General features: G+C 63.2%; 52 protein-coding genes and 1 pseudogene (1 of these 53 running past the window's edge). 19 read left to right on the top strand and 34 right to left on the bottom strand.

All coding sequences use genetic code 11. The annotated features are described in order from the left end of the window. Positions 1-426 carry the 3' end of a GlxA family transcriptional regulator gene (locus tag CWO91_RS15175; protein ID WP_130214156.1) on the top strand. Its footprint begins 627 nt before the window's first position, so the window shows 426 of its 1053 coding nt (coding positions 628-1053); its start codon lies beyond the left edge, outside the window; the stop codon is at positions 424-426. 37 nt (positions 427-463) lie between these two features. Here the strand turns inward: CWO91_RS15175 and CWO91_RS15170 are convergent, their stop codons facing one another. After that, positions 464-1642, bottom strand: coding sequence for an acyl-CoA dehydrogenase family protein (locus tag CWO91_RS15170; protein ID WP_130214155.1), 1179 nt, complete (start codon positions 1640-1642; stop codon positions 464-466). A gap of 335 nt (positions 1643-1977) precedes the next feature. On the opposite strand from CWO91_RS15170, the gene CWO91_RS15165 reads away from it, so the two are divergent. Then, positions 1978-2493, top strand: a complete 516-nt coding sequence (locus tag CWO91_RS15165; RefSeq protein WP_130214154.1) for a MarR family winged helix-turn-helix transcriptional regulator — start codon at positions 1978-1980, stop codon at positions 2491-2493. Positions 2494-2496: 3 nt separating this feature from the next. On the opposite strand, the gene CWO91_RS15160 is transcribed toward CWO91_RS15165, so the two are convergent. From CWO91_RS15160 to CWO91_RS15130, 7 genes are read right to left on the bottom strand one after another with little or no spacing between them, the layout of a single operon-like run. After that, on the bottom strand, positions 2497-4125 hold the full coding sequence (locus CWO91_RS15160; protein ID WP_130214153.1) for an ATP-dependent acyl-CoA ligase: 1629 nt from the start codon (positions 4123-4125) through the stop codon (positions 2497-2499). Positions 4126-4167: 42 nt separating this feature from the next. Continuing rightward, positions 4168-5325 carry an ABC transporter substrate-binding protein gene (locus CWO91_RS15155; RefSeq protein ID WP_130214152.1) on the bottom strand — a complete coding sequence of 386 codons (1158 nt, stop codon included), beginning with the start codon at positions 5323-5325 and terminating at the stop codon, positions 4168-4170. Between the two features lie 56 nt (positions 5326-5381). After that, positions 5382-6164, bottom strand: coding sequence for a cyclase family protein (locus tag CWO91_RS15150; RefSeq protein ID WP_130214151.1), 783 nt, complete (start codon positions 6162-6164; stop codon positions 5382-5384). A 33-nt stretch (positions 6165-6197) separates the two neighbouring features. Beyond that, entirely contained in the window at positions 6198-7439 is a 1242-nt protein-coding gene (locus CWO91_RS15145) for an SDR family NAD(P)-dependent oxidoreductase (RefSeq protein ID WP_130214150.1), read from the bottom strand. Then, a complete protein-coding gene (locus CWO91_RS15140; RefSeq protein ID WP_130214149.1) occupies positions 7436-8614 on the bottom strand; it encodes a thiolase family protein in 1179 nt (392 codons plus the stop codon). Before CWO91_RS15140 ends, CWO91_RS15145 begins: the two co-directional genes overlap by 4 nt. Positions 8615-8639: 25 nt before the next feature. Further along, on the bottom strand, positions 8640-9068 hold the full coding sequence (locus CWO91_RS15135) for an organic hydroperoxide resistance protein (protein WP_130214148.1): 429 nt from the start codon (positions 9066-9068) through the stop codon (positions 8640-8642). A 29-nt stretch (positions 9069-9097) separates the two neighbouring features. Beyond that, positions 9098-9880, bottom strand: a complete 783-nt coding sequence (locus CWO91_RS15130) for an aspartate/glutamate racemase family protein (RefSeq protein WP_130214147.1) — start codon at positions 9878-9880, stop codon at positions 9098-9100. Between the two features lie 554 nt (positions 9881-10434). Between CWO91_RS15130 and CWO91_RS15125 the strand changes: the two genes are divergently transcribed. From CWO91_RS15125 to CWO91_RS15110, 4 genes are read left to right on the top strand one after another with little or no spacing between them, the layout of a single operon-like run. Further along, positions 10435-11583: an ABC transporter substrate-binding protein gene (locus CWO91_RS15125; protein ID WP_130214146.1), complete on the top strand. Its 1149-nt coding sequence runs from the start codon at positions 10435-10437 to the stop codon at positions 11581-11583. Between the two features lie 43 nt (positions 11584-11626). Then, on the top strand, positions 11627-12670 hold the full coding sequence (locus tag CWO91_RS15120) for a branched-chain amino acid ABC transporter permease (protein WP_130214145.1): 1044 nt from the start codon (positions 11627-11629) through the stop codon (positions 12668-12670). Then, positions 12667-14436, top strand: a complete 1770-nt coding sequence (locus tag CWO91_RS15115; RefSeq protein ID WP_130214144.1) for a branched-chain amino acid ABC transporter ATP-binding protein/permease — start codon at positions 12667-12669, stop codon at positions 14434-14436. Before CWO91_RS15120 ends, CWO91_RS15115 begins: the two co-directional genes overlap by 4 nt. Then, entirely contained in the window at positions 14433-15146 is a 714-nt protein-coding gene (locus CWO91_RS15110; RefSeq protein WP_130214143.1) for an ABC transporter ATP-binding protein, read from the top strand. Before CWO91_RS15115 ends, CWO91_RS15110 begins: the two co-directional genes overlap by 4 nt. A gap of 566 nt (positions 15147-15712) precedes the next feature. Here the strand turns inward: CWO91_RS15110 and CWO91_RS15105 are convergent. Then, positions 15713-16750 (bottom strand): DUF1214 domain-containing protein, encoded by a 1038-nt coding sequence (locus CWO91_RS15105; protein ID WP_130214142.1) that lies wholly within the window; start codon positions 16748-16750, stop codon positions 15713-15715. 108 nt (positions 16751-16858) lie between these two features. Between CWO91_RS15105 and CWO91_RS15100 the strand changes: the two genes are divergently transcribed. Next, positions 16859-17746 (top strand): LysR family transcriptional regulator, encoded by an 888-nt coding sequence (locus tag CWO91_RS15100; RefSeq protein ID WP_130214141.1) that lies wholly within the window; start codon positions 16859-16861, stop codon positions 17744-17746. Between the two features lie 155 nt (positions 17747-17901). Here CWO91_RS15100 and CWO91_RS44265 read toward each other — a convergent pair whose 3' ends face one another. Further along, entirely contained in the window at positions 17902-18285 is a 384-nt protein-coding gene (locus CWO91_RS44265) for a hypothetical protein (protein ID WP_245471257.1), read from the bottom strand. 472 nt (positions 18286-18757) lie between these two features. Here CWO91_RS44265 and CWO91_RS15090 point away from each other — a divergent pair, with 472 nt between their 5' ends. Beyond that, positions 18758-19300 carry a 2'-5' RNA ligase family protein gene (locus tag CWO91_RS15090; RefSeq protein ID WP_130214140.1) on the top strand — a complete coding sequence of 181 codons (543 nt, stop codon included), beginning with the start codon at positions 18758-18760 and terminating at the stop codon, positions 19298-19300. 296 nt (positions 19301-19596) lie between these two features. On the opposite strand, the gene CWO91_RS15085 is transcribed toward CWO91_RS15090, so the two are convergent. Continuing rightward, complete coding sequence (locus tag CWO91_RS15085; protein ID WP_130214139.1) at positions 19597-21132, bottom strand: PAS domain-containing sensor histidine kinase; 1536 nt, start codon at positions 21130-21132, stop codon at positions 19597-19599. Positions 21133-21655: 523 nt separating this feature from the next. Between CWO91_RS15085 and CWO91_RS15080 the strand changes: the two are divergent. Beyond that, a pseudogene (locus tag CWO91_RS15080) lies at positions 21656-21903 on the top strand (SMR family transporter). A 39-nt stretch (positions 21904-21942) separates the two neighbouring features. Here the strand turns inward: CWO91_RS15080 and CWO91_RS15075 are convergent. The 9 genes from CWO91_RS15075 to CWO91_RS15035 form a co-directional block, all read right to left on the bottom strand. Next, positions 21943-23067 carry an amidinotransferase gene (locus CWO91_RS15075; protein ID WP_208753025.1) on the bottom strand — a complete coding sequence of 375 codons (1125 nt, stop codon included), beginning with the start codon at positions 23065-23067 and terminating at the stop codon, positions 21943-21945. Positions 23068-23350: 283 nt separating this feature from the next. Then, on the bottom strand, positions 23351-23569 hold the full coding sequence (locus CWO91_RS15070) for a hypothetical protein (protein ID WP_130214138.1): 219 nt from the start codon (positions 23567-23569) through the stop codon (positions 23351-23353). Positions 23570-24286: 717 nt separating this feature from the next. Beyond that, on the bottom strand, positions 24287-25711 hold the full coding sequence (locus tag CWO91_RS15065) for a TRAP transporter large permease (RefSeq protein WP_130214137.1): 1425 nt from the start codon (positions 25709-25711) through the stop codon (positions 24287-24289). Beyond that, the gene (locus CWO91_RS15060; RefSeq protein ID WP_165405473.1) at positions 25708-26271 is read right to left on the bottom strand and encodes a TRAP transporter small permease subunit; all 564 of its coding nucleotides are present in this window, start codon (positions 26269-26271) and stop codon (positions 25708-25710) included. Before CWO91_RS15060 ends, CWO91_RS15065 begins: the two co-directional genes overlap by 4 nt. Positions 26272-26383: 112 nt before the next feature. Further along, positions 26384-27490, bottom strand: coding sequence for a TRAP transporter substrate-binding protein (locus CWO91_RS15055; RefSeq protein WP_130214135.1), 1107 nt, complete (start codon positions 27488-27490; stop codon positions 26384-26386). 333 nt (positions 27491-27823) lie between these two features. After that, entirely contained in the window at positions 27824-28531 is a 708-nt protein-coding gene (locus tag CWO91_RS15050; RefSeq protein WP_130214134.1) for a hypothetical protein, read from the bottom strand. After that, on the bottom strand, positions 28528-28965 hold the full coding sequence (locus tag CWO91_RS15045; protein ID WP_130214133.1) for an acyl-CoA thioesterase: 438 nt from the start codon (positions 28963-28965) through the stop codon (positions 28528-28530). The genes CWO91_RS15050 and CWO91_RS15045 overlap by 4 nt, the downstream gene beginning before the upstream one ends. After that, positions 28965-29873 carry a fumarylacetoacetate hydrolase family protein gene (locus tag CWO91_RS15040; RefSeq protein ID WP_130214132.1) on the bottom strand — a complete coding sequence of 303 codons (909 nt, stop codon included), beginning with the start codon at positions 29871-29873 and terminating at the stop codon, positions 28965-28967. The genes CWO91_RS15045 and CWO91_RS15040 overlap by 1 nt, the downstream gene beginning before the upstream one ends. Positions 29874-29923: 50 nt before the next feature. Further along, positions 29924-31030: a cupin domain-containing protein gene (locus tag CWO91_RS15035; RefSeq protein WP_130214131.1), complete on the bottom strand. Its 1107-nt coding sequence runs from the start codon at positions 31028-31030 to the stop codon at positions 29924-29926. Between the two features lie 349 nt (positions 31031-31379). On the opposite strand from CWO91_RS15035, the gene CWO91_RS15030 reads away from it, so the two are divergent. The 4 genes from CWO91_RS15030 to CWO91_RS15015 are packed head-to-tail and all read left to right on the top strand — an operon-like array spanning position 31380 to position 36218. Then, on the top strand, positions 31380-33539 hold the full coding sequence (locus tag CWO91_RS15030) for an indolepyruvate ferredoxin oxidoreductase subunit alpha (protein ID WP_130214130.1): 2160 nt from the start codon (positions 31380-31382) through the stop codon (positions 33537-33539). Then, on the top strand, positions 33536-35104 hold the full coding sequence (locus CWO91_RS15025) for an indolepyruvate oxidoreductase subunit beta family protein (RefSeq protein ID WP_130214129.1): 1569 nt from the start codon (positions 33536-33538) through the stop codon (positions 35102-35104). The genes CWO91_RS15030 and CWO91_RS15025 overlap by 4 nt, the downstream gene beginning before the upstream one ends. A gap of 56 nt (positions 35105-35160) precedes the next feature. Further along, positions 35161-35736, top strand: a complete 576-nt coding sequence (locus CWO91_RS15020) for a MarR family winged helix-turn-helix transcriptional regulator (protein WP_245471256.1) — start codon at positions 35161-35163, stop codon at positions 35734-35736. Then, positions 35736-36218: a MarR family winged helix-turn-helix transcriptional regulator gene (locus CWO91_RS15015; RefSeq protein WP_130214128.1), complete on the top strand. Its 483-nt coding sequence runs from the start codon at positions 35736-35738 to the stop codon at positions 36216-36218. The genes CWO91_RS15020 and CWO91_RS15015 overlap by 1 nt, the downstream gene beginning before the upstream one ends. Positions 36219-36222: 4 nt before the next feature. Here the strand turns inward: CWO91_RS15015 and CWO91_RS15010 are convergent, their stop codons facing one another. The 14 genes from CWO91_RS15010 to CWO91_RS14940 form a co-directional block, all read right to left on the bottom strand. Continuing rightward, a complete protein-coding gene (locus tag CWO91_RS15010) occupies positions 36223-36951 on the bottom strand; it encodes an SDR family NAD(P)-dependent oxidoreductase (protein ID WP_130214127.1) in 729 nt (242 codons plus the stop codon). A gap of 27 nt (positions 36952-36978) precedes the next feature. Then, positions 36979-38595, bottom strand: coding sequence for an ATP-dependent acyl-CoA ligase (locus CWO91_RS15005; RefSeq protein WP_165405472.1), 1617 nt, complete (start codon positions 38593-38595; stop codon positions 36979-36981). Positions 38596-38602: 7 nt separating this feature from the next. Beyond that, complete coding sequence (locus CWO91_RS15000; RefSeq protein WP_130214126.1) at positions 38603-39079, bottom strand: aromatic-ring-hydroxylating dioxygenase subunit beta; 477 nt, start codon at positions 39077-39079, stop codon at positions 38603-38605. Further along, positions 39076-40416 (bottom strand): aromatic ring-hydroxylating dioxygenase subunit alpha, encoded by a 1341-nt coding sequence (locus CWO91_RS14995; protein ID WP_130214125.1) that lies wholly within the window; start codon positions 40414-40416, stop codon positions 39076-39078. Before CWO91_RS14995 ends, CWO91_RS15000 begins: the two co-directional genes overlap by 4 nt. Positions 40417-40434: 18 nt before the next feature. Next, complete coding sequence (locus CWO91_RS14990; protein WP_130214124.1) at positions 40435-41385, bottom strand: PDR/VanB family oxidoreductase; 951 nt, start codon at positions 41383-41385, stop codon at positions 40435-40437. A gap of 113 nt (positions 41386-41498) precedes the next feature. Then, on the bottom strand, positions 41499-42116 hold the full coding sequence (locus tag CWO91_RS14985) for a flavin reductase family protein (protein ID WP_130214123.1): 618 nt from the start codon (positions 42114-42116) through the stop codon (positions 41499-41501). 223 nt (positions 42117-42339) lie between these two features. After that, the gene (locus CWO91_RS14975; protein WP_130214122.1) at positions 42340-43467 is read right to left on the bottom strand and encodes a mandelate racemase/muconate lactonizing enzyme family protein; all 1128 of its coding nucleotides are present in this window, start codon (positions 43465-43467) and stop codon (positions 42340-42342) included. Positions 43468-43512: 45 nt separating this feature from the next. After that, on the bottom strand, positions 43513-44550 hold the full coding sequence (locus tag CWO91_RS14970) for a tagatose 1,6-diphosphate aldolase (protein ID WP_130214121.1): 1038 nt from the start codon (positions 44548-44550) through the stop codon (positions 43513-43515). Beyond that, positions 44547-45506, bottom strand: coding sequence for a sugar kinase (locus tag CWO91_RS14965; RefSeq protein WP_130214120.1), 960 nt, complete (start codon positions 45504-45506; stop codon positions 44547-44549). The genes CWO91_RS14970 and CWO91_RS14965 overlap by 4 nt, the downstream gene beginning before the upstream one ends. Continuing rightward, positions 45503-46576 carry an ABC transporter ATP-binding protein gene (locus CWO91_RS14960; RefSeq protein WP_130214119.1) on the bottom strand — a complete coding sequence of 358 codons (1074 nt, stop codon included), beginning with the start codon at positions 46574-46576 and terminating at the stop codon, positions 45503-45505. Before CWO91_RS14960 ends, CWO91_RS14965 begins: the two co-directional genes overlap by 4 nt. A gap of 6 nt (positions 46577-46582) precedes the next feature. After that, on the bottom strand, positions 46583-47587 hold the full coding sequence (locus CWO91_RS14955) for a zinc-dependent alcohol dehydrogenase family protein (RefSeq protein ID WP_130214118.1): 1005 nt from the start codon (positions 47585-47587) through the stop codon (positions 46583-46585). A gap of 7 nt (positions 47588-47594) precedes the next feature. Next, a complete protein-coding gene (locus CWO91_RS14950) occupies positions 47595-48422 on the bottom strand; it encodes a carbohydrate ABC transporter permease (RefSeq protein WP_130214117.1) in 828 nt (275 codons plus the stop codon). A 4-nt stretch (positions 48423-48426) separates the two neighbouring features. Further along, positions 48427-49314 carry a carbohydrate ABC transporter permease gene (locus tag CWO91_RS14945; protein WP_130214116.1) on the bottom strand — a complete coding sequence of 296 codons (888 nt, stop codon included), beginning with the start codon at positions 49312-49314 and terminating at the stop codon, positions 48427-48429. A gap of 59 nt (positions 49315-49373) precedes the next feature. Further along, positions 49374-50675, bottom strand: a complete 1302-nt coding sequence (locus CWO91_RS14940) for an ABC transporter substrate-binding protein (RefSeq protein ID WP_165405471.1) — start codon at positions 50673-50675, stop codon at positions 49374-49376. Positions 50676-50866: 191 nt separating this feature from the next. On the opposite strand from CWO91_RS14940, the gene CWO91_RS14935 reads away from it, so the two are divergent. The 6 genes from CWO91_RS14935 to CWO91_RS14910 all read left to right on the top strand — a co-directional run bounded on the left by CWO91_RS14935 (position 50867) and on the right by CWO91_RS14910 (position 57668). Next, positions 50867-51907, top strand: a complete 1041-nt coding sequence (locus CWO91_RS14935; RefSeq protein ID WP_165405470.1) for a LacI family DNA-binding transcriptional regulator — start codon at positions 50867-50869, stop codon at positions 51905-51907. Positions 51908-51917: 10 nt separating this feature from the next. After that, positions 51918-52652: an SDR family NAD(P)-dependent oxidoreductase gene (locus tag CWO91_RS14930; RefSeq protein ID WP_130214113.1), complete on the top strand. Its 735-nt coding sequence runs from the start codon at positions 51918-51920 to the stop codon at positions 52650-52652. A gap of 204 nt (positions 52653-52856) precedes the next feature. Beyond that, entirely contained in the window at positions 52857-54107 is a 1251-nt protein-coding gene (locus CWO91_RS14925; RefSeq protein WP_130214112.1) for an ABC transporter substrate-binding protein, read from the top strand. Positions 54108-54226: 119 nt separating this feature from the next. Then, the gene (locus CWO91_RS14920) at positions 54227-55054 is read left to right on the top strand and encodes a helix-turn-helix domain-containing protein (RefSeq protein ID WP_130214111.1); all 828 of its coding nucleotides are present in this window, start codon (positions 54227-54229) and stop codon (positions 55052-55054) included. A gap of 519 nt (positions 55055-55573) precedes the next feature. Continuing rightward, entirely contained in the window at positions 55574-56584 is a 1011-nt protein-coding gene (locus CWO91_RS14915) for a branched-chain amino acid ABC transporter permease (protein ID WP_130214110.1), read from the top strand. Between the two features lies 1 nt (position 56585). Next, complete coding sequence (locus tag CWO91_RS14910) at positions 56586-57668, top strand: branched-chain amino acid ABC transporter permease (protein ID WP_130214109.1); 1083 nt, start codon at positions 56586-56588, stop codon at positions 57666-57668. Positions 57669-57671: the final 3 nt, after the last annotated feature.

The raw sequence follows: 57671 nt of genomic DNA, 5'->3' as shown, positions 1-57671 counted from the left end.
TCCTTCCTCACCGCCGCGGACGAACGCGTTTCACGCGCGGAGCGCTGGGCGCGGGCGCGACTGCAACGGACCTTTTCAATCTCCGAACTTGCAAAGGCCGCGGGACTGGGTGCGCGCACCTTCGCGCGCCGATGCGAGCGCGCCACCGGGCTTTCGCCGGTGAGATTTGTCCAGAGGTTGCGCGTCGATAAGGCAATGGAGCTTCTGGAAACCACTCGGCTCAGCCTCGATGACATCGCCGAGAAGGTTGGGTATGCCGACCCCTCTACGCTTCGCAAGCTCTTGCACCGGGAGAAGACACCCGGCGCGCGGGCTTCGCGTGCCGCGCGCATGCGGGACAATGGCGCTGCGCCTTCCAGGACGCGTGGAGCCCGACGATCTGACCGACCGGCGGCGCGCAAACGCAATCCAGCGCTGAATGTATGATGACCGCCGCCGTCACGCTCTGCGCTGAGAGCCTGGGTTAGCGCGGCTTGAGGAGTTCGCGCGCGACGATCAGCTTCTGAACCTCGGTTGCCCCTTCGTAGATGCGAAGCGCGCGGACCTCGCGATACAGGCTCTCGACGATCTCGCCCTTGCGCACACCGCGACCGCCGAACATCTGCACCGCGCGGTCGACGACCCGCTGGGCGGTTTCGGTGGCGGCCAGTTTTGCCATCGCCGCTTCACGCGTGGTGGGAAGCTTCTGAACGTCGCGGCGCCACGCGGCGCGATAGGTCAGCAGCGCCGCGGCATCCGTTTCGGTGGCCATGTCGCCGAGTGCAGCCTGGGTCAGCTGCAGGTCCGACAGCGTCGTCCCGAACATGCGCCGTGTCTGCGCGTGCAGTCGCGCCTCCTCCAGCGCGCGTCTCGCAAAACCCAGCGCGGCTGCGGCAACCGAGGACCGGAAGATATCGAGGGTCTGCATCGCAATCTTGAATCCGCTGCCGGACGGCCCGATGCGGCGGCTGATCGGAATGCGGCAGTTGTCCAGACGCAGCGTTGCAAGCGGATGCGGTGCGATGATGTCGATGCGCTCGGCCACGCTGAAGCCGGGATCATCGGGAAACACGACGAAGGCGGAGATGCCGCGCGCGCCAGGCGCCTCCCCGGTTCGCGCGAACAGCGTGTAGACGTCGGCGATCCCGCCATTCGAGATCCAGGTCTTCTCGCCTTCCAGAACGTAGCTGTCGCCGTCCTCGCGCGCCGTGCACGTCATGGCCGCCACATCCGAGCCCGCCGCCTGCTCCGAAAGCGCGAAGGCAGCCAGCCATTCGCCGGAACGGACTTTCGGCAGCACGGCGTTTCGCAGCTCCGCCGAGCCGGCAAGCGCGATGGCGCCGGATCCGAGGCCCTGCATTGCAAAGGCGAAATCGGCAAGACCATCGGCATAGGCCAGCGTCTCGCGCGACAGGCAGATCGAGCGGGAATCGATGCTCGCCACGTCACCGTCCGGCGCCGCAACCGCGCAGTCGAGTAGTCCCGCCGCGCCGAGCGCGCGAACGAGCTTGCGGCAGGCGCCATCGACGTCGTTGTGGTCGGCCGCCTGAAGACCATCCTGCGTGACGAAGCGGTCGAGCGCCTCGCAAATTGCGCGATGACGCGGCTCGAAGAACGGCCAGTCCAACCAATCGCGGGAGATTGTCTTTGCCAGTGAGCTCATCTGTCGCTCCCCAAGGTCCGGTTGCCTGCCGGCGGCCTGCATGTTCTGTGGCGTGCCTGCGACCAAATCCGCACAAGCAGCCGGCGCCGTCGAATTGTTTTAAGCATAAACTATTTCTCTCATTGAAGACGTTGTCAAGGCACCGGCGCACAGACGATGTTCCGGCGCTTGCCCGGCGGTGCCGACGGGAAACACGGACAAAATCCGCCCCGGATAAGGGTATGCCCCTGCTCTTCCGGTCCCGCCTTGAATTTAGTTTTGGCACGAACTATTCTGTTGCGCATCGAATGGAATTGCGTTCGCCTTCAACGCGCCACGAGGCTCAGGAGATCGATTTGGCACTCGCAAAGGAGTCCTCGCCGGCGTCCAGCAGGAATGCGGCCGATGCGGAGGCCGAGTACAGGGCTCAGACGCGGCTTTGGCTCCGGCTGCTGGCCTGCACGACCCTGATCGAGGGGGAGTTGCGGCGCCGATTTCGCGAGGAATACGACTTTACGATGCCGCGCTTCGACGTTCTCGCTCAACTCGATCGGGAACCGAGCGGATTGGTGCTGGGGGAGCTGCCCAAGCGCCTGATGGTTTCGGCCGGCAACCTGACGCCGATCGTCGATCGCCTGGTCGAAGATGGATATATCACCCGGACGCCGTCAAATCTCGACCGGCGCGTGCAGATCGTCTGCATGACGGTCGAGGGCCGAAAGACCTTCAGGCGGATGGCGAAGAGTCACGGCGCCTGGCTCGCCGAATTGCTGGCCGAATTCCCGATCGACCGTCTCGATGGCCTCGTCGGCGCGCTCGACGACGTGAAGAGCGCCGTGAGGGACGCTCTGCAGCATCGCGAGCGGACGTGATGTTCAGCGCCTGACTCGAACACCGGCGGCTTCGCGGTCCCAGGTATCCGTCGTCACACCGGCCTGATGCAGCGCGACCTTCTTGATCTTGCCGTTCTCCGTCAGCGGCATCTCGCTCACGATACGGACATAGCGCGGAATTGCGAAATAGGCGATCTGCCCCTCGCAATGCCTGATGATATCGGCGGGCTCCAGCGACTGCCCCTGCTCCAGCAAGATCGCGGCCGCAACCTCATCCTCGCCCAGTTCGGACGGCAGCGGGTAGATCGCACACGCAGCGATCGCAGGATGGGCAAGGATGATCTGCTCGACCTCCCAGGAGGACACGTTCTCGCCGCGCCGGCGGATCGAATCCTTCATGCGATCAACGAAGCGATAATGTCCATCCGCGTCCCGGACGACGCGATCGCCGGAATGAAACCAGAGATTTCGCCACGCTTCGACCGTCTTCTCCGGCATACCGAAATATCCGGTGGCGAACGCAAACGGCTCCTTGGCGCGCAGGACGAGTTCGCCCGCCTGTCCGTCAGGCAGCTCTGAATCGTCTTCATCGACGATCCGGGCCCCGAAGCCTTCGGCCAGATATCCCATGGTCCCCGGACGGTCGGAGGGGATGGCGCCTGCGAACACGAAATTCGTCTCCGTCGACCCATAGCCGTCAACCAGCGGCACGCCGAACCGCTCGAGAAACGGCCGATGGATCTGCGGCGGCACGCCCCCACCCAAAGCGACGCGAACGCGATGAGCCGTATCGTGCTCGCTTCGAGGCTGGGCCAGGAGCATGGATGCCATGGCACCGAGCAGGTAGCCCACGCTCGCATTGTGGGCTCGCGCGGCGGCCCAGAAGCCTGAAGCGGAGAATTTCTGCTCGAGCACGTAAGTGCATCCGTTCAGCACGGCCTGATAGAATGCATTGAGCGCGTTGGTGTGGAACAACGGCAAGGTCGTGAACAGCACCTCGCCCTCGCGAATGCCGAGTGCCCGCGCCGAGCAGATGCCCCACCAGAACAGCTGCGCTTGCGGGCAGCACACGCCCTTGGCCGGCCCCGTGGTGCCGGAGGTGTAGAGGATGGCAACGGTATCCCCCGGCCGCACGGCACCAGCGGGCGCGATGGATGCGAGCGCGGGCAACGGCACCACTGCGATCCGTGGCGCCTCCGCGACCTGATCGATCGTCCATACGAGCGGCGGCAGAGCGGCCTCGGTGCCAACGGTCTCGATTGCGGCGAGAAACCCGGCCTCGGCGACGAGGAGCGCAGGGCGTGAGTTGCGGAAGATATGCGCGAGCTGCAGCCCCCGCAGCGCCGTGTTGATCGGCACCGTGATGGCCCCAAGCCAGGCGCAGCCGAGATAGACTTGAAGAAACTCCGGCCGGTTCGAGCACATCAACGCGACCCGGTCTCCCGATTTGATGCCGGCCTCGATCAATGTCTGCGCCGATGCAGCCGCTATCGCCGCAGTCTGCGCATAGGTCCAGCGCGTCTGCCCCGCAACCAGCAGGACGCGATCGCCATAGCGCTCCGCCTGCCGGGCGAGGATGGTCGAGAGCACGCGGTCGGAAGGTGGAAACAGCTCGACCGCACGCGCCCAGGCCGGCGCTTCCTGCGGCTGCCCGGCGGCATCATCCCGCATGCAATGCTCCGTCAAATCCGGCTCGACCGGGCCCGCCCGACGTCAAGGCAGGAGCTTGTACTTCCCATCCTCGATCTGAACGAGGACGCGCGAACGCGCATCGACGCCGTGCCGATCCGCCGGCGTGAAATTGTAGATTGCCTGCGTGCCGACGACTTCCTTGGTGGTGAACAAGGCCTGGCGCAGTGCGTTGCGGAATTCCGGCGAGCCCGGCTTGGCACCGGTCGCCAACGCGCGCTTGGCTGCGTCGACGAAGACCACCCAGCCATCGAACGAGTAGGAGGAGAACCCGTCCGTCGGCTGCTCGCCGTTCGCCTTCTCGTAAGCCGCCCGGTAGGCCAAGGCGACCTTCTGAATCGGATTGTTCGACGGAAGTTGTTCGGCCGCGATCACCGGCCCGGTGGGGCAGATGATGCCATTTGCGGTCTTGCCGGCGAGGCGAAGGAAATCGGCGCTGATCATCCCGTTGTTGCCGTAGAGTGGACCCTTATACCCGCGCTCGGACAAGGCAATGGCGGGCAGCGCGCCCGGCGTTCCAGTGCCGCCGAGCATGATGGCGTCGGGGCGGGCCGCAAGCGCGCGCAGCACCTGCGCAGTCACCGACGAGTCGGATCTGGCGTAGCGTTCGTTGGCAATGACCTTGATATCGGCCGCCTTGGCGCTCTGCGATAGCGAGTCATACAAGAGATCGCCGAGCGCATCCGAGAACCCGATGAACGCGACTGTCTTCAAGCCGCGCGCCTTCATGTGATCGACGATGCCCTGGACCAGCAGCGGCATCGGCTGCGGGGTCTGCACGACCCAAGGGCCGCCCTCGCCGGCCGGAACGGATGCGATCGGCGAGACAGCGATCATCGGCACTTTCATCTCGATCGCGGCGGTGGCCATCGCCAGCGTCTGCGGCGCCCCCGACGTCCCCATCAGGATGTCGACCTTCTCCTGCTCGACCAGCTTGCGCGCGTTGCGCGCCGAGGCGGTGGCATCGGAGGCGTCATCGAGCTGAATGAGACGCACCTTCTCGCCGGCGATTTCGCCGACATAAGTCTCCCCCGCGGCGATCCCCTTCGCGTTCGGAATGCCGATCGAGGATACGGGCCCGCTGAGACCGGTGACAAAGCCGACCAGGATGTCGGCTCGCGCTCCCTGAGGAATGGTCAGAAGCAGCAGCGCGGAGCCGAGCAGTGATTTCATCGAGATCATGGCACCTGTCTTTCGTTTCGTGTCTATCAATGTCGGGCAAGCGCCATGCGCGCGTTTCACGTCGAGGAGACCAGCGCGATCACGCGTAGCGGACTGCCCGAACCGTTTTTGATCTTCAGCGGCGAGGCCACGATGATCGCCCCGGTGGCGGGGAGCTGGTCCAGGTTGCACAGGCATTGCAGGCCATAGCGGCCCGCGCCGTGAAGAAAGTGATGCGCGGGATAAGGCGGCTCGAAATGCCCGGCCTGTCCTGCATCGGTGCCGATCGTCTCGGTGCCGAAGCCGATGATGCCGCGCTCCTCCACCAGCCATTTCATCACGGCCGCGTTCGGGCCCGGCGTGTGAGCGCCGTCATCCCCGAGGTTGGAATAGTCGCGCCATCCCTTCTTCGACCAGTCGGTCCGCAGCAGCACCCAGTGCCGGGAAGGAATCCGTCCGTGCTGGGCCTCCCAGGCCTCGACGATCGGCACCGTGAGCACGAAGTCAGGATCCTGCGCCGCCTGCGCGGAGCAGTCGATGACGCAGGCGGGCGCGATCATGTCCTTGGCCGGCATGGTATCGACCGCATTGTTGGCGAGGTCCTTGCCGGTGAACCAGTGAATCGGCGCGTCGAAATGGGTGCCGGTATGCTCACCGAAGGTCACGTTGTTCCAGTACCAGGCCGGACCGCGCGCGTCATAACGTGAAATCTCCTGGATGCGCACCGGCGCCGCCTGGCCGAATTCGGGCGGCAACACGATCACCGGAAAGTCGGGGCTGAGCGTGAAGCTCAGATCAATAACGCGCACCGCGTCCGAAGCGATCGCACCCGCCAGATCCAGAAGAGCCTTGCCTTGCATTGTCGCGTCCTCCAGCTTGATCGAATTGGCCGTTCAGCGGTCGAGCTCGCGCTCGAGTGCTTTTGGATTGGCCGCAAGGCGCTGCCGGATTTCCTCGGCGACGTCTCCGACATACATCTCTTCAAGTCCACCCTTGAGCCCGGCGACGACCGCCTGCGCGACTGCGCGCGGCGCCACCTTTGGCGGCGGCACGGTCTGAAACCACTCGGTGTCGACTGGCCCCGTGAAGACGTTCATCAACTTGATGCCGCCGGGCCGGAGTTCGGCGCGAAGACAATGCGAGAGCGAGAGGCACGCGGCCTGCGAGGCCGAGTAAGCGCCAAAAGCGGGCCAGTTCGCCAACGCATGGACGGAGAGGATGTTAACCCAGGCGACGCTGTTGTTGATGCCATCCGCGCCCCGCATCCGCATGACGGGCCCGAAGGCCTGCGCGAGATTGATGAAGCCGAGATAGGCCTGGTCGATCTCGTCGCGTGCAATGCTGGCGCCCTTGCGGTCCAATAGGCCACCAGGCCTCACATACTCCGTCGTATTCACGAGGATGTCGACCTTGCCGCCGATGTCGGCGGCGAGATCGCCGGCCGACTTTTCATCGGCCGCGTCGAGGGTCACGAGCTCGATGCCGTCCTGCCCTCGCAACAGCTCTTCGCCGGCAAACGGCCGCCACCGCTCCGCGATGCCGACGAACACCGTCTTGGTCCCCGCGGCCTTCAACGCCAAGGCAGCTTCCCGGCCGATAGCGCTGCGGCCGTTGGTCACGAGCACGCGTCGAAACTTGGGATCGGCGGTCATTTCACGCCACTGCCTGTCGTCGGCCATGTTGGGGGTCTCCCCTTCGGGTCGGGCAAAGGCCACCGCCTGACCGCTCTTGTCGAGCTGGAACGACATGCGGATAGGGGCGCCTTCGATACAGTCGGCATGGAGATGCGCCACGATGGTCGGCCCGCAATCCATCTTGACGAGGCCGACGCGCCAGGGTGCCCGCTCGCGGAAATAGACGTCGCTCGGCACGCGCGCCGTGGTCTCGGCAAGCAGCAAGCCGCGAGCCGGCGCGTCGACGAAAGCGAGCGCGGCCGACAGGCATGAGGGGCACGCCTCTCGCGCCGGATAGGTGAAGGTGCCGCAGCCCTGGCAGCGCTGCAGCATGAAACGCCCTTCGGCGGCGGCGCGCGTGAAGCCGTGCGACGTCCTGCTGCGCGCGCGCGGCGGCGCGGTCGGCAGGCGCGTCCGCAGCAGCGGATTCTTGCGCCGTGGCGGTTCAATCGGATCGATCATCGCGAAGGCCCGGCAAAGATCGCGGCGCCGGAGGCAAGTCCGCGATCATAGTTGATCATACCGAAGCCCGAGGCCAGGCCGAGGTTTGCATCCCTGACCTGTGTCGGGCCCGCAACTCCCAAGACCTGCCGCAGTCCTTCGACGAGACCGAGATAGGCGCCGGCTGCTCCGGCCTGTCCGACCGAGAGCTGTCCGCCAGATGTGTTGTGCGGAAAGTCTCCGTCGATGGTGAGATCGTGCTGGCGCACGAACTCGGCTCCCTCGCCCTTCCCGCAGAAGCCGAGATCCTCGAACTGCATCATCGAGATGACGGGATAATCGTCGTAGGTCTGGACGATGTCCAGATCGTCGGGCCTGACGCCGGCCATCGCATAGAGCTCACCGACGTCCATCGCCCAACCGCCGCGAACCTGCATCGGATCATCGGCAAAGGCATTGTGACGCTCGATCGTCGACAGCAGCCTTGCCGCCGGTAGCCGCAGCGAGGCGGCCGTATCCTCTCGCATCACGAGGAAGGCCTCGGCGCCGGCGCAAGGCATCACACAGTCGAACAGATGAATGGGATCGGAGATGGGGCGCGCCGCCAAATACTGCTCGATCGACAATGGCGTCTTCATCAGCGCGTGCGGATTACGCAAGGCGTTGGCGCGTTGGGCGACCGCGATCCTGCCGACGTCCTCACGCGTGACTCCGAAACGCCGCATGTAGTTGCGTGCAATGAGAGCGAAGCTCGAATTCGCTCCGCCCGCACCGTAAGGATAGACCGCGTCCTGATTGAAGCGGGAGAAATTCTCGAGCGTCAGGCGGAAGGAATCGACGTGGTTGGTATCGCCGGCGATGCACGCCACGATGTCGGCATCGCGCGCCTGAACCGCGCGCGCCGCCTTTCGCATCGCCGCGATGGCGCTGGCGCCACCGAGCGGAATCGTATCAAGCCATCGCACGCAGAGCCCGAAATGCTGCGTCAGGCCGATGCCGCTGTCCGTGCCCATGGTGAAACTGGAGACGCACAGCCCGTCGATATCGGAGACCTTGAGGCCGGACTCGGTGACGAGCGAGCGCAAGGCGCGACCTATCCACCACTGCGCGCTTTCGATGGAGTAGCGCACATAGGGTATCGTGACGGGAGCTGCCATCACGATGCCGTCATAGGGTACGCGCAGCGAATTCGTCACCGGCCGCCTGTCCTGTCCATCCGCCTCAGATCACCGTCAGCTTCACATCGATATTGCCGCGAGTCGCGTTCGAATAGGGGCAGCGTTCGTGCGCGCCGGCAACGATGGCTTCCGCCACCGAAGTCTCGACACCGGGCAGCCTGACCTTCAGCTCGACGGCGAGCGCATAACCGACGGGCACGGGCCCCATCGCGACCTTCGCCGTCACCGAAGGCTCCGCGGCCGGCACGACCTTCTTGGTGCGCGCGACGAGCTTGACCGCACCAAGAAAGCACGCGGCATAGCCGGCCGCAAAGAGCTGCTCCGGGTTCGTGCCCTCGCCTCCGGGGCCACCCAGCGATTTCGGCAGCGACAGCGACACCGACAGCGATCCGTCGGAGCTCGCTGCCTTGCCGTCGCGGCCCCCCGTGGCCGTGACTTCGGTTTCGTACAGGATCTTCTCAGGCGTCATCATGTCGTCTTCCCCAAACGCTGCAGCGGGCTCTAACGTCGGTTGCGCGCGAGCATCGCGCGGAAATCGTCGCGCGCAAGCGCGCTGGCGCGCTTGAAGCTCGGCCCGCGACTCGGCTCGGTACCGTTGAGGCGCCTGAGCTGCACCCACATCTCAGCGCTCTTCAGCGCCACCGCGGCGCAGTTGACCACCGGCGCATGCCTAATCTTCAGACCGTGCTCTCGCCCGATCAGCAAGCCCGGCAGCACGCCGGCGGGGATCACGACATCGGCGCCGCGCTCGACGAGCGGCAGCGCGCAGGCGACGAAATCCTCGATCATGCGGGCGTGCGCGGCTTGATCGCCCGCGAAGACGTCTGCGAAATCCTCGGGCTTGCAGTCGAGGCCCGTCACGTGAACGACGCGATCGCCGAGGCCATAACGCTCAGCCTGCTCGTAGTGCCAGACCTCGAAGACGGTATCGAGCGTGACGAGGCCGAGCCGCCGACCAAGCTGCGAGGCGGCAAGCAGCGTCGCCTCACCGGTCCCGATCACGGGAATATCGAGCGTCGCGCGAAGCTCGTACAGACCGGGATCCTGGAAGTGCCCCATGACGAATGCATCGAAGCCTTGCTCCTCCGCCGCGATACCATTGTCGATCGCCTGGACGGCGCAACGCAGTTCAGCAAGTCGTCCGAACTCCCGATCCGGCGGCGAAACGCCCTCGACATGGACTGTCGTGCCCGGCGCGGCGATGTTGTTGAGATACTCGGACAGCAGCGCCATGTACGGCGCGTTCAGGCTCGCATCAACGAAGCTCTGCCAGAAGATGCGCATCGTCCTTCTCCTCGAGCGGGTATGGGAGGATCGGTCGCCGGACTGTCGATGCAAATATTTCAATCATAAACTAATTGGCGCGTCAAATGTGTGCGGCGCATCGAAGATTATGGTCCGAGGCGCCACGGCCGCCGTACCCATTGCGCGCGGACAGAAAGCGCGAGATTTGGCTGCCGGTGCCGGAATTGTATGCAACAGCATTTTTTTGAAGACAGCCGTCACATGCTGTTGACGCCTCCTCGGAATATACTTTAGGCTTTAAGTAATACTTCGCCGACCGGCGCTGGCGGCGTAACAATAGTGTTGCAGGGCACGTTCTTGAGAGACTCGATCGTGTGGACAGTCTTCGAACCTGAACGACGCGCGGCAGAGCGCGGCTGCGCTAACCGGCAGCGGCAAGCCCGGGCATGATTGCGCCGCCCGCAAGGCAAAGGTCTTTTCAGTCGCGCCGACATTCGGCGCTGCAGCATCGCTTTCGATCCATTCGTTCGAAGTTCGGGCTCGGGCCCGGCAGCATCCAGTCACTCACATCCCTATCGAAGCAGGAGAAGGCAATGCGCAAGATCGTGAGCTTACTTGCACTTGTGGCTGGAATTGTCGTCGCACCGGCCGCGCAGGCCGACATCACCATCGGATTTGTCACTTCGCTGAGCGGCAACGGCTCCTCGATCGGGATCCCCTACGGGCGCGGCATCAACGCCGCCTACGAATACAGGAAGTCGATCAATGGCGAGACCATTCGCCTGATCCAGCTCGACGACGGGTCCGATCCGTCGGCTGCGACGCGCAACGCGCGCAAGCTGGTGGAAGAAGAGAAGGTGGATCTGCTGATCGGCACCGCAACCGCGCCATCGACGATCGCCATGGCGGCAGTGGCGAGCGAATTGAAGGTGCCGATGATCGCGGTCTCGCCGATCGTCAAGCTGCCCGATACGCCTGAGCAGTGGGTGGTCTCGGTACCACAGCCGGCGTCGCTGCTCGTCAAGATCATCGCCGATCGCATGAAGCGCGATGGCAAGAAGAATATCGGCTATATCGGCTTCTCGGATGCATGGGGCGACCTCGTCTACAACGGCGCCAAGGCGGCCGAGGCGACCGACGACCTCAAGATCCAGACCAACGAGCGCTATGCCCGCACCGACACCTCGGTCACCGCGCAAATCCTCAAGGTAATGGCTGCGCGGCCCGATGCCGTGCTGATCGGAGGCTCCGGCACGCAAGGCGCACTCCCCCTTCTCAGCCTTGCCGAGCGTGGCTTCAAGGGCAACACCTACGGCACGGTGGCGCTGGTCAATCCGGACTTCGTCAACGTGGGCGGCAAGGCGGCGGACGGAATTCAAGTCTCGGCCGGGCCCGTGATCGTCGCCGAACAGCTGCCCGACGAGCACTTCGCCAAGAAGATCGCGCTGGATTTCCGCAGCGTCTACCAGAAGACCCACAACATTCCGACCACGGACGGTTTCTCGGCCTATTCCTTCGACGCCTGGCTGATCTTCGCTAACGCCGCCGAGCGGGCGCTCAAGACCGCGAAACCCGGCACGGTCGAATTCCGCGCTGCCCTGCGCGATGCGATCCTCAGCACCAAGGAGCTTCCGGGCGTACATGCCGTCTACAACTTCAAGCCGGGCGCCGTGACTGGCGTCGACGAGCGCTCCCTCGTCGTCGTTCGCCTCACCGGCGGCGCCTGGAAGTACGCGCCGTAAAGCAGGACCAAGGGGCGGCAATCAGAAGGGGGATAGCGTCTCAATGACGAGCGATATCGCGGCCATACTTGCGATCGACGGTATCGCCACCGGCGCGGTCTATGCGCTCGTGGCGATCGGAACCGTGCTCATATTCACCGTGACGCGGGTCATCTTCGTCCCCTTTGGCGACATCGCGGCGTTCACTGCGCTGACGCTGGCGGCCCTCGATGCGAAGCGCTTTCCGGGGACGGGCGCGCTGGTCGTGGTGCTGGCCTGCCTCGCAACCTTGATCGAGCTCGTGTCGTTGACGCGCTCCGGCGAGCTTCGTCTCGCCCCGCGCGCCCTGCTCTTCTATCTCGTACTCCCCTTGGCTGTGGTCGGCAGCGCCTGGCTTGCCATGCGCCTTGATCCGCCCCTCGCCGTCAGGCTCGTGCTGGCGCTGATGCTGATCACGCCGATCTCTCCGCTGCTCGACCGCATCGTTTTCCGCCCGATCGCCGACGGCACGGTGCTGCTGCTGCTGACGGTGTCCGTGGCCCTGCATTTTGCGCTGGTTGGACTGGGCCTGTTGTTCTTCGGCCCCGAAGGTGTCCGCACCGAACCGCTGACCTCGCTCTCGATGGAGCTCGCCGGCGTGCTGATCTCGGGTCAGACCATGCTGATCGTCAGCGCAGCGCTCGTGTTCAGTGGCCTACTCTATCTCTTCTTCGACTTCACGCTGGTCGGCAAATCCCTGCGCGCCACCGCCGTGAACCGGACCGGCTCGCGACTGATGGGAATACGACCGGCGCGCGCCGGCACGATCGCCTATCTCCTCGGCTCTCTCATGGCCGGCGTATCGGGCATCCTGATCGCGCCCGTCAACACGGTGTTCTACGATTCCGGCTTCCTGATCGGCCTCAAGGCGTTCGTCGGCGCCATCGTCGGCAGCATGACGAGCTATCCGGGCGCGGCGATCGGCGCCGTCGGCGTCGGCATCCTCGAAAGCTTCGCATCCTTCGAGAGCAGCGCACTGAAGGACGTCATCGTGTTCTCGCTGCTGATCCCGGTCCTGATCTGGCGATCGCTCGCATCGCTGCATTCCGAGGAGGAGATCGAGGAATGACGCGCCTTCACGTTCAGATCGCCGCTGGCGCCGCCGTCCTGTGCCTCGCTGCGGCTCCCTTCGTCCTCGGCCCGTTCAGCATCACCTTAATGAACTACATCGGCATCTATTCGCTGGTCGCCATCGGGCTCGCGCTCCTCACCGGCGTCGGCGGCATCGTGTCGTTCGGACAGGCGGCCTTCGTCGGGGTCGCGGCCTATGCGACGGCCTGGGTCTCGGCATTGAATGGCCATTCGCCCTGGCTCGGCCTGCTGTTCGGCGTGGCCTTGACCTGCGGCGTTGCGACCATTCTCGGCCTCGTCACCCTGCGGCTGCAGGGTCACTTCCTCTCGCTCAGCACCATGGCCTGGGGACTGGCGATCGGCTTCCTGTTCGGCAATGTCGAGGGGCTCGGCCGGTTCAACGGCATCTCGTCAATCCCGCCGATCAGCTTCGGATCGTTCGCCCTCGTCTCCAGCGCGCAGATCTATTTCCTGATCTGGGGCATCGTGACCGCCATCCTTTTCCTCGGCTACAACCTGCTGGACTCCCGGCTTGGCCGCGCCATGCGCGCGCTGCGCGGCGGCAACACGCTGGTCGAAAGCCTCGGCATCAACGCGTTCCGGATCAAGCTCGTGACTTTCGTGATCGCGGCCTTCCTGGCCTCGCTGTCGGGATGGCTGTACGCCCACATGAGCCGTTTCATCAGCCCCGGCCCGTTCGATGCCGGCATGGGCATCGAATATCTGATGATGTCGATGGTCGGAGGTGCCGGCAGCCTTCTCGGTGGCGTCGTCGGCGCCGCCATCGTGACGCTGCTGAAGAACAGCGTGCAGGACTATCTGCCCTTGATCGCCAAGGGTGCCTCCGGGCAGCTCGAGATCGTCGCCTTCTCGGCGCTGTTCATCCTGTTCCTGCAATGGGCGCGACAGGGCATCGTGCCGTTCATCGCGCGCTACCTGCCGAAACTGCAGCACAAGCGGCCGCAACCGGCATCGCCCCTGCCCCGCCGTTCGCAACCGAAGCCCGGTGAGCTGCTCTTGAAGGTGGACGGCGCCGAGCGCCGGTTCGGCGGCCTGGTCGCCGTCAACAATGTCAGCTTCGAAGTACGGTCGGGTGAAATCCTCGCCGTGATCGGTCCGAACGGAGCCGGCAAGAGCACGATGTTCAATTGCCTGACCGGCGCGCTGCGGGTCAACAAGGGCGAGATCGTCTTTGCCGGACGCCCGATCACACGAGACGAGCAGTCCCGTATCGCCAAGGCCGGAATCGCGCGCACGTTCCAGCACGTCAAGCTGCGGCCGCGCATGAGCCTTTTGGAGAACGTGATGCTCGGCACCTATGGCCGCACCGGCGCGGGTCTGCTCGCCGGCGCCTTCCGGCTCAATCGGCGCGAGGAAGCGAGCGCGCGTCATGAGGCGCTGATGCAGCTCGAACGCGTCGGTCTCGGCGAGAAGCCGTTCGAACTCGCCGGCAACCTGCCGCTCGGGAATCAGCGCATCCTGGAGATCGCGCGCGCGCTTGCCGCAGACCCGACCCTCTTGGTGCTGGACGAGCCCGCAGCAGGCCTGCGCCGCCAGGAGAAGCTCAGGCTGGCCGAGCTGCTGCGCTCGCTCCGGGCGGATCATCTCACCATCCTGATCGTCGAGCACGACATGGAGTTCGTGATGTCGCTGGTCGACCGCATCGTCGTGCTGGATTTCGGCTCGAAGCTCTGCGAGGGTGCGCCGGCTGCAATCCGCAGCGACGCGCGGGTGCAAGAGGCATATCTCGGAGGCGTCGCGTGAGCTCGATGTTTTCCCTGTCGGACGTCACGGTCTGCTATGACAATGTCGAAGCGGTCCGCAACGTCTCCCTCTCGGTCGAGGAAGGGCAAATCGTCACCGTCATCGGCCCGAACGGCGCCGGCAAGACCACGCTGCTGATGGCCGCGATCGGACTGCTCTCCTCGAGAGGCCGCATGGTCTTTCAGGGCAGCGACATCGGCAGGATGTCGGTCGAGGATCGCGTCGAACGCAGATTGTGCCTGGTGCCCGAGAAGCGCGAGCTGTTCTCCGACATGTCGGTTGCCGACAATCTCCTGCTGGGCTCCTACAGCCTGCGCGACCGCACCGGTGTCCAGAAGACGCTCGATGAGGTCTATGACCGCTTCCCCCGGCTGAAGGAGCGGCAGCGCCAGGCCGCCGGCACGCTCTCCGGCGGCGAGCGCCAGATGCTCGCGCTCGGACGCGCGCTGATGGCGAGGCCCAAGCTGCTCATGCTGGACGAGCCGAGCCTCGGCCTTGCGCCCCTGATCGTGCGCGAGATCTTCCGCACCATCGCATCGCTCCGCGATCTCGGCGTGTCGATCCTGCTGGTCGAGCAGAACGCGCGCGCCGCGCTGGAGACGGCCGATTACGGCTACGTTCTGGAGACCGGAGAGATCGTGCAGTCAGGACCCGCCAAGGATCTCATCCACGATCCCCGGTTGATCACGGCCTATCTCGGCGGACATTAGCGACGGCCGCGATCAGGCGCGGCGGAGCTCTGGGGGGCCGCACCACAAAAAGTCGAAAAACAACCCCATGCACAGTAGCCCGTGATCACGATATCAATGGCTTAGCGGACCGACGCCATAGCTTCTGATTTTTCGAATATGAAGTTGACGCGTCGGGCAAAACAGTGGCATAGTGTCATCATCGCATGGCCTTGCGATAGTCTTCAACCGACCCACTCTCGGATCTCTCGGGTAACCGTTAAGCGCATCACCGACGATCTTTGGGGTAAGCTAGGCAACTAACCACAGACCGACGGCGCAGCCGCTCTCTCTCTCTCTGCCGAAGCATCTTATCAAAAATGGGCCGTGGCCTTGTATGCGATGGCAGCTCGCATTCCGGTTGCTGATTCAGTGAGGCGTGTGACCCAAGCAGCTCACCCGGCATGTCCGCTCATGCGGGATGATGCGGACTTGATTTGCTCAAACAGAGTTCTTCCGGGTATGACCAAAGCTGCCCTCACAACGAGGGCAGCGTGCGGCCGAGGGTAGCTGCAATTTCTTTCTCATCTGCAGGCGCCTGCGCGGGCTCAACTCACAGGCTGCGCCTCAGGGAATTTCCATGTGCCATCGAGGATTTCGGGTCGCGGGCGAAACATACGCACGGTGTAATTCCAGCCGTTCGTGATTGGGATGCAGTTCGGAATTTCACCGTCGCACCCACCGAACTGGATGGTGACCGAGCCGTCCTGGGCTTTTTTCGCTGTGATGCTGTTCACCGAATAGACGTTCGCTGGATTGGCCTCTAGAAATCCTTCGCCGTCGTAGACGGTGAGCGACCAAAAACCGTCAACAGGGATGTCCCTGACCGTGAGCTTGTAGATGGTGCTGCCGTCGTTGCGGGCTGGCATGATCGGAAGATAGAGCGCGTCCTTTTCGGGATTGCCACCCCACAACATTGCACTTCCGATCAGGTGCTTGACCGGATCGACTTGACGCTCGTTGGCGCCAAACATGCGCCGCGTGTCGGAGACCGCGGTTCCAAGCTGCAAGAGCGCTGCTTTCACCTTTCTGAGGCTTGCCTGATCCCAATTGGGGACTTCGAACGTGCCGGGGCGCTCTTGACTGGACCTAATCGCATCCTGCAAGGCATGCACTTGCTGGATCTCTTCCTTGTTCGAGAAATCGACGAGGAAACGGATGACGGCGATGGCATAGCGCGTGCCGACCATCTCTCGCGTGAGGGTGCGCGTGCCGGCCCCATAGTACGTCGCGGCGGTGTATTGATCCTCATTGACGACCTGCATCCCCATGAAGCGCTTGGCGCCATCCGGCAACGTAATCGTCACCGGTGCGGCATCGAAGTCGAATATCGCAAAAGAGTACAACGTATCGCGGTTCGGACGGACAATCCCCTGCTTGACGGGCTGAGCGAGCTCGCGGCCATGGCCGAATTTTCCGAAACCGCCATTCTTGACCACGTCGGCGAAATACACGTCGGTTTGGGCGCGATTGTAGTTCTCGACCGTGACGGTCTGAGTTGGCGCCGTTGATGTTTGTGCGGAAGCTATCGAACTCGCTAATGCTAATGACATGGCTGCCAAGATGCTCGTTTGGGTCTTCGTCATGGGTCTTTCCAAGTGAGGTCCTTTTGCGAGCCCACGTAGACCAACCAAATACGAAAATGAACTATCGTTATTGACAACGAGCCTCTCAATTCTGGTAGGCTTTGTCGCATGGATCTGAATGCCACGCGAATGTTTGTTGCGGTCGTCCAGGCAGGCAGTCTCTCAGCGGCGGCCAGCCGCCTCGGGATTCCCCTTCCGACCTTGAGCCGTCGAATACGAGAGCTGGAACAGCAACTGAAGGTGCAGTTGCTGGAGCGTTCGGCACGAGGCGCGAAACTTACAGATGCCGGAACGAGGCTGTACGACCATGCCGGCCGCGGCATCGAAGCGCTGCTGGAGGCCGAGCAGGCCGTTGTGAGTGACCAAGCGCGCCTAAAGGGACGCTTACGGTTGTCGCTGCCTCAGACATTTGAGCCATGGTGGGACCTGCTGGCCGCTTTCCAGCGCCGCTACCCGGACATCCAAGTCCACGTCTACACGACCGAACGTCGAGTGGATCTGATCGAGGACGGCATCGATGTCGCCCTTCGTGTCGGCGCGATCGTTCACGAGGCCATGGTGGCGCGACACGTTCTGTCCTATCGGCACATTCTCGTGGCAAGTCCACAGCTGCTCGAGCGCTTCGGCATGCCGGCGCAGCCCGATGCACTTCATCGCTTCCCGTGTGCAGTGTGGACGTCTAGCATCGATGTTCCAGCTCGATGGGAATTGGGCGAGCACTTGGTCGTGCCCAAGGCCGTCCTGTCCACAAATGACTACCATCACCTGCGCAGCCGCGCACTCGGTGGCGACGTGGTGACGGAGCTGCCACCCTTCTTGGCGGCCACGTACATCCGAAATAACCGCTTAGTGCAATTGCTGCCGCAGCATCCGTTGCCAGAGCAGCCCATCTGCCTCCTCTATCCGTCTCACCGCCACCCATCCACGATCGTCCGGACGTACTTAGACTTCTGCCAGAGCCATCTCCGGCAAATCGTTCAGACGTGTGAAACCTGATCGGCGAAAGGTAACGTCGGCTCTTGGCCCCAACACTGACTCTGTCGACCGTGGGCGTCACGGTGGCAGTGGGAGGCAAAGCGGACCTCCACGGACCGGGGGAGATTTATCTCGAAAAACGAGACCGGCCGCCAGACGACCCGCCTCGTCAGGCACTAGCCCGGAGCTATGGAATCATCGGGATCGGGATTGGCCTTGACCGCAGCGTCCAACTTTCTGGCCATCTGCCGAAACCTTTTGGCTAGCCGAGCGAAACGTTCGCGCTTGGCGGGATCAGCGGCAAGCTTGCTGAGCAGCGTGCAATCCTCGGCGTCCGTCAAAAGCTTTTCCAGCTTATCGGCGGCATCCATGGGGTGCTCAGCCTGGGCGGTTGGTCCGAAAACAGCGATTAGCCGATCTAGCAACCACAATTCCACGCCATGCTCATGCGGCAAGCACTGCGCGCGTTCTTTAGCTGCCTCATCGTCGGCGCATTCCAGGTCGATCCGGCTGGCCACATGGCCGGTCTTGTCCAAGAGGTATGCGCGATAGGTTGCCATGAAGGCGTCCCCAGCCCGTGAAACTTACCACTTTTTCCCGACTGCAGGGGAACTTAAATTTGCGACGAAGCACGTAAGCACAGCATCAAAACTCCAGGCCATCGCAGGATGTTTCCCGTTCTTGACCTTAATCAGCGGCCGCCGACACAAGGGCCCTCGCGGTGATGAGATACCAATCCCTGGAGGTTGCAGGCGGCGCAAAAAAAGGTTCTGACCGATCTCCGCGCTCAAAGGGGTGACGAAGAGGCCATTCCGGCGGCGGGGCCAGCAGGCGTTCTAGAGTCGTCTTGCGCAGGTGCAGTGGCAGCTTGCGTAGATCGTCGCCACCATCTGCCAGAATGGGACCGTGGTGCCCTTGGTCGGCAGATAAAACTCGAAGGTACGGCGCATGGCGCCAAGATAGGACGCCCATTGCAGACCTCCGGCGCGCCGATCAAGATGATGGACTTTTCCAGCTCTAGCAGGGCGCTCGATGGCACTCGCAATCAATCTTCGGGCCGATAACGCTTCCGCTTACGAAATCGAACGGCTATGGGACCAAGTTGCCGCCTTTGAGGACAAGCCGTCGATGCGTACCTTGGCGTACCGACCACATCTGACATTCGCGATCTATGACTCACCCGCAATTGAAGAGAAGACGGCGTGGAAAGCAATGCTGTCCGCGAGCGCAGGCGGAGTGCAATTGCCTATCGCCTTCAGACGAATTAGGTGGTTCGTAGGCTCACCACTTGTACTGTGGGCTGAGCCCGAAGCAAACGAGATCATTGGAAGGTGGCACGCTTCAATCAGCGCCACCATCGACCCGGCCCATTGTCGGCCACATTATCGGCCAGGCGCCTGGACCCCGCATTGTACACTCGGCACACGTATCGCCGATGCAAAGACCAAGGACGCCATTGCCTTCGCGACGTCCTTCGACCGACGTATCGAAGTGATTTTCGATGTGGTGGATTGCGTCGTCTTCCCACCCTTACGGGTCATTGCGCAACGGGAGCTGCCGAAGGGTGTTCCCTAGGTTCGTCGCCTTTGCCATCGTTCCTCGTTTAACTGACGCCGCGTTGGGAGACGGTCTCTTTCATTCAAACCCAAGCTTCTATGTCGGGTTGTGGCCCTTCTGAGAAGTCAGCGACCAACAGAACGCTCGCTTCGCGCCGACAGCCGACACTCCCCGCTCTGACAAGCGAGCGAACTCGCCGATCGCGTTGCGCTGCTGCGGCCGGTATGATCGAAGGACTATCGCGTCCGTAGCCGAGGATGCGTTTGAGGCCGGCTCCCGCCTGCGCAGCGCCCGCTCATGAAAAGCGACGTGGATCACGCCTGTTCCGATGGCAGACTAAACTGAAACACGGCCCCCCGCGGTTCATTCGCACGGGTCCAAAGTCGTCCTCCGTGCGCCTCGATGATCGTTTGGCAGATCGACAAGCCCATGCCGGTCCCGTCCGGCTTGGTGGTGTAGAAGGGCTCGAACAGGCGGTCAACCATTGCCACGTCAAATCCGGGACCGTTATCCCGCACGGCGACAACAACGAGACTTGAGGCATCCGCAGCCGTGCTGATCCGCAGCTCCCGTCCTGCGACGTCGAGGCAGTTCATTGCCTCGATCGCGTTGAGGATCAAATTGAGAACAACCTGTTGCAGCTGGACGCGATAGCCCTTCACGAGCGGCAAGCCCGGAGCGAGGTCGGTCTGGATCAAGACATCATGTTTGAGCAGCTCGCTCCGGACTATGGTGATCACGTCCAGGATTGCACCATTGACGTCGACGCTCTCCTTCGGCGCCGGAGTTTTCTTGATCAGGGAACGGATCCAACCGATGATCTCGCTGCCTCGCTTGGCTTCTGCGACAATGGATGCGAGCGCCTGCCGTGCCTTTTCGAAATTCGGAGATTGAGTTCCTAGCCAGTTCAGTGCGGCTTCTGCGTTGCAGAGCATCGCGGTGATTGGTTGGCTTAATTCGTGTGTCACCGAAGCCGTGACCTGGCCCATTGCCGCCGCGCGATTGGCGCGTGTTAGTTCAGCCTGCATCTCGCGGAGCGTCTCGGCGGTTCGCTTGCGTTCGGTGACGTCGCGGCTCAGACAAATGATCCGTGACCGGCCGCCTTCGCAGAATTCCCGCATACGGACTTCGACGGGAAACACAGTGCCGTCCTTTCGGCAATAGCGACTCTCGAGCGTAACGATGCCGCCGGCCTTGAGGCGCTCGCGGTTGATACGCCAGGTCGCTTCATCCATCTCCAGCTCGAAGAAGGACGCAGTTGCCCCAACCAGTTCGTCCCGGCTGTAGCCGAGGCTTTCGCAGGCATTTCGATTCACATCGAGAACGCGACCGTCTTCACTGTAGAGCATGAACGTATCGGTCGCGTGGTCCACGAGGGTACGGAAACGGGCCTCGCTATCGATCAGCGCCTGTTCGGCGCGCTTGCGCTCCGTGATGTGGCGCCCCACACCGCGGTAGCCCATGAAGTGCCCCGTCTCGTCAAAGATGGGCAGCCCAGAGACGGAAACATAGCGCTTGCCGCCGTCCGGCGTCGGCCGCGCGAGCTCGAAATCGCGAAAAGGGAGGCGGGCATCGAGTATCTCCCGGTGCTTGCGCCAGGCCTCTGCATTAGGCTCCAGATAGGGGACCTCCCATCGTGTCCTGCCGATCTCGGAGACCGGCGGTTCGGGAAGTGTCTCAGCGAACTCCTGGCAGATGAAGCGATGCTGCGCGTCAGTTTCCCAGTACACGTCAAAGGAGAATTGCACCAAGGTGCGAAAGCGCTCCTCGCTCTCGCGCAGCGCCTCCTCGGGGCGCTTGCGCTCATTCGAATCGAGCGCGACCGACGGCACTTGAATCGGAAGTTGCATAATCACCTCTTGCTCACGAGCGATGGATCAATCGACGCATTTCTCGTAACGGGTTGCGGGCGCCGGGTTGCGGGCCTGTCTCTCGTCCCCAGAGTCGCAAATAGCGCCGGCGATCGCTAACGATGCACGGCGGTCGAACCTGGCCTCGCAGCGGCCAATGATCGATCAGGATTATGCCTCGTGACGACTATACTCACGTATACATGGCCTCTCTATAACCATATTGCTGTGACGATCCCGACCCGACAACGCGAGCTGAACTCCGGTTCCATCAACGCATGCGTGAATGCGCGGTTTTCCGCCGCCTCTGGTAGTCAACCGGACATGGTGAGTGCGCGGCCCTAGTCCCGATTTTACTGTTCGAGCGCACTGGCCGAACTGATCCCGAGGCAAAGCGTTTTGCGGTCGTTTTCAAGGCCTTTTTTCTAAACGGGAGTTTGCTGTCGCAACGCCATAGGCTTGATCTTGGAGCCTACCTTAGAGAGACATTGCCACGGGGTTCAAACATATTGGGGGCTACCTCATGGCTTGGCTCATCCTGCTCGCTGCTGGGCTGTGCGAAATCGCCTGGGCAATCGGCCTCAAATACACGGAAGGCTTCTCGCGCTTCTTGCCAACAATCGGCACAGTGTCGCGATGGCGGCCAGTATTGGACTCCTTGGGCTCGCCCTTAAGTCGCTTCCGGTGGGTACGGCGCCCGCAATGTTATTTAGGCTCGCTCATATCGGGTTCATTCTCCTGGGCATCATCGGACTGAAAATCACCTCTTGACCATGCGGGCGCGATCGGGACCTGAGGGACGGTCGGCGCTCAAAAATAGTTTTGCAACGTGCCGCACCGCCGGATGTCGAGGGTGGCGCAATGGAAGGCTCCGCCAAATGCGGCATAGTGCAAGAACTCGCAGGGAATGGGCTCGAATCCCCAATTCTCCAACGCACGCATCGTTGCGGTATGATGCGGATCAGCGATGACTCGCTTCTCGTCCACCATCAACACGTTCATGTTGAGCCATTTCCCACATAACGAGGTAATCCTGAGCATAGGATCGGTTATCGGCTCGGGCTCCGGGGCCACGAGGATGTCCCATTTTTTCAAGATGGCCGGAAGATGGTCGGCGTCGATGTATTCGGGATTGATAAGAATCTTGCCGGGGCCAAGCGGCAAAATGGTGGTATCGATGTGCATCGGACTGGGACAGCGGCTCTTGATTTCATGAATGCGATAACCGTCGCCAAGATGCCGGCGCAGCCATTCAATACCGGACGCATTGGTTACGTTGCTGCGGGTCACGAACAGGTCGCGCCCGCAGCGAAAGAAATCGGCGGCGTCAAAGACCGGTTCAAATTCGGTGAGTATGTATGAAATCGGCTCGCCTTTCCCCGGCACGTGAAACTCTGGATCGAACAGCTCGTTCGTCAGCTGCGGCCTGGGCGCGGCAGTCCAGCGCGCGCCACGTCGGAAATAGTCCTTCAGGATCGGACGATAGGAGTGCGTTTCGAAGTAGCGACATGGCCAAACCATCGGCGTTTCAATGATCTCCCCGCCAATCACAAGCATGCTGTCGCGCGGACAGGAATTGCAGAAGCCCTGCGAGGACCATTCCGGCGTGCCGAAGCGCTTCTTGTGGTCGACCGCTTCCGGCCGCTTTACGACGATGCCCAGCGATTGTAGCAGAGCGACAAAATCGTCAAGCTCGCGCTGCGCGGGTTCAATCATGATCTTTGGGTAATGGAAGCCTGCGAACAGCGACTGGGCCCGCGCAGCCATGCCCGGAATGTTGCAGGTGACAACCGGATGGTCGGAGGGGATTACCGCGCCCTCGAGCCGTCCGACTATCACTTCCTCTAGCGGGTCCCACTCGTTGTGTGAGTTCACCGGAGCAGCTCGGCTCGCTGGGTCGGCATCCGCACTGTCAGCGCGCGTGACCATGTCCATGCATCAGGCCCTCGTGCGCTACAACAGCCGCTGGCCCTAGAGGTTCCGAAGATCGCACCACCGTGTGCCGGTCAACGGCAGAATCCCGGGTGTCGCCTATGGCCCGTAGCTGACTTATTCCTTGCCTGAGCTAGGACCGCCTTTGAACCCCAAGCCGAATAACGCTGAAGCTATTGTGATATCGGCTGTCGACGGTAAACGGGAGCGGAGCCGCGGTTACCTCGACAGCCGCTGGTGACCGAACCGAGACATCGGCGCGGAGCTTCTGTCCCGCGTCTTGCGATTAGGAAGACGGCGGCTCTTCGCGCGCCCCGGATGCCTCGTCATGGATCGTGACACCCGCCGACCGCAACCCGGTCAGCAGTACAGTTCTTACAAAGGCAGGATCGAATCCAATATCCTTGGCGTTTGGTGGATGTGCCTCGCTGCCCTTCAATCGGAGCGCCAAGTGCAATTGCTCGCAAAGGTGCTGAACGACAAGATTGACCTGATCGTCAGTCATGATCTGCTTTTCCTGCTACCATTTTGCTACCCAACTAGATAGCACACATGGAAATTGGGCGGTACGTCGATTGGACGGCCCAAGGATCACCCCCACGAGACTGCCCATGGCCGGGCTCCAAAATCGTCCGCCGATCGGCGCAGACCGGAAGCGGCGATTAGAACGATGCTTTTGACCCAGAGCGGGCCTTTGACAGAGAGCCTACCTTCTGCGGGTTACGGCACATGGCCCAAGCTACGGCTCATGGCTCTCGATCTTGCAATTATCTTCGAGATCGACGCCGCACTGCCCCCAGACGTGGGACTCTTGAACGTTTGCCTTTGGTTCTTTCCAAGGCCTCTTGCACCCGAGTGCTAAGGCTTCGAAGCTCCGCAAGCTGAGAATTGAGCGACCAGACACGTTGATGCAGAATGACCATACGGTCGCAGACCCGATCACGACTACTCATTTACGAGCCCCTGGAACTGCAATTGCCAAAAAAAACGCCGACGTTGGGCTAGGAAATAAAAAAGGGACATTCAGGCTAACGGTAGCATCGTTTCACGTACAAGATGTGAAGCGGTACACACACGGCAGAAAATGTATTCCACGCTCGGATACCGACCGATATGGCCCTTTCTTCTGCCAAGTGTTCAATTCGCATGGGGGATGAGATGGATCGACATCCCACCGTCATAAATCCGTAATCCTTGAGCAGCGCAGCACACAGACGTCCGGCTACTTCTTTTTTGGTGTCAACCAATCCTCGTCTTCCAGGGACGGTGCTTGCTTCTGCTGCTCCAGGATTTTCCTGTACTCCTCGGGGATGACCTGACTGCGCGACGTCTCGTGCAGCGTCTGCGGGAACCAGGTCGCAATCCCGGGGAAAGCGATCATAAGCCCAACGCATACCACCTGCAGGATCATGAACTGGAACATGCCGGCGTAAATCGTCGCGAGACTCCAGCCCTTGACCACCTGCTTGAGATAGTACGCCGACATGGCGACCGGCGGCGACAGAAAGGCGGTCTGCAGCACCACCGCAACCAACGCTCCGAACCATATGAGGTCGATGCCCATGCCCTTCACAACGGGATAGAAGATCGGCAGGAACACCAGGATGATGGCCGGCCACTCAAACGGCCAACCCAGCAGGAAAATGAGAAAGAGCACGACAATCAGCATGAAGCTCGGCGGCAACTGCAAGCCGAGCATCGTCTCGGTGATCCAGTTCGCCGAGCCGAGGCGAGCGAACACCGCACCGAAGATGTTCGATGTGACCGCCAGCAACAGGACCATGCTCGACGTCGCCATCGTCGAGGTCAGCGCGCGCTGCAGTCCGGCGAACGAGAACCTGCCATATGCGATGGCCAGAACCAGAGCGCCGACGCTGCCGATGCCGGCGGCCTCCGTCGGCGTCGCAAGACCCCCGATGATCGAGCCGAGCGTCGCCGTGATGAGCCCGAGCAGCGGCAGCGTGCCGACGATCACCTCGCGCGCAATGTAGCCAACGGAGTAGATCCGCTCATCCTTTGGCACCGGCGGCCCTAGTTTGGGATTCAGGAAGGCGCGGCCCATCAGATAGGCGATGTAGATGCCGGCCAGCAGGAAGCCCGGCCCGAAGGCTGCAGCATAGAGATCGGCGACCGACACCCCGAGCACTGGGCCCATCACGATCAGCATGACCGACGGCGGAATGAGAATGCCGAGCGTGCCGCCCGCCGTGATGGTGCCCGCTGAAAGCTTGGCGTCATAACCCGCCTTCGTCATGATCGGCGAGGCCATGATGCCAAGAACGGTGACGGCTGCGCCGACGATGCCTGTCGCCATCGCGAACACGGTCGAGGTCAGGATGACGACGAGGAAGAGTGCGCCGCGCACGGGCGCAAGCATCATGCGGAACGCCGTAAAAAGGCGCTCCATGAGTCCCGCCTGCTCGGTGATGAAGCCCATGAAGATGAACAGCGGCACGGCGGCGAGGAGCTCTTCCTTCATCATGCCGATGGTCTGGAAGTAGCCGAGCTCGAAGACCGTCGGGCCCATGCCCCAGTAGCCGAACGAAAAGGCGAGAAACAGCAACGTGAACGAGATCGGCACACCGATGAAGATCGCGCCGAGCAGCACCAGCAGCATGACGACGCCGATGAGCGCTTCTGCGGTCATATCTCGACCTTCTCCTTGTGCTCGAGCTCGACGCCGGTGCGCGCCATGTAGATGCTCTTGATCAGTTCGGACACGCCCTGGATCAGCAGCAGGAGGCAGGCGAACGGCACGATGAACTTGAACGGCCACAGCACGGGCCGCCACGGCGTCTGATCCGAAGTCTCGTTGATCAGCCAGGCGTAGTGAAATTCGTTCCAGCTGATCAGGAACAGCATGATCAGGCTCGGGAAGAAGAAGACGACATAGGAGATCGTATCGATCCAGCCCTTCCTGCGGATCGAGAACTTGTCCCAGAAGAAGTCGGTACGGATATGAGCACCCTTGTGCAGCGCGTAAGCGGCGCCAAGCATGAACAGCGATCCGTACAGCATGTAGGTTGCGTCATAGACCCATATGGTCGGCGCGTTGAACAGGTAACGCGCCCCAACCTCGTAAGCGACGGCCAGGACCAGCGGCACCGACAGCCATGAGATGATCGTGCCGGTTCGGTCCGTGAAGCCGTCGATGATCCTGATTATGGCCAGGAGCGCCGGCGACTGCCTGCCAGTTATCTCAGCCATCCCTCGCCCCTTCCCTTGACCGTTCGGGCGGCGCATTTGCGGCGCGACGCAGAGCGGGCGCATGAGCCGCATCAATGGAGGGCGGCCTGACCGGCCGCCCTCGGAGGAAGCCCTATTTCTCGAGAGGGAAGTAGTAGTTCGCCATGAAGGAGTACGGCGGGAAATAGGACCGCTTGTACGGCACCACAGCGCTGGCATAGGCCTTCTGCGATTCGTGCACCTTCTTGAAGAACGGGTTCTTGGCGCTCTCGGCCGCCGCGATCTCGTCCCACTTCTTGATGAAGGCCAGCAGGATCTCCGTCGGCGTGCGCAGGATCTGCACGCCGTGCTTCTGCTGCATCTCGATCAGCGCATCGGCGTTCTGGCGCTGCCACTTGGTCCACCAGACCAGGAATGTCTCGTTGGCCGCCGACTTGATGATCTCCTGATGCTGCGGGCTGAGCTCCTTCCACACATCGCCGTTGATGACGATTTCGCCGATCGTCACGTTCTCATGCAAGCCAGGCGAATAATGGTACTTCCAGACGTTGTGGAAGCCGAGCTGCAGGTCCTCGATGCCGCCGACCCATTCTGCGCAATCGATCACGCCGCGTTGCGCAGAGGGAATGATTTCTCCGCCCGGCATGTTGACCACCGTGAAGCCGAGGGCCTGCCACACTTCGCCGGCCATGCCGGTCTGGCGGCATTTCATGCCTTTCATGTCCTCGACCGTCTGGATCGGCTTCTTGAACCAGCCGAACGCCTGCGGCCCCGCGGGCAGGATGGGGAACACGACGAGGTTGAGCTTGAGCTCCTTCTGATAGAACTCGTTGTATAGGTCGAGGCCGCCGCCGTGATAGAGCCAACCCATCACGTCCATGAAGTCCATGCCAAAGGTGCCGCCGGGACCGCCGGTGAACAGGATCGCGGCCTTGTTCTTGCCGGTCCAGTAGCCGGCCCACGCATGCGCTCCGTCGAGCACCCTCTTGTGGGTTGCGTCCAGCACCTCGAACGCCGGCACGACCTGGCCAGCGGGCATTGCCTCGATCTTCAGCGCGCCGGCCGACAGCTTGTTCACCCGGTCGGCGAAATAGGTGAAGTTGTCATAGAGCGTGAGCGATGCCGGCCATGTGGCCTGCATCTTCAACACTTTCGTCTGCGCCATGACTGCAGTGGTGGATACGACAAACGCCGAAGCGATCAGGGCAACGGCGACTAACCCCAGAAACATGCGTTTCATGAGCCATCTCCTCCCTTGGACGACGTGACCGGGGCGATCGCTTTTTCTTCGTTGTTCTTGGTCGCCGGATCTTCAAACCACGTCTGCCACCATTCTGCCACCATCGCCGCAAGTTGTCATCTTGCTTTCTGGCCGCAGCAAGCGCCGGCAGGTTACCGCAGCGTGGCGCGTTCTTGCGCCAGCCGCGCCGACGGACCTACCGCGGCTTGTTGCGCCGCGGCCGATGTTCGTACAGACGAAGCCTTGAACGATTATCTCGGCCGCCTCTCGGGCGGAGCTGCCTGCTCTATTTGACGTTGTCCGCCGATGCCCGCTTTGCGCGCGCCCTCGCCTCTAAGATTTAGATGCAACAGTTCGCGTCAGCATCGGAAAATGCTTGTTGCCCCCTGCGAACGGCGGGAACTGGACGAAGTCTGCGCGCATGCGCTTGATCACGTCGGAGCTCAGCGCGCGCGAGAGGGCTGCCGGACTGTCGAACACCAGCTTGTTTCGCTGCATGTGCTCGACCCGCCGCGACGGCAGCCGGTCGACCCAATCGATCCGCGTATAGATCTCGATCTGGCGGACGTCCGGGAAGGTCCGCATGATCGAGGGGTGATGCTCGAGATAGTGCAGATGCCAGGCGTTGATGTCGTCCGCCGGCCCGGGATAGTGCACGAGATAGCTGCACGGGGTGGCCGTGCCGGGAGGATGCGCGGCGACATCGACCGGAAAGGAGCGTGTCAGCATCACCTGGTGGGTGACGTCCAATCCGGTGAGGCTCGATAATCCGCCGCCGGTTGCGAGGCTGGCGAGCGCTCCGTCGCGCCCCAGCGCAGCTTCACAAGCGAACAGATCCGGAAACCGCAATTGCAGCGCGAAGGTTGGCCCCGGACCGTCGGCCTTGTAGGGATGATCGACCGATTGCTCCAGCGGCGTGAACAACAGGCCCTCGGTCATCTCTGTGACCGCCCCGACCAGCACTGCGGCGGCGTCCAGCGCGTCCGATCCGACGCGCCGTCCGCCCGTCGGGTCGACGAATGTCATGAACAAGGAGATCATGATGACGCTGCTTCAATTTCCTCATCGACATCTAGATGCGCGACAAGCGCAGCCCGAACATCGTCGGGCCACGGAATGGCATGGTGATCCACGAGCGAGGTTGCGGCAAGGATCTGGCGTGCGCGCCAGCGCAGGCCATCCGAGCCCGAGACGACGTGATCCAAATGCAGCGATGATCCACCCACCCGGCCGATGTGCAGCTTGAACGTCAAGAGATCGCCGAACATCGACGGCCGGGAGAAATCGCAAGCCAGATGCACGGTGGGCGTGCCGATCTTCCGGAGCGTGATCAATCCGGGCCAGGGAAATCCGATCGCCTCCCAGAAATCCTCGACGACTCCGTTGAGCATGTTCAGATAGGACGGAAAGTAGGCGATTCCGGAGGGATCGCAGTCCGCGAACCGCAGCTTGCGGTCGAACGAGAACGCCGTCATCAGATCGCGACGACGGGGTGCCGGATGACACCGACGCCGTCGACCCCGGCCTCCACCACGTCGCCCGGCCACAGCCATTCCTGCGGAGTCATGCCCGCGCCCACCCCTTCCGGCGTTCCCGTCGCGATGATGTCGCCCGGCTCCAGCGTCATTCCGGACGAAATGTCGGCAATCAGGGCCGGAACGTCGAAGATCATGTACTTGGTGTTGGAGTCCTGCTTCGTGACCCCGTTCTTCGTCAGCCACAGCCGCAGGTCATGTGGATCGGCAATTTCATCCGCGGTCACGATGCAGGGGCCGAACGGCGCATAGGTGTCCATGCCCTTGGAAAAGATCCACTGCCCGGCCCGGCGATTGTCGCGCGCGGAAATGTCGATCATCACCGAATAGCCGAACACGTGATCCATCGCCTTCTCGGCCGTGATGCGGGTCGCGGTCCTGCCGATGATGACGGCAAGCTCGACCTCCCAGTCGAGCTGCTGCGTCATCTTCGCATTGTGCTGGATCGCCGCGCCCGGACCGATCACGGAGGTCGGCGGCTTGGAGAAGACGACCGGCTGTTTCGGCAGATCCTTGTCGGTGTCCAGGCTCTTGGCGGACTCCGCGACATGCGCGCGATAATTGAGCCCGATTCCGAAGATGTTCTTGCGGGGCCGCGGGATCGGCGCCTGCAGCTTGACGTCCTCGAGGGGAACGGCAGCGCCGGCCGGCAAGCGCCCATTGGCGCTTTCGAGACCACCCTTGAGCGCCGGCAACAGCGTCGCGTTGTTGTCGATGAACGACAGCATGTCGTTCGGCCATGCCAGACCGGACGATGCGCCGAGGCGCTCGACATCGACGACCAGCCCGTTGACGAGCGCTCCAAGGCGGGCACCGCCGGAGCCGAAGGTATAGGTCACGAGACGCATGGAAGCTTGATCCGACCGTTTCCGTTCAAATTCTGTGGGAGCACGTGACGTCAGGCCGCTGCCGGCTGATGGCCGGCATTGTCGCCATAGGCCTCTTCCCGATAGAGCCCGAGACCTTCGATCACAGGCAGGTCGTTGAAGCAGAACAGGCAGGCGTCCTCGCTCGCGGAGGCATTGCCGTGCTCGTGCCAAGCCCAGGACGGAACGCAGAAGATGTCGCGCTCCTGCCATTCGAAGCGCTTGCCTGCGATGACGGAATAGCCGCGGCCCTTCGCGACCTGGTAGATGAAGCTTCCGGTATGCCGGTGCGACTTCGTCTTCTCGCCCGGCCGCAGCATTTGCATGCTCGCGCCGATCGTCTGCATCACGTGCCCGCCGGTGATCGGATTGACGTAGTTCATGAGGATGCTGTCGTAAGGCGAGCCGTCGGTCGCAGCCGCATATTTCTGCAAGGCTTCGTAGGTCAGCTCCCACTCATATTTGAACATCGGCGAATAGCCCTTCGACCACGGTGCGTTCACCGGGCGAAGCCCGGGGTTACCCCAGGTCTTGGTCACGTCGTCGACGGGATAGCCGGACTCTTCCTGCTGGATGTTGGGATGCACCACGAAGAAATTGGCTTCGAGCGCGTTGACGAGCGGGATGTCGAGCCCGTCCTGCCAGATGCACACAGAGCCGCCAGTGTCGACCCCATGCTCGTGCCAGGTGCCGTTTGGTGTGAGCACGAAATCGCGGGCCCCTAACGTCATCTTGTGCCCATCGACGACGGTGTAAGCACCCGAGCCTTCCATGATGAAGCGCAGGGCCGAAGCCGAGTGCGCGTGGGCCGAGGCGACCTCGCCGGGATGCATGACCTGCAAGCCCGAATAGAGCCAGCCGACGGCTGCCGATACGTCGCGACGACCGGGATTGTTGAGATAGATCACCCGACGCCCGGCTTTTTCGGGAGAGACCAGCTCGACCGAGCGCAGCACATGTTCGCGCAGATCGCCGTAACGCCAGAGCACGGGAACGGACGCCGATTGCGGCTGCCATGGCTCGATCTTGTTGGCGACCGTCCACAACGCACCGGCTTCGTATTTCTCGAGATCCTTGTAGTAGGCCTTGAGCTCCGGAGTGTCCTCGACATTGGCCCGGCCGATCACGTTGTCGCGCATCTCATCCTCCAAGTCCTGTGCTCCAAGTCCTGTGTCGTGGCGTCTTAGGGCGTTCGTTGGATCGAAGCGTGCCATCCATTGATGGCCAGGGATCGACCATCCAGTTCCAAACGGAGATGGCCGGGAACATCGTCGCGGCAGGCCAACGAGGCCGGCTTGTCGGCCATTGCGCTGGCGCTAAGATGCCGAGATGAAGCCTGCATGGCGGCAGCCTTGACGCGAGGCAGCTTGAGCATCGGCCCTACCCTGTCGCTGGTCACGACCGCGCCCGAACTGGGATGGCGGCATGTCCGCGCATTGACTTACTTCATATGTAAAATTATGGTAATGCATATTTCTGGAGGACGCAATGGCTGAACGGTCTTTCGCTCGCGAGGTCGAAGATCTCCGGCTCGGCGCGGGCGACACCTTCCGCGGCGAAGGCATCCTCGCCATCACCAAGGCGCTGCTGCAATCCGGTGTGGCCTATGTCGGCGGCTACCAGGGTTCGCCGATCTCGCATCTGATGGACGTGCTGGCCGACGCCAAGGACGTGCTCGACGATCTCGGCGTCGTGTTCCAGAGCTCGGCCAACGAAGCGGCCGCCGCGGCGATGCTCTCGGCATCGGTGATGTATCCGCTGCGAGGCGCGGTGGCCTGGAAGTCCACGGTCGGCACCAATGTCGCCTCCGATGCGCTCGCCAATCTCGCCTCCGGCGGCGTCACCGGCGGCACCATGATCATCGTCGGCGAAGATTACGGCGAAGGCTCCTCCATCATGCAGGAGCGCACCCACGCCTTCGCCATGAAATCGCAGATTTGGCTGCTCGATCCGCGGCCCGATCATGAATGCATCGTCAACCTGATCGAGAAGGGTTTCGAGCTCTCGGAATGCTCGAACACGCCCGTGATGCTGGAAGTCCGCGTTCGCGCCTGCCACATGCATGGAAGCTTTGCCTGCAAAGACAATGTCAGGCCGGCGCACACCATCAAGGACGCGCTCAACAACCCCAGGCGCGACGTTGGCCGCATCGTGCTGCCGCCGGCGGCCTATGAGCATGAGCAGGAGAAGATCAAGACGCGCATGCCCGCGGCGATCGGCTTCATCCGCGACAACAAATTGAACGAATGGATGGGACCGAAGCGCGGCAAGGTCGGCATCATCATGCAGGGCGGCATGTACAACAATGTCATCCGCGCGCTGCAATATCTCGGGCTCTCGGATGCCTATGGCAATACGCAGATCCCGCTCTACGTCATGAACGTCACCTACCCCGTGATCGACGCGGAGGTCGCCGAGTTCTGCCTCGACAAGGCCGCCGTCCTGATCGTCGAGGAAGGCCAGCCGGAATATCTGGAGCAGGCGATCAATACCGTGCTGCGGCGCAAGGACATCCAGGCGCGCGTCCACGGCAAGGACGTGCTGCCGATGGGCGGCGACTATACCGCGCAGGTCCTGCTTGGCGGTGTCAGGGAATTCCTCGAGAAGACGGAGCCGAGATTGCTCGGCAACAGGCCACCGGCACCGGATGCTGTTCCGGTGCTGAATCATCCGGCGGTCGAGAAGCTCAAGCAGGTCGTGCCGGCCCGGCCGCCGGGCCTGTGCACCGGCTGCCCGGAACGGCCGATCTTCGCCGCGATGAAGCTGGTGGAAGAAGAACTCGGCGAGCACCACGTCTCGGCCGACATCGGCTGCCATCTGTTCTCGATCCTGCCGCCATTCAACATCGGCGCGACGACGATGGGCTTCGGCCTCGGTCCGGCCTCGACCTCCGCATTCAACGTCAAGGCCGACAAGCGCTCGATCGCGGTCATGGGCGACGGCGGTTTCTGGCACAACGGGCTGACCAGCGGCATCGGCAACGCCGTCTTCAACAAGCATGACGGCGTCTTCGTCATCGTCGACAATTTTTACACCTCGGCAACCGGCGGCCAGGACATCCTGTCGTCCCGCGCGGTCAACAAGCGGCGCAAGACCAACAATTCGATCGTGCAGGCGGTGAAAGGCATTGGCGCCCAGTGGGTGCGGCAGATCGACCGCACCTATGACGTCGGCAGGATGCGCGACACGCTGAAGGAGGCGCTGACGACGAAGGATGACGGTCCCAAGGTGATCGTCGCTTCGTCCGAATGCATGCTGAACAAGCAGCGCCGCGTGAAGCCGCAGACGAGCAAGGCGATCAAGGACGGGGTGCGCATCGTCAAGGAGCGCTTCGGTGTCGATGAAGACGTCTGCACCGGCGACCACGCCTGCATCCGCCTGTCGGGCTGCCCGTCCCTCTCGGTGAAACAGCTCGACGATCCCTTGCGCGACGATCCGGTCGCCGCGATCGACAATTCCTGTGTCGGCTGCGGCAATTGCGGCGAGGTCGCCGAGGCCGCCGTGCTGTGTCCCTCGTTCTACCGCGCCGACGTCATTCACAATCCGACCCGCTGGGACAGCTTCAAGTCGAACATCGCGATGACGGTGATCGGCTGGCTGCAACGGCGGCGCGAGCGCCGCCGACCGGCGCTCGAGGCGCTGACATGAGAGACGAGACGGTTCGACTTGCGCTTCCCGCGGCCGGCGAAGCGACCGAGCGCCCGATCTCGATCGCGATCCTCGCCATGGGCGGCCAGGGCGGCGGCGTGCTGACCGACTGGATCGTCCAGCTCGCGGAGAACCATGGCTGGGTCGCGCAGTCGACATCGGTGCCCGGCGTCGCGCAGCGGACCGGCGCCACGATCTACTACATCGAGGCGATGCCGCCGCTCGATGGGCGCAAGCCGATCCTGTCGCTGATGCCGACACCTGGCGATGTCGACGTCGTGATGGCCGCCGAATTCATGGAAGCGGGACGCTCGATCCTGCGCGGCCTGGTGACGCCGGACCGCACCACCCTGATCGCCTCCAATCACCGGTCCTTTGCCATCGGCGAAAAGATCGCGCCGGGCGACGGCATCGCCGACAACGGCGCCGTGCGAGGGGCGATCGGTGTTGCCGCCAAGAGCGAAATCATCTTCGACATGAACGCCCTGGCCATCGCACATGGCAGCGTCATTTCCGCTGCGATGTTCGGCGCGCTCGCCGCCACCGGAGTGCTGCCGTTCGGCCGCGACAGCTATCTCGCGGTGATCCGCGCCGGCGAGAAAGGGGCCAAGGCGAGCGTCGAGACTTTTGAAGCCGCTTTTGATCGCGCCCGCGTCGGGGCGCCTGATGCCACCGCAGCATCCCAACCGGAGAAGGACAAGCGAAGCCCCTCGCCTGCGAGCCTCGATCCCCGGTTGGCCAAACTGCTCGAACGGCTAAGACACGAGCTGCCGCAGCCCGCACTCGAACTGGCCCACGCCGGGCTGAAAAAGGTGGTCGACTTCCAGGACATCGCTTACGGCGTCGAATATCTCGACATTCTCAGTGGGCTGCACGCCGCCGATCACAGCGCCGGTGGCGCGGACAGAAGCTTTGCCTTCACACGGATGGCTGCAAAGTACCTCGCCAATGCCATGACCTATGACGATGTCATTCGCGTTGCCGACCTGAAGACACGCTCGGCGCGCCGCGCGCGGATCGAGGGCGAGCTGGAACTGGCGCAAGGTCAGGTGCTGCAGAGCACCGAATTCATGCATCCCCGCATGGAGGAGGTCATGGGGGTGTTGCCCGCGGGCTTTGGTCGCTGGCTCGAAACCAGGCCGCGGCTCATGGGCTGGCTCGATCGCCGCATCAACAGGGGACGCCGGGTGCGGACCTATTCGCTGCCTTGGTTTCTCGCGCTTTATATCGTGGGCGGGCTCCGGGGGCTGCGCCGCCGCTCGCGCCGCCACGCCATTGAGACGGCGCATCGCGACGAATGGCTCAAGGCCGCCACCGCGGCGGTCCGCACCAATTACCAGCTCGGCGTCGAGATCCTGCAATGCCGCCGGCTGGTCAAGGGCTATTCCGATACCCACAGCCGCGGCCTGTCGAAGTTCGACAGGACGCTGGCCGCGATCACACTGGTTGCACAGCGCGAGGATGCCGCGGACTGGGCCCGCCGCCTGCGGGAGGCGGCGCTGAAGGACGGCCCGGGCAAGCAGCTCGACGGCGTGATCCAGACCATCAAAAGCTTCGCCTCATGAGATTGACCTTAGCGCCGGATTGCCGTTCAAGCTGACGCGGGTCAGAATCGAGCTGCTTGACTGCGATTCCCGGTTCGCTAATCGGGGCTGACGATCTTCGGAACACCTCCGCCAGACCACCCTGTCCTCCTGGTCACGCAATGCCGGCAACACTGAAAGAGAACATCGTTCCCCTCGGGCAGATAGAGACCCGACTCTGGCTGCAGCTGCTGTCGCTCCACGGTGACATCTTCGCGTCGCTGAATGCGCTGCTGATCTCGGAGTTCGGCTTGTCGCTGGCGAAGTTCGACGTGCTGGCCCAACTCGACCGCGACAGGAACGGCCTCGCGCTCGGGCAGTTGTCGCAGAACCTGAAGGTTTCCGGCGGCAACGTCTCGGGTTTGGTGCAGCGGCTCCTGGCCGACGATCTCATCAGCAAGGAAATGTCCAGCGAGGATCGCCGGTCCTTCATCGTCCGCCTCACGCCGAAGGGCGAAGCCCTGTTCAGGAAGGCCGCCGACATGCACAAGAGACATCTCAGCCAAAGGCTCGAGACCATTTCGGCCGACGAACTGGACACCGCGCTGTCGGTGCTGCGGTCTCTTTCGGCAAAAATTCGTACCCAGAGCAAGAAGCAAAGTCGCAAGAAATAATGGCGAAAGAATCCAAGAGCAGGTGGAAATCCGGACCGCCGCGGTCAAGAGACCAGCTGCAAGCCTACATCCCCTATCTGTTCAATCGACTGGCCAATCGCTGGAACCTCGACCAGAACCGCGATCTCAGCGAGCACGGCATCAACAACGTCGTGTTCCGGACACTGTCGATCCTGTTCATCTACAAGACTCTCACCGTCAACGAGGTCGCCGTTCTCGCCGTGACCGAGCAGTCGACCGCCAGCAGGATGGTCGAGTCAATGGTGTCCTCGGGTCTCGTCAAGCGCGAAATCGCCGAGGACGACCAGCGCCGCCGGGTGGTGGCGTTGACGCCGGACGGCGAGGCTCTGCTGCGCAAGATCTGGCCCATCATGGAAAAGAACTATGAGCGGCTGACCGCCGGCATCGATCCGGACGAGATCGAAGTCTGCGCGCGGGTGCTCGCCAGGATGGTCGAAAACATCAAGCAGAACCAGATCTGATCCATCAGGGGCCGAGACCGACCAGGCTGGTGCCGCCGCAGACATACAGCACCTGCCCCGTCACGAAATCCGAGCGCTCGTCGAGGAAGAATTCGACCGCGTGCGCCACGTCCTCGCGCGCACCGAGCCGGCCGATCGGGACGTTACGCGCCATGCTCTCCTGCCGCTCGGAATCCTTGGGGATGATGCCCCAGAAATTGTCGGTCAGGATCGGGCCCGGCGCGACGACGTTGACCGTGATGCCGCTGGACGCCAGCTCCAGCGCCCATGTCCGCGCCATGCCGTGCACGCCAGCCTTGGTGGCGGAATAGGCCGAGCGGGTCACGGCGCCCATCGCCGCGCGCGAGCTGACGAACACGATGCGGCCGAAACGGCGCGAGATCATGCCATCCAGAGCGGCCTGGGTCAGAAGCATCGGTGCGCCGAGATGCAGCTGCGCAAGCGCCAGGATGTCTTCGGGCTTCGCATCCGGCAACAGGTTCGGCAGGATGATGCCGGCATTGTGCACGAGGCAATCGATCGCGTGGTTGGCGCCGATCTCCTGCGCGATGGCCCGCGCCTCCTCAAGGCTGGTCAGGTCCGCGCAATAGGCCGCGAGCAGATCGTGCGTCCAGCCCGGCTTCTCCAGCCCCACCGAGACGACGCGCTGTCCCTTGTCGACCAGCCTCTTCGCCAGCGCTTCGCCGATCCCGGAATTGCCGCCGGTGATGAGAGTGGTGCGGGTCTGGCTCATGATCGGTGTTCCTGCGGGCTTTTCGGGTCAGACCTGCCGCCGCTTCATCTCGCGGAGATCGAAGAACGCGCCGTCCTGCATCAGCCTGGCTACGAGATCCTTCAAGCCGCCGCGCTGGATCTTCTCGGTTGCAGTCAGCGGCAGCCGGTCGACGAAGCAGATCCAGCCGGGTGCCTTGTAATAGGCCATCTGCTCCAGGCTCCAGCGCACGATGGCCTCGGCCAGCGCGCGGTCAGCGCCGGCCTGCTCGGCGATGATGACGGCCGCGACCTCGTCGCCACGCACCTGATCCGGGGTCGCCGCAATCGCGGCCTGCCGGATCGCGGGATGACGATTGAGGACGGATTCGACCTCGACCGCGGCGATGTTCTCGCCGGAGCGGCGGATGACGTTTTTCTTGCGGTCGACGAAATGCAGATCGCCATCCGCATCGCGCGAGACGATATCGCCGGTGTGCAGCCAGCCTCCGGCCCAGGCCTCCGCCGTGGCCTCGGGGTTCTTGAGGTATTCCCGGAAGAAGCCATAGCGCGGATCCGCGCCTGCTCGCCGCACCAGGAGCTCGCCCGGCGTTTCCCCTTGCGTATCGACGCCGCGGTCATCGACGATGCGAATCTCGATCTCAGAGGCCGGGCGGCCGAAGCAGCTGGTGCCGACCTTGCGCGGCTCAAGGTTGGCGGCGATCACGCCGCCACTGCCGGTCTCGGTCATCGCCCAGGCCTCGATCAGCGGGAAGCCAAAGCGGGCCTCGAAGGGCGCATGGAGCAGCTTGTCGACGCCGGCGCCGAACCCGAAGCGCACATTGTGCTGCAGGTCCTGTTCGGACGGCGCGGCGCTCATCAGCATCGAGGGCATGACACCGAGATAGTGCAGGCACGTGGCCCGGCTCTCCCTGACCGAGGCCCACCAGCTGCGTGGGTGAAATCGATCGAGCATGGTCAGGCTGCCGCCGACCGAGACCATCGCCATCAGCGAGACCGCCATCGCGTTCATGTGGAACAGCGGCAGCGGCGTGATCATGCGCTCGCCATCTGGCTTCAGGCCGATCAGCCCGCCGGCGTCGCGATACCAGTTTCCGCTGTGCAGGAAATATTCGTTGGTGAGAACGCAGCCTTTCGGTTGCCCCGTCGTGCCGGAGGTGTAGAGCAGCGCGCATTCGGTTGCGCCGCCCGCCGGCCGCAACGACCGCGCACCGTCGTATGGCGCGGGAACGTCTCCGTCGTCGGTCACGACTGGGATCGACCGGCCGGCTTGGCGCGCCGCCGTCGCCACCTCGGCGCAGCGCTCGGCGAGAACGAAGGCGGCATTCATCTCGGAATGGGAGATGATGTATTCGAGTTCGCTGATGCGCAGATCGGGATTGATCGGCACCACGGAGACGCCAAGCGCATTCAATGCGAACCACAGCTCGACGAATACCGGCCGGTTCTGAAGCAGAAGCCCGACCCTGTGTCCTTCGCCATAGCCGCGGTCCGTGAACGCCTGCCGCCGGCCCTCGATCCGCGCGAGCATCGCGCGGTAGGAGATCTCGCCGGCTGCGATGCCGTAAATGCCGGCGGTCTCCGGCAACACGTTGAGGAAGCCGGCCTCGCCGCGGCGTAGCGCGGTCTCGCGAAAGCGGGCGTAGACTGTGGTCGCAGCGGTCAAGATACACTCACATGAAGAGCTGGATGTTGCCGAACGGCGCGTCGAAATTGACGAGATCGACGCGCTTGAGCTTGATCTTCAGGCTGTCGCCGACCTGCACGAGATCGTGCGATGCCCATCCCGAATAGCGCTCCAGCAGATCGCCGCGCGTCTCGGTGTAGATGTAGGACGTTCGTGCCTTGAACACGCCGGCCGCAGCATCGCAGGCAATGATACGTGGCGCCTGGAGCAGATGGTGGCACCGGCTCTTCGGCTTCTGGCTGAAGGTGCGTTCACCGGCGAGGCGTTCGACCCGCACCTTGAGCAGCAGCAGATCCTCGTACATCAGGGAAGGCTGGAGTACTGGATCCTGCTGCTGCCATTCGAGCGGCATCCAATAGCGTCCTTCGGGATGAAACAGATCGAGCCAGCTCTGCCACTGCATGGTGTCGAGCAGCTCGGCCTCCCGATAGATGAAATCCGTGACGGCTTTCTCGTCGATCATTCCGCGGCCTCGGGATGCTGGTCCATGTCCATGGTCATGAATTTGGCCCAGGCGTGAAACTGGTTGCGCATCTGCCGTTCGGACGTCCCGTTGATGACGGCGGTGACATCAGGCTGTTCGTCGGGCTCGTAGAGGCGGCGCAGATTGATCCACTGATTGCCGTTGGACTTCAGGCCTTCCTGCGCCCGCTCGTACATCTCCAGATCGTCGTGCCCGACGATCGAGGTCGGTGCGTTGATGAAGCGGTTGTACATCAGGGCACGCTCGTAGAGCTTGTCGGGCGCGCCGACCAGGCGATAGACCCAGCTCTCGACCAGCGTCCTATCGACCGCGATCGGGATGAAATTGCGCAGGATCTGGACGGCGCCTTTGACCATGACGTTCGGGAAGTAGACGGTGTTGTGCCGGATATCGCCCAGGATTTCGTGAGCCCGCGTCTCGCCATAGGCCGCGACCATCTGCTCGAGATAGCCGTCGACGTCGGAATAGTTCGAATGGATCGAGTTGGCGACGCCGGTGTGGCCATGGCCGTTGGGCCAGATCCTGATGCCGCTCTGCTCGTAGAATTCGTACGGGCTCATGAACGGGCCGTAGAGCTGCACCGCCATCGGCGTCTCCGTGGAATCGCCCTGCTCGCGTTTCCAGACCTTGACCGCCGTACCCGCCGAGCTCTCGTGAGCGACCATGGGATGGCAGGTGTCGGTCTGGTTCTCGACCAGCATCTTCCAGTTGCAGGTGTGCATGTAGCGGATCGGCGCGGCCACGACCTCCAGCTTGCCCAGTGGCGAGCGGTCGACCATGTTGTCGATGGTCGAAAGGCTCGGGCCGAAATAGTCCTCGAAGGAAACGCCGGTCTCGCTCAGCCGCGCGAAGATGAAGTCGCGATGGATCGCGACGTTCTTTATTCTTGATAAGCCTTCATTCGCCTGGGTGTCGCCAAAACCGGTGCTCTCATAGCCCTTCTTCAAGGGGATCGCGAGCAGCGAGCCGTCGGTCTTGAACGACCATGCGTGATAGGGACAGCGAAAGAACTTTCCGGCATTGCCGCAAGGCTCCGAGGCGATCTTGACGCCCTTGTGCGGACAACGGTTGTAGAAAACGTGGATGGAGCCGTCGATATGGCGGCTCGCCATCACCGGCTGCCGGCCGATATTGGCGGTGATGAAATCGCCGGGCTTCGCCAACTGGCTCGCATGACCGACATAGACCCAGCTGTTGGGAAACAGATGTGCCATCTCGAGCTCGAAGATCTCGGGATCGACGTAGACGTCGCGATGCACCTCGGCCTCGCGCACCAGCGCTGCGATCGAGCGCGCATTTCCAGTGTATCCATCCATGACGTTCCTGCCCTCGTCCTAGAGATCCAGCACCAGCCGTTCCGACTTTGCGCGCGACACGCAGATCTGCATGACCTTGTTGGACGCCTTCTCGGCGTCGCTCAGGATGACATCGCGGTGATCGGGAACGCCTGCGATAACGCCGCACTGGCAGATGCCGCAATCGCCGCGCCGGCAGTCGGAGAGAACCTCGTGCCCCGCCGCTTCCAGCGCCTCGATGATGCTGCGATCGGCTGCGACCGTGATGACCTCGCCCGTCGATTTGAGCTCCACCTCGAACGAGCGGTTCGGCGCGCCCGGCGGCTCGGCCTTGAAGAGCTCGTCGTGGATGCGATCGGCGGCAATGCCGCTGGCGAGAGCAGCGGCCTTCACCGCTTCGATCATGCCTGCGGGACCGCAGACATAGACATGGGCGTTCGCAGGCGAGCCGTGCAGCGCCGCTGCGATGTCCAGGCACGAAGCGTCGTTATCATAATGGACGGACAGGGTGCTCGCGCACACCGTCTCCAGCTGCGGCAAGAACGCCAGCAGACCCGGGGCCCGTCCGGCGTAGTGAAGACGGTGAGACACGCCCCTCGCCTTCAGCTCGGCCGCCATGGACAGGATCGGCGTGATGCCGATGCCGCCGGCGAACAGCAGCGCAGGCGCATCGTCCTCATGCAGCGGGAAATTGTTGACGGGCGCCGAAGCCGTCACGACATCGCCGATCTCGAGCGCATGCATGAAGGCCGAGCCGCCGGTCGACGTCAGCTCGCGCAGAACGCCGAGCGCAAGGACTCCCTCGGGCAGGCCCGGCAGGGCTATCAGGGAGTAAGGCCGGTCTCCCCCGCTTGGCAGCGACACGCGGATATGCGCACCCGCCTGCCATCGCGGAACCGCACCGCCCTGCACGCCGAACAGAAGGCTTCGGATCGTCGGCGTCTCCGCCGTGACCGACTGCACCTTGAGCCTCAGCGGATGCGTGTCCATTGGCCGGGTCTTACAATATATGAATTTGCATATTTTTAGACATATAATAATTTGGATGTCAATCGCCCGCTCGGGTCGACACGCGTTGGCCCAAGCCTCGCGCCGGGCCGCCCCTATTCGATCGGCGCCGGCCGCACCAACTGGAAGAGCTCACGAGGCCTCGCATACCAGCCCGAGCCGTGCATGCGGGCAATGAGGTCGAGGCTGATCGTATCGATATGGCCTCGGCGCGCGTCGATCACGAACTGCTCCGCCACATGCGCGCAGACGACCTCGCCGATCACCGCGATTTGCCGGGGCCCGGTCTCATGGACCGAGAGCGAGCGACATTCGAACGCAACCGGGCATCCCTTGATGAGCGGAGGCGAAATCATCTGCGACGGAAGCGTCTCCAGCCCCGCAATCTCGATCTCGTCGATCTCGGAGGGAGCATCGACCGCCGTCGCGTTCATGGCTTCTGCCATCTGGTGCGGCACCAGGTGAACGGCGAACTCACCCATCTCGACGATATTCTGCGCCGTGTCCTTCAAGCCTCGCTGCGGATGACGCAGCAAGCCGAGCACGACCGTCGGCGGCTCATGCCCGAGAACGTTGAAGAAGCTGAAGGGCGCCGCATTGGCGATCCCATCCCGGGACCTGGTCGTCACCCACGCGATGGGTCGCGGCGTAACGGTCGCGGTGAGGATCTTGTAGCGGATATCCGCTGGAAGCTGACCCATATCGAAGAGCATCGGTGCCTCAATTGCGCGCGCGAACGGAGCTGACGGCTGAGAAGTTGCGCCCCGCGGCCAAATGCGAGACGCTTTATTTGGTCATATACATATGACGAGGTCAAATACACGCGCGACGGCATCAGCCGCTGTCGTGATGCCCTTCTGCCGAACTTCACCGCCCTATCCGCACCGATCTTCGACCAGGCCGGATCATGATCGCGGCCATCACGATACGAATCTCTTATCTAATGGTGCGATGACGCTCGATAGATGAAAGATCAGGCGACACTCCGAGTCCCGGGTCTTGGTCCAATTCAACGGTGCCTTCCGTCACGTTGAGGACCGGGCCGCAAAACAGATCGCGCAATGGATTGTCGTTGGCATCGACTTCCAGCCAGCCATCACCTCCGATACCGGCGAGGAGATGCGCGGATGCGAGCAAGCCGAGGCCTCCGCCGAGATAGTGCGGGCAAAACGTCTTGCCCGCCTTCAGAATGTCGCGCGCCAGTGGAGCGCAGACACTGAGCCCGCCCCATTTCGCAATATCAGGCTGAACCACGCCGAGCACGTCTTCGGCCAGCACTTCTTTGAAGCCCTCGACGCTCGAAATGTTTTCGCCGGCGGCAATCGGCATCTTCGCTGCGGCGCGCAGCCTGCGCCATTCCTCGCGCGGCCGATCGGCGCGAATCGGCTCTTCCAACCAGCGCAGATCGAACTCGGCAAGCCGCGGCAGCATCTCCATCGCCTGCGTGACTGACCAGCCCTGATTGGCATCGATGGCAAGCATGCCGGCACCGACGATTCCACGCAGCGTGGCCAAATTGGCGAGGTCGGTCTCGGCGCCGAAGCCAACCTTCAGCTTCAGCGCGCGATGGCCGCGCTTGAGCGCGGCCTCCGCCGTCTGCGCCGCACCGCCGGGATTGATGCCACTGGCATAGACCTTGATCTGGCGTGACTGACCGCCGAGAAGCCGCCACAACGGCAAGCGCCGGCGGCGCGCCGAGAGATCCCACAGCGCGAGGTCGATGCCCGAAATCGCCTGCGCGAACGGACCGGGTTCACCGCATTGAAGCGCCAGAACTTCGATGCCCTTGGTCAGCGCCTCGAAGGCCTGGCCAGGACCGTTGAATTTGCGTCCGACGAGGCCGGGTGCGAGCACCTCGTTGACGAGCCGGGCGCGATGCTCCGCGCCTGGAGCTGGAAAGTTGGACCAGGCCTCACCCCATCCCTCGATGCCGTCCTCGTCGACAGCGCGAACGAAGACGGCGGGACGGTCGAGCATCTTGCCGAACGACGTCACCACCGGCATCGCCAGCGGATAGCGATAGCAGAACGCCTCGATCGAGCGGATGGTGAAGCCGTCAGTCATGTTGTGGATCCTGCGATCGGGATGAGACCACGCAGAGCCACTATCTCAATAGGCGCGCGCGAAGTCACCTTCCTGCTTGATATCAGTGAACACCGGAAAGCGCGCCTTCCACGGCGTGCCCTTGGCCATGGTCAGCTTGTTGAGCCGTTCCAGCACGCCGAGGCCGTCCTTGCGCAGGCTGGCCGACACCGCCGCGCGGTCCGGAAAGTTCTTCAGGACGGCATCGAGCCAGATGGTGCGGCCCGCCAGGAAGCCGCCCGCTCCCGCCGCATAGGCGAAGTCGAGGACGCGCTCGAACTTTTCCGGCGCAGCGCCGCCCGAGAGCAGCACCCAGGGGATGCTGCGCTCGCGGCAGATATCGCCGATCGCATCGAACTCCTTCTGTGCGGCCTTCGCTTCCGCGCTGACGTCGCGGGCCGGCAGGCTGCCCGCCGCAAGCGGGCTCTCCAGCTTGAGGAGATCGACGCCATATTCGGGCTTGGCAAACTCGCGCACGCTGTCGATGACGAGTCCCGGGAGCTTGCCCGGCGATTCCACGTAGTCGGCGGTGTGATTGGCGCTGCCGAGGAATGGGTAGACCAGCAGCTCGAGGACATAGGGAATGTCGTGACGGGCGCAGTCCTCGCCGATCTCGCGCACGAAGCGCTTCTGATGCTCGTTCACCACAGCGTCGGCATCCGGCCGGTACCAGGCCAGCACCTTGACGGCATCGCCGCCCATGGCGCGGATTTTCTCCACGCTCCAATTGGTGATCGCGCGCGACTTGCGGCCGCCCGCCGTTTCCTCGACGCGGTGCTCCTCGAGAGTCATGATCAGGCCGCAGCGCGGCGGCAAGAGATCGATCGCCGCCGGCACCGCAAAATTCGGGTCGAACAGCATCGAGCTGCAATGCGGCGCGAGATTCTCGACAAGGAGGCGCTTGGCCGCCGTGACGTCGGAATATTCGACCTGTTCCCGCGTGATGCCTTTTGCTTTCGCGATGGCGTCGAACAGTGGAGGCCGCTGGTCCAGCGCGACCATGCGAAAGTGGCCATCCGCGTCAGCAAGCCGTGCCAGGCCGCGGTTCTTTCCAATCGTTCTCATGGCTTCGTCCTCATGAATGCAAGACACTCGTTGATCTCAGGGATTCCGTTGCGGCCACCGGCGTGGCGGCATTTCATGGCGGCCGTGGCCGCCGAAAACGCCATGGCGGCGCGCACATCGAGACCGACGCCGATCGCAAGCGCATAGGCGCCGTGGAAGACGTCGCCGGCCCCGGTGGTGTCGACGACCTCGACGGCATAGGCCGCCTGCCGATGCGGCTGGCCATTCTCGTACCAGCTCACGCCTCCCTCGCCGCGCGTGACGGCGATGACCCGGCAGTCGAAGCGCGCGAGCGCCGCGAGCGATTTGTCTTCGGCTGAGCCAGCAAATGATGTGAGTGCGGGCTCGGAGAAGATCGCATGGTCGGTCAGCGGCAGCAGCCGCTCGAACACTTCGGCGTCGGCCATGTCGCCGTCGAGCACAGTCGGAATGCCGCGCGCGCGGGCTTCGCGGAACAGCGTCGCTGCGCCCTCGACCCAGCGCGGATCGGCCAGCACGGAGGATGCGCGCGCGATGGCTTCGAGCGGAAGCCAATCCGCAGCTTCCGGAAAGAGTCCACGGAAGTTGACGATCTGCCGCTCACCGGAACTGTCGACGATGATCCCGGAAACGGACGAGCGGCCGTCGGGAAACAGCCGAAAATTCTCGACATCGACGCCCTCGGCCGTGAAGGCCGATTTCATCTCATGGCCGGCGGCGTCGTTCCCTGCCCGTCCCCAGAACGCGACGGACGCGCCGAGCCTTGCTATCGCGACCGACGCGTTGGCGGCCATGCCGCCGCCAAGCGTGCCGTAACCGACGGCCTTGAGCTTCTCGCTTTGACCCGCGAACAGGCGATCGACGCGCCAGACCTGGTCGAGTGCCGACAGACCCAGGCAGATCACGTGCACGGACCTGGCCTTTGACGCCACGGCCGCCAGCGCCGAGAGATCACCGATGTGCGCGGATGCACTCACCGCAGGACCTGTCCGTTGGCCGCATCGAACAAATGCGTCTTGCCCGGTTGCGGACGAAGGCTGAGACGATCGCCGACCTTCGGCCGCAGCGATGGATCGACCCTCGCGATCGCGGAGGCGCCGGCGAGATCGAAATGGATCAGCGTATCCGAGCCAAGCGGTTCGACCAGCTTGACGTTGACGGCAAGTCCGTCGACGGCATCCGCGGCCACTACGAAATGCTCAGGGCGGATGCCGAGCACGGCATTGCCGGCCTGACGCAGGCGGCCTGCGGCCTCGCCGTCGAGCGGCACTGCCGTTCCGCCTTGCGAGAGAACCGCACGCTCCTGCCGCCACTCGACCGGGAAGAAATTCATGGCGGGCGAACCGATGAAGCCGGCGACGAACTGGTTGGCGGGCCGCTCGTAGACCGTCTCCGGCGTGTCGTATTGCTGAATCGTGCCGCTCTGGAGCACCACGATCCGGTCGGCCATGGTCATGGCTTCGATCTGATCGTGCGTGACGAAGACCATGGTGGTCTTCAACTCCTGCGACAGCGCCTTGATCTCGGCCCGCACCTGCCCGCGCAGCTTCGCGTCGAGATTGGACAGCGGCTCGTCGAACAGGAACGCCTTGGGATTACGCACGATGGCACGGCCCATGGCGACGCGCTGGCGTTGTCCGCCCGACAGCTCCTTCGGCTTGCGGTCGAGATAAGGCTCGATGTGCAACAGCGCCGCTGCGCGCTTGACGCGCGCGTCGATCTCCGCCTTCGGCACGCCACGCAACTCCAGCGCAAACGACATGTTGTCGTAGACCTTCATGTGCGGATAGAGCGCGTAGTCCTGGAACACCATCGCGATGTCGCGCTGCGCGGCCTGCACGCCGTTGACGCGCTTGTCGCCGATGTAGAGGTCTCCCGACGAAATCGGCTCGAGGCCGGCGATGATGCGCAGCAAGGTTGACTTGCCGCAGCCGGAAGGGCCGACGAAGACGACGAATTCGTGGTCCGCGATCTCCAGGTTGAGATCGGGGATCACGGTGAAATTGCCGTAGCGCTTGACGAGATTGCGGATCGAGATCGAGGCCATGATCGCTTAGTCCAGCGCCAGAACCGGCTTGATCAGCTCGCCCTTGGCGAAGCGGGCGAAATTCTCGGGCAGAGCCGACAGGCCGAACTCGCCATCGACGAGGACGCGGTATTCGTCCTTGTACTTGCGCAGCAGCCCGACATTCGGCTCGAAATCCGAGACCGGGAAGTAGAAGGTGCGGATCATGTAGAAATCCTTGCGGCGGAATACCTTGCCTTCCTCGATGGTCCAGGGCGCGGCGTTCTCGCCGACCAGCACCAGCGCGCCACGCGGCAGGACCAGCTCGATGCCGAGGTTGCGCGCCGCATGCGCGCCGGAGCATTCCATGATGAGGGCAAATCGCCTGGAGGTATCGCCGACGGGATGCGCCTTCGCGCCGAAGGATTGCGCGATTCTGAGGCGCGCGGCATTGGGATCGGCGACGTAGACGTTGTCGTAGCCGAGTGCGCGGAGCGCCAGCACGACGCCGAGGCCGACAGGCCCTGCCCCCATCACGAGAACCGGGCCAGCCTCGGCCGGCGGCACGACACGGCCGACGAAGCGCACGGCGTGACCGGACGTGCCGATGGTGTCGAGCAGCAGCGGCGCAAGGCTGTCCTCGATATCATCAGGCACCGGCAGCAGGCAGTTTTCCGGCACCGGCACATATTCGGCATAGCCGCCCGGCCTGTTCCAGCCGATCAGGCTGGAGACTTCAAGGCACATCTGGGTGTCGCCGCGCTTGCAGGCCGCGCAGTGATCGCAGTGCAAGGGGATATAGATGGCGCAGCGGCGGCCGTGCAGGCGATGACCGGGCTGCTCGACGACGCCAAAGATCTCGTGGCCCGCGGTGAATTCGGCGCCCTTGTGCCAGAGCTTGAAGTCCGAACCGCACAGCGCGGTACGCAAGACGCGCACGAGCACCTCGCCTGTGCCGACATCGGGCATCGCCACGCGCTCGATGGTGATGCGGTCGTTGCCATGGAAGACTGCGGCCTGCATGATCGAATTGGGACGGGGTGACATATTCATCAGACAACTAACCTTTCACCGCACCGAGCGTCAGCCCGGAGACGAGCCAGCGCTGAACCAGGGCCGCCAGCACCAGCGGCGGCAATGCGATCAACGTCGCCGCGGCCATCAGCGCGCCCCACTGCGTCGAGCCCTCGCCGATGAAGTTGAAGGCCGCCGCGATCAGCGTCTTGGTGTCGCCGTTGGAGAGCACCAGCGCAAACAGGAAGTAGTTCCACGAGAATACAAAGGCGAGGATCGCCGAGACGGCGACGCCGGATGCCACCAGCGGCAGCGCGATGCGCCAGAGGATGCGCGTGACGCTGCATCCATCGACCTGCGCCGCCTCGAAGACGCTGCGCGGGATGCCGTCGAATGACGGCAGCAGGACCCAGATCACGATCGGCAACGTGATGACCGCGTGGCTCAGGATCAGCGCGGTGTAGGAGCCGATCATGCCGACCTGCCGGAACATGACGTACCACGGCAGCAGGAACAGCGTGCCCGGCGCCATGCGGGCGGCCAGCGTCAGGATCGCCGGCCACGAGATCCGCGTCCAGGAGACAGCGAAAGCGGCGGGGATTCCGAACAACAGTCCAAGCGCCGTCGAGCCGACGGTGACGATGAGGCTATTGAGCGCATAGTTCAGGAACGGCGTGGTCTTGGTCAGCTCGACATAGTTATCCAAGGTCGGCGTGAAGATCAGCGTCGGCGGATAGGCCGTCACCTCGAAGGACGGCTTGAACGAAGACAACACCATCCAGACCGTCGGCGCCATGATGATGATCCCGGCCAGCACGAGCTGCACCAGGTTGAGCCAGCGGATCCAGCGGTCGGTATTGGCAGCGTCCGTCATGGCGTCACCAGGCGACTGCGCCGCGCAGGCGGTTGAAGGCGAGCACGGCGCCGAACACGATCGCCGTCAGCGTCAGCATCAAGGCGCTGGCATAGCCGATGTTGAAGAATTCGAAGCCGACGCGGAAGCCGTAGATGTTCAGCGTGTTCGACGCGTTGCCCGGACCGCCCTGGGTGGTGATGTAGATGATGTCGAAGAAGCGCAGGAGATCGACGCTGCGCAGGATCGCCGCGGTGACGATGGTGGGCAGCAGCAGCGGCAGCGTGATGCGCTGGAAGGTCCTGAACGGGGATGCGCCGTCGATCTGCGCGGCCTCGTAGACGCTCGGCGGGAGAGATTGCAGGCCGCCCAGAACGATCAAGGCGACGTAAGGCGTCCACTGCCAGCTGTCGATCAGAGCAACCGTCGGAATGACCAGCGATGGTGAGGCCAGCCACTCCAACGGCGGCAGACCGAACGCTTGCAGGATGTAGTTGGCCGCCCCTAGTGACGGATCGAGGATCACCAGCCACATCATGCCCGCCACCACCGGCGGCATCATGAAGGGCGAGATGAACAACGAGCGCACGATCCCCGGCAGGCGCTTGGCGTGAAACAACACCAGTGCGAGCCAGACGCCGAAGACGAGCTGCAGCACCAGCGACAGCACATAGAGCGCGATCGTGACCCATAGCCCGTGCCAGAACTCGTAGTCGGAGACCAGCTTGGAATAATTGGCAAGGCCGGCGAAGGACTGCTTGCCGGTCGAGGAGAAATTCTGGAAGCCGAGCCAGACCGTATAGACGACGGGAAACGCGATCATCGCGACCGTGAAGATCACGGCCGGCGCCGAAAGCGCCGACATTTCCAGCTTCTGCCGGTCCTGCGTGAGTGTCGCAGCCGCATCCGACATGCGTGCGTTTCCTTGAGAATGAGGAGGCGCCGGCGGGCAGCAAGCCAGCCGGCTGAGTGTTACTTCTGGGCGATCAGCGCATCCAACGCCTTGTCGGCATCCGCGCAGGCCTGATCGATCGGCTTCTGCTTCAGGATGAGATCCTGCACCGCCTGGCCGATGAACTCGCGCGATTCCGGATTGGCGACGATGGGATAGCCGACCTCGGACGAGCCCTTGGTGGCGAGCACGTCGAGCGCGGCCTGCCATTCCTTGCGCACCGGCTCCTCGTCGATCCACTTGCGATAATCGGGATCCTTGGCGACCGACGGGCGCGGCGGGGCAATGCCCTGGAGCGCCATCTTCTTCTGCACCTCGGGGCTGGTCGCCCATTGCACAAAGTACCAGGCCGCCTCCGGCTGCTTGCTGTGCGAGGACACCGCCATACCCCAGCCGATCGTGGTCGGCACCTGGCCGGCCTCGCCGGCCGGGAACGGTAACAGGCCGGTGTCCTTCAACCGCGCCCCGCCTTCCATCACCGTGCGCAATTCATTCGAGGATTCGAACGCCATCGCGGCGCGGCCGCCGCGGTAGAGCGCCGAAATCTGCTGGAAGCTGTAATTGACGACGCCGGGCGGTCCGAAGTCGCGCAGCAGCCGGCTATAGGTGTCGAGCGCCTCCTTGCCCTTGGCCGAGCAGAGGTTCGACTTGCCGCCAGCAATGTAGCTGCCGCCGATATTGTGCAGCATGTTGCTGAAGGTGTAGGCGACCGCAGGCTTGAGACCGCGCGAGACGAACGGCGTCACCGCACTGTCGCAGGTCTTGATCTTCGCGGCCGCAGCCTCGACCTCCTTGATGGTCTTGGGCGCCTCGAGGCCGCACTTCTTGAAGATGTCGGTGCGGTAATAGAAGATCGGCCCCTCGATGTTCATCGGCATGCTGGTTAGCTTGCCGCCGAACGTTGCGGCCTTCAGCAGCGCCTGGCTTAGCCCTGCCGGGTCGTATTCCTTGGCCACCTCGTTCTTGGCCATCGCGGTGAGATCGCCGTACCAGCCGGCGGCGGCGAACTGCTCGCCCTCGCGCGAGGGCAGCGTCATGAACACATCGACCTCGTCGCTGTTCGCATTCATGACGGTGACCAGACGCTGCCGCATCTGCTGCTCCTGATAGCCGTCGACCTTCAGGGTCATGCCGGTCAGCTTCTCGAAGTCGGCCTTGTAGGTCAGCAGTGCCTGCGCGACCGGATTGTTGTTGGCGAGAAATGTGACGGTCTTGCCCTTGAACTTCATCCAATCGAAATCGGCGGCATGCGCCTGCGCACTGGCCGCCGCAATCGCGAGAATGGGCAACGCGACATGGGTCGCGAGCATCCTGGCCTTCATCGAACTCTCCTCCCGGCTGGCCGCCTTAAGCTGGCGGACCATTTTGAACGCGTTTAACACCACTTGAAAACGGTTACAATCTAGACCGCACATCCGTGGTGTCAAGCGGTGGACAGGCGTCACAATCTGCGGCAGATTTACCTCATTGCCGCCACTTCACGGTCCGCCACGCAGGATGTAACGTTACATTCATGAAACTGACCAACGCCAAGTCCGTGAAACAGGGCATCCGCGCCGTGGCGGCGCGCGCCGGCGTGTCGACGGCATCGGTCTCGCGCGCTCTCAACAATCCCGATGCGGTGAGCCCCTCCCTGCGCGCGCGGATCGAACAGGCCATCGACGCGCTCGGCTACATCCCGCATGCGCCGGCGCGCATCCTGTCGTCGCGGCGCTCGCGCACCCTCGGCGCGATCGTGCCGACCATCGACAACACGATGTTCGCGCGCGGCATCGCCTCGCTTCAGCAGTATCTCTCCTCGGTCGGATACATGCTGTTTCTCACCACGAGCGGATATGATCTCGATGTCGAATTGCAGCAGGCGCGCAACCTGATCAGCCGCGGTGTCGACGGCCTCGTGCTGCGCGGCGATTGTCATCACGATGGATTGCGCAAACTGCTGGCCGACAACGCGGTGCCGTTCATCAATGTCGGCATCTACCAGCCCGACCGACCCTACCCTTGCGTCGGCACTGACAACGAGGCAGCCGCCCATCGCGCCGCCGCTCACGTCATCGAGCTCGGCCATCGCCGCATCGGGATCGTCTCGGCACTCCAGCGCAACAACGACCGCGCCAGCGCCCGCGTCGCCGGCTTTCGCCGTGCGCTGGCCGAGAACGGGCTCGAGCTGCCGCCGCAATGGCATGTCGAGGTGCCCTATACGCTGGACGACGCACGCGAGGCGGCGCGCTATCTCCTCAACCTCAAAGACCGTCCGACGGCCGTGGTGTGCGGCAACGACGTCATCGCTTATGGCGTGTTGCTCGAGGCGGAGCGCGACGGGTTCGCCGTGCCGCGCGATCTGTCGGTGGTCGGCTTCGACGATCTCGACTGGAGTCGCCATTTGCGGCCGAGCCTGACCACGATCCACGTTCCGACCGGAGAAACCTGGCAGCGGGCCGGAGAATATCTGGTGCGCAGCCTCGCCGGCGAGCAGACCATCATGCATCGCGAGATCGACTTCTCGCTGGTGGTCCGCGAATCGACGGCTCCGCCTCCGAAATCCCTGAAGTGAGATCCTACGGATGAATTCGAATTTCTCCCTCGCAACCGGCTTTCATGCCGTCGTGATCGGCGGCGCCGGCGACATTGGCGCGGCGATCAGCAACCAGTTTTGCGACCTCGGCGCGTCGGTGACCGCAACCGGCGCGAACGAGGTCGATCTTGCCCGCACCCTGCTCAAGCCACGCACCGGGCTCACGCTCGCGACGCTGGATGTCACCGATGATGCCGCCGTCACATCCTTCGCGCGGCAGCACACGCGCGTCGACGCGCTGGTCAACTGCGCCGGCATTCTCGCGCGCGACAAGGAATTCGAGATCGAGACTTTCATGAAGGTGCTCGACGTCAATCTCACCGGCACGTTCCGAACCTGCATGGCGTTCCACCCGCGGCTCGCGGAGACGAATGGCTCGATCGTCAACATCGCCTCGATGAATGCGACGTTGGCGCTGCCACGGATTCCCGCCTATTGCGCCAGCAAAGGCGGCGTCGTGATGCTGACCAAGGCGCTGGCTTTGAAGTGGGCCGACGAAGGCATCCGCGTCAATGCGGTGGCGCCCGGCTATATCGAAACGGCTATCAATGCCGCCGGCCGCACCGACCGTGCCCATTATCAGCGCATCGCCGACCGAACCGCGTTCAAGCGCTGGGGACAGCCGGAGGACGTCGCCGGGGCCGTCGCCTTCCTGTGCATGCCGGCTTCGCAATATGCGACCGGCACCGTGGTCGCGGTGGACGGAGGATTCCTCGCGGGATGACCCCGCTCCCGCGACCTGTTGCACCGCGAAACCATTTGCGCCGCAACATCCAAAATGAGACTGCCCGTCAAGCCGAACGAGGCGTCCGCGCATGCACCGCATGCGACTTCGGCTAGCCTTCCCGTCAAATCCGCGAGCCCTTCGAGCTGCGGGCGCAGCGCCGGTCCGGCGTGGCGACAAATCGACGACACAGGGAGGAGCACAATGTCGAAATGCAGTGTGGGGCTGCTGGTGCTGAGCAGCCTGTTTCTTTCAGGCGCCGCGATCGCTCAGGAAAAGATCAAGGTGGGGGTGACCGCAACGCTCGAAGGCACCTACACGGTGCTCGGCGAGGACGGCATGCGCGGCCATCAGACCGCCCTCAACGTGCTCGGCAAGAAGGTCGGCGACAAGGAACTCGAGTTCATCGTCGCCTCGACCGACGCAACGCCCGACTCCGCCGTGCGCGCAGTGCGCAAGCTGATCGAACAGGACAAGGTGCAGATCCTGCTTTCGCCGCTCTCCGGCGACGAAGGCATCGCGGTGAAGAATTTTGCGAAAACCCATCCCGAGCTGACCTTCATCAATGCGGCCTCCGGCGCCCAGGAAACGACTTACGTCGATCCGGCCCCGAACTTCTTCCGCTACAACATGGACGGCGCGCAGTGGCAGGTCGGCCTCGGCAAATACGCCTATGAGGAAAAGAAATATCGCAAGATCGCAACCGTCGGCGAGGACTACTCCTTTATCTACACCCAGGTGTTCGGGCTGGTGCTCGAGTTCTGCGGCATGGGCGGACAGGTGACCAACCGGCAATGGGTGCCGCTCGGAACGAAGGATTTCGCCTCCGTCATCGCCGCCCTGCCCGACGACGTCGACGCTATCTATCTCGGACTCGGCGGCGCGGATGCCGTCAACTTCCTCAACCAGTATCAGCAAGCCGGCGGCAAGGCGCATCTGATGGGCGGTTCCATCATGATCGACCAGACCATCCTGTCGTCGAAGGGCAACGCCAAGAACGCGCTGATCGGCACCATCGCAGCGAGCGGTCAGGCCGACACCTGGGAGGATCCAGGCTGGCAGAAGTTCGTCAAGGCCTATCAGGACGCCTTCCCGCCCAACAAGCGCTTCCCGAGCCCGTCGCTGCTCGCGACCAACTACTATGATTCAACCATGGCGCTGATCCTCGCGCTGCGTCAGGTCAATGGCGACCTCTCCAACAACCAGGCAAAATTCAAGGAAGCACTGGCGAAGATCGAACTCGATGCGCCGAACGGCAAGATCAAGCTCGACTCCAACCGCCAGGCGATCGGCACCAACTTCGTCACCGAAGTCGTCGATGACGGCAAAGGCGCGATGTTCAGCAAGGTCGTGAAGGTGATCCCGAACGTGAACCAGACGCTCGGCTATGATCCGGCCGTGTTCTCCAAGATCGGGTTGCCAGGCCGCACAGTACCGGAATGTAAGAAATACTGACGCATCACGCCTGCGCAGGCGGAGAGCGACTTGCTGACGCGGTCGCTCTCCGCTCTTGCAATCTCGTCGGCGTTGTTGAACGCTGGCCGAAAAGACAAGAACATTACGGAGGGGAAGGCATGAGCCGTGCGCTCGCCGTCTTCCACGGCCGCTTCGGCCGGGCGACGGTTTATCAGTTGAACCGCCCTTTCAATATTCACGCCCATCGTGAAGGTCATCTGATCTTCCATGTCGGCGGCATGCCGGCATGCATCGATGTCTCCAACGGGCATTACGATCTCACCGAATCCTCCGTCGTCGCCGTCAATCCGTGGGAGCCGCATAACTTCCTGCCGGCCGATCTCGACGGCGGCGCGATCTTCTTCGTGCTTTACGTCAATGCCGAATGGTTTGCGCCTGATGCATCCGGCTCCGATCGGCTGCGTTTCGGCCGCACCCAATTCAAGCGCACGCCTGCACTCGACAAGCACATCAGGCGGACCGCCGCGCTCGTGTGCGGCGCACCATCGCTTTCCAGCCTCGATTCCGAGCTGCGCCGGCTGATCGACATCTGCTACGACGAAAGCTGGCAGCAGGCCGAGATCGCGCGCGATGCGCGCGCCAATGGTGCCGTGACCGACTTCCGTGTGCGCAAATGCATCAGGCTGATGTCGGAGAGCCCCGGGGCCGAGATGGAGCTCGATACGATCGCGCGGGAATCCGGGCTGTCTCGACCGCATTTCTACCGGCTGTTCCGGGTCCAGACCGGCGTCACGCCGAACCTCTATCTCAACACGCTGATCATGGAACAGGCGCTCGAAGCGCTGGTGGCGAGCGAGGCGCCGATCGCCGATATCGGCTTCGATCTCGGCTTCTCCTCGCAAAGCGGCTTCACCCGTTTCTTCGCCGCCAATGTCGGGATGGCCCCGACCGATTATCGTCGCGCGGCCAAGGTTTTGCGCGCCTGATCGCTGCGCGAAAAGATACTCACGATCAAACGTCCTCCTCGCAGCCCGGCTAGAATGTGGGCAACGCGATCCCGCTAGAGGATTGCGAGTTCAGGGAGGACGTTCGCCCATGGCGAGGTACGCAGCCGACAACGGCTTGCACGCCGCCTCGCCCCGCTTGCGGGGAGAGGGTTGGAGTGCGCCCGCGCCGGAGCCTGTCATCGGGCGCGCCTTTGGCGCGACCCGTTGGGCGCGACCTCTCCCCGCAAGCGGGGCAGGGCAATCGCATATGAAAGCGGATTCCCTGCGGCCCATCCTTCGAGACGCCCGCTTTGGCGGGCTCCTCAGGATGAGGGCGGAGTGTGCGGCAGCAGTTTCAACGGGCCCGATGCCAATTAGCCTCATCCTGAGGAGACCGCCACCGGGTCCGCGCAAAGCGCGGCCCGATGACAGGCTCCGCGGTCGTCTCGAAGGACGAGGCGCTTGCTCAGGCCGCTCCAAGAGATCATATGCGATTGCCCTGGCAAACGGGGCGAGACCATGAGCCGCTTTGTCGAACGCCATCCCGCCTGGGCGCTGATCGCAATCATTGCCATTGCCGTCGGACTCTGGCTGATCTTCGCGGTCTGGCCGCCGGGCCTCGAAGAGGCCATCGGCCGCAAGCGTGTCTTCCTCAACGCCGTCTTCAACGGCATCACGCTCGGAGGGCTCTACTTCCTCGTCGCCAGCGGCTTCACGCTGATCTTCGGCCTGATGCGCAACGTCAACCTCGCGCACGGCTCGCTCTATCTGTTCGGTGGCTATGTCGGCTACGCCATCAGCGCCTCCACCGGCTCCTGGATCCTCAGCTTCATCGTCGCCTTCATCCTGGCTGCCCTGGTCGGCGTCCTGCTCCAGCTGATCGTGTTCCGCCGGATGGAGGGACAGGATCTCAGGCAGACCATGGTGACGATCGGACTTTCGATCGTATTTGCCGATCTGATGCTATGGGCCTGCGGCGGCGACTTCTATCAGATCCAGACGCCGAATTGGCTGATCGGCCCGGTGGAGCTGCCGCTGATCACCGCGATCAAATCCTCGGGCGAGCCGGTCTATCTCAGATATCCGCTGGTGCGGCTCGTGATCTTCGCCGCTTCCGTGATCATCGGCGTGGCGATGTGGCTCGCGCTCAACCGCACCCGGATCGGCATGATCATCCGCGCCGGCGTCGATGATCGCGATATCCTGGCCGCGACCGGCGTGCGCATCCAGCTCGTCTTCGTGCTGGTGTTCGCCTTCGGCGCGGGTCTTGCCGGCATTGCCGGCGTGGTCGGCGGCACCTTCCAGTCATTGTCGCCCGGCGAGGACATCCGCTTTCTGCTGGCTTCCCTCGTCGTCGTGATCGTCGGCGGCATGGGTTCGATCCCCGGCGCCGCGCTCGGCGCACTGATCATCGGCCTCGCCGAACAGCTCGGCTCGGTCTACATCCCGACCTACGCCATCGTCGTGACCTTCCTGATCATGGTGCTGGTGCTGGCCATCCGGCCGCAAGGCCTATTGGCGAGGCGCTGAGATGTCGCTCGCCCACGATGCCCGCGTTGCCGTACGCCCCGCCACGATGGCGCAGCGCCCGTCGCGGCCATGGCCGGAGGTCAACAATCCCGCGGCCTGGATCGTCGCGGCCATTCTCCTGATCATGCCGCTGATCGCCAACGGCTTCTTCCTGATCGAGATCTTCGCCTCCACCTTGATCCTCGGCACCATGGCGCTGAGCCTGATGTTCCTCGCCGGCTATGGCGGCATGGTCAGCCTGATGCAGCTCACCATCGCAGGCTTCGCGGCCTACATGGTCGCCGTGTTCGGCGTCAGCGGCAATGCCAATATCAGCCTGGGCTGGCCGTGGTGGCTCGCGGTCCCGATGGCGCTGGCGCTGGCGACCGCCTTCGGCACGCTCGGCGGCGCGCTCGCGGTCCGCACCGAGGGCATCTACACCATCATGATCACGCTCGCGATCGGCGCGGCGTTCTACTATTTCACCAACCAGAACTGGGCGATCTTCAACGGCCATACCGGCATCAACACCGTGGCCACCCCGCACTTCTGGGGCGTGAACTGGCGCGCCGACATTCCTTTCTATTACGTCGTGCTCGCGGTCGCCGCGCTCTGCTATTTCGCAGTCGAATATCTCTCCCGCGCTCCTTTCGGCCTTGCCCTTCAGGGCGTGCGTGACAATCCGCGACGGATGGCTGCACTCGGCTTCAACGTCAATGCGCACCGCGTCGCCGCCTACGCGTTCGCCTCCTTCGTAGCCGCGCTGGCCGGCGTGCTCCAAGTCTGGAACTACCGCCAGATTTCGCCGGGCTCGGTCAGCGTCGGGGCCTGCATCGACGTGCTGATCATCGCCGTCGTCGGCGGCATCACGCGCCCGATCGGGCCTTTCATCGGCGCGCTGATCTTCGTGCTGCTGCGCACCTTCGCACTCGACTTCCTGGTCCGGCTTGGACTCGATGGCAACCGCTTCCGCCTGCTGATCGGGCTCGGCTTCCTCGCCATCGTATTTTGGTCCTCGGACGGCGTCATTGGCCTATGGCAGCGCTGGCGCAACCGTCAGCGCCGCAGCGCGGACCGTTCCGGCGGAGGGCGCCGCCATGGATAGCGT

Origin of the sequence: Bradyrhizobium genosp. SA-3 (assembly GCF_004212635.1) — a bacterium.
GTDB lineage: Bacteria > Pseudomonadota > Alphaproteobacteria > Rhizobiales > Xanthobacteraceae > Bradyrhizobium.
Note: the sequence above shows the minus strand (reverse complement) of the source record. Positions and strands in the feature narration are given on the sequence as shown.

Bases quoted from the DNA above. Each gene is read 5' to 3' on its own strand.
- CWO91_RS14975 (WP_130214122.1), bottom strand. From the start codon at position 43,467: ATGACTGACGGCTTCACCATCCGCTCGATCGAGGCGTTCTGCTATCGC.
- CWO91_RS15000 (WP_130214126.1), bottom strand. From the start codon at position 39,079: ATGATCGACGAGAAAGCCGTCACGGATTTCATCTATCGGGAGGCCGAG.
- CWO91_RS15070 (WP_130214138.1), bottom strand. From the start codon at position 23,569: ATGACTGACGATCAGGTCAATCTTGTCGTTCAGCACCTTTGCGAGCAA.
- CWO91_RS15145 (WP_130214150.1), bottom strand. From the start codon at position 7,439: ATGATCGATCCGATTGAACCGCCACGGCGCAAGAATCCGCTGCTGCGG.
- CWO91_RS14950 (WP_130214117.1), bottom strand. From the start codon at position 48,422: ATGACGGACGCTGCCAATACCGACCGCTGGATCCGCTGGCTCAACCTG.
- CWO91_RS15150 (WP_130214151.1), bottom strand. From the start codon at position 6,164: ATGCAAGGCAAGGCTCTTCTGGATCTGGCGGGTGCGATCGCTTCGGAC.
- CWO91_RS14955 (WP_130214118.1), bottom strand. From the start codon at position 47,587: ATGAATATGTCACCCCGTCCCAATTCGATCATGCAGGCCGCAGTCTTC.
- CWO91_RS15120 (WP_130214145.1), top strand. From the start codon at position 11,627: ATGACGAGCGATATCGCGGCCATACTTGCGATCGACGGTATCGCCACC.
- CWO91_RS14915 (WP_130214110.1), top strand. From the start codon at position 55,574: ATGAGCCGCTTTGTCGAACGCCATCCCGCCTGGGCGCTGATCGCAATC.
- CWO91_RS14990 (WP_130214124.1), bottom strand. From the start codon at position 41,385: ATGGACACGCATCCGCTGAGGCTCAAGGTGCAGTCGGTCACGGCGGAG.
- CWO91_RS15050 (WP_130214134.1), bottom strand. From the start codon at position 28,531: ATGATCTCCTTGTTCATGACATTCGTCGACCCGACGGGCGGACGGCGC.
- CWO91_RS44265 (WP_245471257.1), bottom strand. From the start codon at position 18,285: ATGGCAACCTATCGCGCATACCTCTTGGACAAGACCGGCCATGTGGCC.
- CWO91_RS14985 (WP_130214123.1), bottom strand. From the start codon at position 42,116: ATGCTCTTCGATATGGGTCAGCTTCCAGCGGATATCCGCTACAAGATC.
- CWO91_RS15040 (WP_130214132.1), bottom strand. From the start codon at position 29,873: ATGCGTCTCGTGACCTATACCTTCGGCTCCGGCGGTGCCCGCCTTGGA.
- CWO91_RS14930 (WP_130214113.1), top strand. From the start codon at position 51,918: ATGAATTCGAATTTCTCCCTCGCAACCGGCTTTCATGCCGTCGTGATC.
- CWO91_RS15160 (WP_130214153.1), bottom strand. From the start codon at position 4,125: ATGCGGGATGATGCCGCCGGGCAGCCGCAGGAAGCGCCGGCCTGGGCG.
- CWO91_RS14940 (WP_165405471.1), bottom strand. From the start codon at position 50,675: ATGAAGGCCAGGATGCTCGCGACCCATGTCGCGTTGCCCATTCTCGCG.
- CWO91_RS15155 (WP_130214152.1), bottom strand. From the start codon at position 5,325: ATGATCTCGATGAAATCACTGCTCGGCTCCGCGCTGCTGCTTCTGACC.
- CWO91_RS14935 (WP_165405470.1), top strand. From the start codon at position 50,867: ATGAAACTGACCAACGCCAAGTCCGTGAAACAGGGCATCCGCGCCGTG.
- CWO91_RS15060 (WP_165405473.1), bottom strand. From the start codon at position 26,271: ATGGCTGAGATAACTGGCAGGCAGTCGCCGGCGCTCCTGGCCATAATC.
- CWO91_RS15010 (WP_130214127.1), bottom strand. From the start codon at position 36,951: ATGAGCCAGACCCGCACCACTCTCATCACCGGCGGCAATTCCGGGATC.
- CWO91_RS15100 (WP_130214141.1), top strand. From the start codon at position 16,859: ATGGATCTGAATGCCACGCGAATGTTTGTTGCGGTCGTCCAGGCAGGC.
- CWO91_RS14945 (WP_130214116.1), bottom strand. From the start codon at position 49,314: ATGTCGGATGCGGCTGCGACACTCACGCAGGACCGGCAGAAGCTGGAA.
- CWO91_RS15085 (WP_130214139.1), bottom strand. From the start codon at position 21,132: ATGCAACTTCCGATTCAAGTGCCGTCGGTCGCGCTCGATTCGAATGAG.
- CWO91_RS14925 (WP_130214112.1), top strand. From the start codon at position 52,857: ATGTCGAAATGCAGTGTGGGGCTGCTGGTGCTGAGCAGCCTGTTTCTT.
- CWO91_RS14970 (WP_130214121.1), bottom strand. From the start codon at position 44,550: ATGAGAACGATTGGAAAGAACCGCGGCCTGGCACGGCTTGCTGACGCG.
- CWO91_RS15125 (WP_130214146.1), top strand. From the start codon at position 10,435: ATGCGCAAGATCGTGAGCTTACTTGCACTTGTGGCTGGAATTGTCGTC.
- CWO91_RS15130 (WP_130214147.1), bottom strand. From the start codon at position 9,880: ATGCGCATCTTCTGGCAGAGCTTCGTTGATGCGAGCCTGAACGCGCCG.
- CWO91_RS15115 (WP_130214144.1), top strand. From the start codon at position 12,667: ATGACGCGCCTTCACGTTCAGATCGCCGCTGGCGCCGCCGTCCTGTGC.
- CWO91_RS15035 (WP_130214131.1), bottom strand. From the start codon at position 31,030: ATGCGCGACAACGTGATCGGCCGGGCCAATGTCGAGGACACTCCGGAG.
- CWO91_RS14995 (WP_130214125.1), bottom strand. From the start codon at position 40,416: ATGGATGGATACACTGGAAATGCGCGCTCGATCGCAGCGCTGGTGCGC.
- CWO91_RS15075 (WP_208753025.1), bottom strand. From the start codon at position 23,067: ATGGACATGGTCACGCGCGCTGACAGTGCGGATGCCGACCCAGCGAGC.
- CWO91_RS15025 (WP_130214129.1), top strand. From the start codon at position 33,536: ATGAGAGACGAGACGGTTCGACTTGCGCTTCCCGCGGCCGGCGAAGCG.
- CWO91_RS15030 (WP_130214130.1), top strand. From the start codon at position 31,380: ATGGCTGAACGGTCTTTCGCTCGCGAGGTCGAAGATCTCCGGCTCGGC.
- CWO91_RS15090 (WP_130214140.1), top strand. From the start codon at position 18,758: ATGGCACTCGCAATCAATCTTCGGGCCGATAACGCTTCCGCTTACGAA.
- CWO91_RS15015 (WP_130214128.1), top strand. From the start codon at position 35,736: ATGGCGAAAGAATCCAAGAGCAGGTGGAAATCCGGACCGCCGCGGTCA.
- CWO91_RS14960 (WP_130214119.1), bottom strand. From the start codon at position 46,576: ATGGCCTCGATCTCGATCCGCAATCTCGTCAAGCGCTACGGCAATTTC.
- CWO91_RS15065 (WP_130214137.1), bottom strand. From the start codon at position 25,711: ATGACCGCAGAAGCGCTCATCGGCGTCGTCATGCTGCTGGTGCTGCTC.
- CWO91_RS15045 (WP_130214133.1), bottom strand. From the start codon at position 28,965: ATGACGGCGTTCTCGTTCGACCGCAAGCTGCGGTTCGCGGACTGCGAT.
- CWO91_RS15105 (WP_130214142.1), bottom strand. From the start codon at position 16,750: ATGACGAAGACCCAAACGAGCATCTTGGCAGCCATGTCATTAGCATTA.
- CWO91_RS14920 (WP_130214111.1), top strand. From the start codon at position 54,227: ATGAGCCGTGCGCTCGCCGTCTTCCACGGCCGCTTCGGCCGGGCGACG.
- CWO91_RS15055 (WP_130214135.1), bottom strand. From the start codon at position 27,490: ATGAAACGCATGTTTCTGGGGTTAGTCGCCGTTGCCCTGATCGCTTCG.
- CWO91_RS14910 (WP_130214109.1), top strand. From the start codon at position 56,586: ATGTCGCTCGCCCACGATGCCCGCGTTGCCGTACGCCCCGCCACGATG.
- CWO91_RS15135 (WP_130214148.1), bottom strand. From the start codon at position 9,068: ATGATGACGCCTGAGAAGATCCTGTACGAAACCGAAGTCACGGCCACG.
- CWO91_RS15170 (WP_130214155.1), bottom strand. From the start codon at position 1,642: ATGAGCTCACTGGCAAAGACAATCTCCCGCGATTGGTTGGACTGGCCG.